This window comes from Clostridium magnum DSM 2767, assembly GCF_001623875.1.
GTDB classification, from domain to species: Bacteria; Bacillota; Clostridia; order Clostridiales; family Clostridiaceae; genus Clostridium_AM; species Clostridium_AM magnum.
Window position 1 is genome coordinate 402,352 of the sequence record NZ_LWAE01000002.1, and the last position, 57,671, is coordinate 460,022.

At 33.8% G+C, this 57,671-nt stretch carries 51 protein-coding genes and 1 riboswitch (2 of these 52 only partly in view); of the genes, 37 read left to right on the forward strand and 14 right to left on the reverse strand.

Annotation, left to right across the window (positions count from 1 at the left end):
* The 3 genes from CLMAG_RS09495 to CLMAG_RS09505 all read left to right on the forward strand — a co-directional run.
* On the forward strand, positions 1-532 hold the 3' portion of the coding sequence (locus tag CLMAG_RS09495) for an aromatic acid exporter family protein (protein WP_066621467.1). The gene continues 425 nt to the left of window position 1, outside the view; only the last 532 of its 957 coding nucleotides appear in the window; its start codon lies beyond the left edge, outside the window; it ends in the stop codon at positions 530-532.
* Positions 533-864: 332 nt separating this feature from the next.
* Positions 865-2,364: a glutamate/gamma-aminobutyrate family transporter YjeM gene (gene yjeM, locus CLMAG_RS09500; RefSeq protein WP_066621469.1), complete on the forward strand. Its 1,500-nt coding sequence runs from the start codon at positions 865-867 to the stop codon at positions 2,362-2,364.
* 48 nt (positions 2,365-2,412) lie between these two features.
* Positions 2,413-3,033, forward strand: a complete 621-nt coding sequence (locus CLMAG_RS09505; protein WP_066621472.1) for a DUF3793 family protein — start codon at positions 2,413-2,415, stop codon at positions 3,031-3,033.
* A 138-nt stretch (positions 3,034-3,171) separates the two neighbouring features.
* Here the strand turns inward: CLMAG_RS09505 and CLMAG_RS09510 are convergent, their stop codons facing one another.
* On the reverse strand, positions 3,172-3,657 hold the full coding sequence (locus CLMAG_RS09510) for a hypothetical protein (RefSeq protein WP_066621474.1): 486 nt from the start codon (positions 3,655-3,657) through the stop codon (positions 3,172-3,174).
* A gap of 334 nt (positions 3,658-3,991) precedes the next feature.
* On the opposite strand from CLMAG_RS09510, the gene CLMAG_RS33595 reads away from it, so the two are divergent.
* The 4 genes from CLMAG_RS33595 to CLMAG_RS09525 all read left to right on the forward strand — a co-directional run bounded on the left by CLMAG_RS33595 (position 3,992) and on the right by CLMAG_RS09525 (position 6,593).
* Positions 3,992-4,840, forward strand: coding sequence for a cache domain-containing protein (locus tag CLMAG_RS33595; RefSeq protein ID WP_242872985.1), 849 nt, complete (start codon positions 3,992-3,994; stop codon positions 4,838-4,840).
* 53 nt (positions 4,841-4,893) lie between these two features.
* On the forward strand, positions 4,894-5,946 hold the full coding sequence (locus CLMAG_RS33600) for a methyl-accepting chemotaxis protein (protein ID WP_242872986.1): 1,053 nt from the start codon (positions 4,894-4,896) through the stop codon (positions 5,944-5,946).
* 127 nt (positions 5,947-6,073) lie between these two features.
* Entirely contained in the window at positions 6,074-6,286 is a 213-nt protein-coding gene (locus CLMAG_RS09520; protein WP_066621477.1) for a hypothetical protein, read from the forward strand.
* A 1-nt stretch (position 6,287) separates the two neighbouring features.
* Positions 6,288-6,593, forward strand: coding sequence for a spore coat protein (locus CLMAG_RS09525; protein ID WP_066621479.1), 306 nt, complete (start codon positions 6,288-6,290; stop codon positions 6,591-6,593).
* 198 nt (positions 6,594-6,791) lie between these two features.
* Here the strand turns inward: CLMAG_RS09525 and CLMAG_RS09530 are convergent, their stop codons facing one another.
* Together CLMAG_RS09530 and CLMAG_RS09535 are read right to left on the reverse strand one after the other, a co-directional pair.
* Complete coding sequence (locus CLMAG_RS09530) at positions 6,792-8,009, reverse strand: DEAD/DEAH box helicase (protein WP_066621480.1); 1,218 nt, start codon at positions 8,007-8,009, stop codon at positions 6,792-6,794.
* An 85-nt stretch (positions 8,010-8,094) separates the two neighbouring features.
* Positions 8,095-8,325: a DUF2164 domain-containing protein gene (locus tag CLMAG_RS09535; RefSeq protein ID WP_066621483.1), complete on the reverse strand. Its 231-nt coding sequence runs from the start codon at positions 8,323-8,325 to the stop codon at positions 8,095-8,097.
* Between the two features lie 174 nt (positions 8,326-8,499).
* Between CLMAG_RS09535 and CLMAG_RS09540 the strand changes: the two genes are divergently transcribed.
* The 4 genes from CLMAG_RS09540 to CLMAG_RS09555 all read left to right on the forward strand — a co-directional run bounded on the left by CLMAG_RS09540 (position 8,500) and on the right by CLMAG_RS09555 (position 12,803).
* On the forward strand, positions 8,500-9,954 hold the full coding sequence (locus CLMAG_RS09540) for an MDR family MFS transporter (RefSeq protein ID WP_066621485.1): 1,455 nt from the start codon (positions 8,500-8,502) through the stop codon (positions 9,952-9,954).
* Between the two features lie 103 nt (positions 9,955-10,057).
* Positions 10,058-10,537, forward strand: a complete 480-nt coding sequence (locus tag CLMAG_RS09545) for a UPF0158 family protein (RefSeq protein WP_066621487.1) — start codon at positions 10,058-10,060, stop codon at positions 10,535-10,537.
* Positions 10,538-10,714: 177 nt separating this feature from the next.
* The gene (locus CLMAG_RS09550; RefSeq protein WP_066621489.1) at positions 10,715-11,758 is read left to right on the forward strand and encodes a PocR ligand-binding domain-containing protein; all 1,044 of its coding nucleotides are present in this window, start codon (positions 10,715-10,717) and stop codon (positions 11,756-11,758) included.
* Between the two features lie 277 nt (positions 11,759-12,035).
* Positions 12,036-12,803 carry a formate/nitrite transporter family protein gene (locus CLMAG_RS09555; RefSeq protein ID WP_066621491.1) on the forward strand — a complete coding sequence of 256 codons (768 nt, stop codon included), beginning with the start codon at positions 12,036-12,038 and terminating at the stop codon, positions 12,801-12,803.
* A gap of 501 nt (positions 12,804-13,304) precedes the next feature.
* On the opposite strand, the gene CLMAG_RS09560 is transcribed toward CLMAG_RS09555, so the two are convergent.
* From CLMAG_RS09560 to CLMAG_RS09600, 9 genes are all read right to left on the reverse strand, one after another.
* A complete protein-coding gene (locus tag CLMAG_RS09560) occupies positions 13,305-13,799 on the reverse strand; it encodes a hypothetical protein (protein WP_066621493.1) in 495 nt (164 codons plus the stop codon).
* A gap of 292 nt (positions 13,800-14,091) precedes the next feature.
* Positions 14,092-14,295 (reverse strand): cold-shock protein, encoded by a 204-nt coding sequence (locus CLMAG_RS09565; RefSeq protein ID WP_066621495.1) that lies wholly within the window; start codon positions 14,293-14,295, stop codon positions 14,092-14,094.
* Positions 14,296-14,422: 127 nt separating this feature from the next.
* Complete coding sequence (locus CLMAG_RS09570) at positions 14,423-15,403, reverse strand: alpha/beta hydrolase (RefSeq protein ID WP_242872987.1); 981 nt, start codon at positions 15,401-15,403, stop codon at positions 14,423-14,425.
* A 250-nt stretch (positions 15,404-15,653) separates the two neighbouring features.
* Entirely contained in the window at positions 15,654-16,976 is a 1,323-nt protein-coding gene (locus CLMAG_RS09575) for an ABC transporter substrate-binding protein (RefSeq protein ID WP_066621503.1), read from the reverse strand.
* Positions 16,977-17,206: 230 nt separating this feature from the next.
* Positions 17,207-17,863, reverse strand: a complete 657-nt coding sequence (gene queC / locus CLMAG_RS31595; RefSeq protein ID WP_066621505.1) for a 7-cyano-7-deazaguanine synthase QueC — start codon at positions 17,861-17,863, stop codon at positions 17,207-17,209.
* A 15-nt stretch (positions 17,864-17,878) separates the two neighbouring features.
* Positions 17,879-18,469 (reverse strand): GTP cyclohydrolase I FolE, encoded by a 591-nt coding sequence (gene folE / locus CLMAG_RS31600; protein ID WP_066621507.1) that lies wholly within the window; start codon positions 18,467-18,469, stop codon positions 17,879-17,881.
* Positions 18,470-18,473: 4 nt separating this feature from the next.
* Positions 18,474-19,139: a putative 7-carboxy-7-deazaguanine synthase QueE gene (queE, locus tag CLMAG_RS09590; protein ID WP_066621509.1), complete on the reverse strand. Its 666-nt coding sequence runs from the start codon at positions 19,137-19,139 to the stop codon at positions 18,474-18,476.
* Positions 19,140-19,571 (reverse strand): 6-carboxytetrahydropterin synthase QueD, encoded by a 432-nt coding sequence (gene queD, locus CLMAG_RS09595; RefSeq protein WP_066621511.1) that lies wholly within the window; start codon positions 19,569-19,571, stop codon positions 19,140-19,142.
* A gap of 380 nt (positions 19,572-19,951) precedes the next feature.
* Positions 19,952-21,346 carry a PLP-dependent cysteine synthase family protein gene (locus tag CLMAG_RS09600; RefSeq protein ID WP_066621513.1) on the reverse strand — a complete coding sequence of 465 codons (1,395 nt, stop codon included), beginning with the start codon at positions 21,344-21,346 and terminating at the stop codon, positions 19,952-19,954.
* Positions 21,347-21,686: 340 nt separating this feature from the next.
* On the opposite strand from CLMAG_RS09600, the gene xdhA reads away from it, so the two are divergent.
* The 26 genes from xdhA (at position 21,687) to CLMAG_RS09725 (ending at position 54,335) form a co-directional block, all read left to right on the forward strand.
* Positions 21,687-23,978 carry a xanthine dehydrogenase molybdenum-binding subunit XdhA gene (xdhA, locus tag CLMAG_RS09605; protein ID WP_066621514.1) on the forward strand — a complete coding sequence of 764 codons (2,292 nt, stop codon included), beginning with the start codon at positions 21,687-21,689 and terminating at the stop codon, positions 23,976-23,978.
* A 15-nt stretch (positions 23,979-23,993) separates the two neighbouring features.
* Positions 23,994-24,875 carry a xanthine dehydrogenase subunit XdhB gene (gene xdhB / locus CLMAG_RS09610; RefSeq protein ID WP_066621515.1) on the forward strand — a complete coding sequence of 294 codons (882 nt, stop codon included), beginning with the start codon at positions 23,994-23,996 and terminating at the stop codon, positions 24,873-24,875.
* Complete coding sequence (xdhC, locus tag CLMAG_RS09615) at positions 24,868-25,353, forward strand: xanthine dehydrogenase subunit XdhC (RefSeq protein ID WP_066621516.1); 486 nt, start codon at positions 24,868-24,870, stop codon at positions 25,351-25,353. Before xdhB ends, xdhC begins: the two co-directional genes overlap by 8 nt.
* 28 nt (positions 25,354-25,381) lie before the next feature.
* On the forward strand, positions 25,382-26,578 hold the full coding sequence (ygeW, locus tag CLMAG_RS09620) for a knotted carbamoyltransferase YgeW (protein WP_066621517.1): 1,197 nt from the start codon (positions 25,382-25,384) through the stop codon (positions 26,576-26,578).
* 23 nt (positions 26,579-26,601) lie between these two features.
* Positions 26,602-28,368, forward strand: a complete 1,767-nt coding sequence (locus CLMAG_RS09625; RefSeq protein WP_066621518.1) for a hypothetical protein — start codon at positions 26,602-26,604, stop codon at positions 28,366-28,368.
* A gap of 62 nt (positions 28,369-28,430) precedes the next feature.
* A complete protein-coding gene (gene ssnA, locus CLMAG_RS09630) occupies positions 28,431-29,759 on the forward strand; it encodes a putative aminohydrolase SsnA (RefSeq protein ID WP_066621519.1) in 1,329 nt (442 codons plus the stop codon).
* Positions 29,760-29,830: 71 nt separating this feature from the next.
* Positions 29,831-30,646 (forward strand): selenium-dependent molybdenum cofactor biosynthesis protein YqeB, encoded by an 816-nt coding sequence (yqeB, locus tag CLMAG_RS09635; RefSeq protein WP_139264086.1) that lies wholly within the window; start codon positions 29,831-29,833, stop codon positions 30,644-30,646.
* 58 nt (positions 30,647-30,704) lie between these two features.
* Positions 30,705-31,958 (forward strand): YgeY family selenium metabolism-linked hydrolase, encoded by a 1,254-nt coding sequence (locus CLMAG_RS09640; RefSeq protein ID WP_066621521.1) that lies wholly within the window; start codon positions 30,705-30,707, stop codon positions 31,956-31,958.
* Between the two features lie 591 nt (positions 31,959-32,549).
* Positions 32,550-33,944 carry a dihydropyrimidinase gene (gene hydA, locus CLMAG_RS09645; RefSeq protein ID WP_066621523.1) on the forward strand — a complete coding sequence of 465 codons (1,395 nt, stop codon included), beginning with the start codon at positions 32,550-32,552 and terminating at the stop codon, positions 33,942-33,944.
* Positions 33,945-33,948: 4 nt separating this feature from the next.
* Positions 33,949-36,507, forward strand: coding sequence for a selenium-dependent xanthine dehydrogenase (gene xdh / locus CLMAG_RS09650; RefSeq protein WP_066622989.1), 2,559 nt, complete (start codon positions 33,949-33,951; stop codon positions 36,505-36,507).
* A gap of 32 nt (positions 36,508-36,539) precedes the next feature.
* Complete coding sequence (locus CLMAG_RS09655) at positions 36,540-37,823, forward strand: amidohydrolase family protein (protein WP_066621525.1); 1,284 nt, start codon at positions 36,540-36,542, stop codon at positions 37,821-37,823.
* A gap of 63 nt (positions 37,824-37,886) precedes the next feature.
* Positions 37,887-39,311, forward strand: coding sequence for an NCS2 family permease (locus CLMAG_RS09660; RefSeq protein WP_066621526.1), 1,425 nt, complete (start codon positions 37,887-37,889; stop codon positions 39,309-39,311).
* Positions 39,312-39,381: 70 nt separating this feature from the next.
* Positions 39,382-40,569 carry a diaminopropionate ammonia-lyase gene (gene dpaL / locus CLMAG_RS09665; protein WP_242872988.1) on the forward strand — a complete coding sequence of 396 codons (1,188 nt, stop codon included), beginning with the start codon at positions 39,382-39,384 and terminating at the stop codon, positions 40,567-40,569.
* A 101-nt stretch (positions 40,570-40,670) separates the two neighbouring features.
* Positions 40,671-41,516 carry an FAD binding domain-containing protein gene (locus tag CLMAG_RS09670; protein WP_066621527.1) on the forward strand — a complete coding sequence of 282 codons (846 nt, stop codon included), beginning with the start codon at positions 40,671-40,673 and terminating at the stop codon, positions 41,514-41,516.
* Positions 41,516-41,974, forward strand: a complete 459-nt coding sequence (locus tag CLMAG_RS09675; RefSeq protein WP_066621528.1) for a (2Fe-2S)-binding protein — start codon at positions 41,516-41,518, stop codon at positions 41,972-41,974. The genes CLMAG_RS09670 and CLMAG_RS09675 overlap by 1 nt, the downstream gene beginning before the upstream one ends.
* Before the next feature lie 21 nt (positions 41,975-41,995).
* Complete coding sequence (locus CLMAG_RS34265; RefSeq protein ID WP_066621530.1) at positions 41,996-43,249, forward strand: xanthine dehydrogenase family protein molybdopterin-binding subunit; 1,254 nt, start codon at positions 41,996-41,998, stop codon at positions 43,247-43,249.
* Between the two features lie 14 nt (positions 43,250-43,263).
* Positions 43,264-44,211, forward strand: a complete 948-nt coding sequence (locus tag CLMAG_RS34270) for a xanthine dehydrogenase family protein molybdopterin-binding subunit (protein WP_066621532.1) — start codon at positions 43,264-43,266, stop codon at positions 44,209-44,211.
* A 161-nt stretch (positions 44,212-44,372) separates the two neighbouring features.
* On the forward strand, positions 44,373-45,371 hold the full coding sequence (gene dhaK / locus CLMAG_RS09690) for a dihydroxyacetone kinase subunit DhaK (protein ID WP_066621533.1): 999 nt from the start codon (positions 44,373-44,375) through the stop codon (positions 45,369-45,371).
* Positions 45,372-45,457: 86 nt separating this feature from the next.
* Positions 45,458-46,093 (forward strand): dihydroxyacetone kinase subunit DhaL, encoded by a 636-nt coding sequence (gene dhaL, locus CLMAG_RS09695; RefSeq protein WP_066621534.1) that lies wholly within the window; start codon positions 45,458-45,460, stop codon positions 46,091-46,093.
* Positions 46,094-46,111: 18 nt separating this feature from the next.
* On the forward strand, positions 46,112-46,441 hold the full coding sequence (gene dhaM / locus CLMAG_RS09700) for a dihydroxyacetone kinase phosphoryl donor subunit DhaM (RefSeq protein WP_066621535.1): 330 nt from the start codon (positions 46,112-46,114) through the stop codon (positions 46,439-46,441).
* Positions 46,442-46,643: 202 nt separating this feature from the next.
* The gene (locus CLMAG_RS32960; protein WP_169809800.1) at positions 46,644-46,799 is read left to right on the forward strand and encodes a hypothetical protein; all 156 of its coding nucleotides are present in this window, start codon (positions 46,644-46,646) and stop codon (positions 46,797-46,799) included.
* 20 nt (positions 46,800-46,819) lie between these two features.
* Positions 46,820-47,827 (forward strand): WG repeat-containing protein, encoded by a 1,008-nt coding sequence (locus tag CLMAG_RS09705; RefSeq protein WP_066621536.1) that lies wholly within the window; start codon positions 46,820-46,822, stop codon positions 47,825-47,827.
* 186 nt (positions 47,828-48,013) lie between these two features.
* Positions 48,014-48,178, forward strand: a complete 165-nt coding sequence (locus CLMAG_RS09710) for a zinc-ribbon domain-containing protein (RefSeq protein WP_066621537.1) — start codon at positions 48,014-48,016, stop codon at positions 48,176-48,178.
* 223 nt (positions 48,179-48,401) lie between these two features.
* Complete coding sequence (locus CLMAG_RS09715) at positions 48,402-51,770, forward strand: ATP-binding protein (protein WP_066621538.1); 3,369 nt, start codon at positions 48,402-48,404, stop codon at positions 51,768-51,770.
* Positions 51,771-52,066: 296 nt separating this feature from the next.
* A riboswitch (purine riboswitch) is annotated at positions 52,067-52,166 on the forward strand.
* A 98-nt stretch (positions 52,167-52,264) separates the two neighbouring features.
* Positions 52,265-53,974: an adenine deaminase gene (ade, locus tag CLMAG_RS09720; RefSeq protein WP_066621540.1), complete on the forward strand. Its 1,710-nt coding sequence runs from the start codon at positions 52,265-52,267 to the stop codon at positions 53,972-53,974.
* A 196-nt stretch (positions 53,975-54,170) separates the two neighbouring features.
* Entirely contained in the window at positions 54,171-54,335 is a 165-nt protein-coding gene (locus CLMAG_RS09725) for a zinc-ribbon domain-containing protein (protein WP_066621542.1), read from the forward strand.
* An 85-nt stretch (positions 54,336-54,420) separates the two neighbouring features.
* Here the strand turns inward: CLMAG_RS09725 and CLMAG_RS09730 are convergent, their stop codons facing one another.
* Complete coding sequence (locus tag CLMAG_RS09730; protein ID WP_066621544.1) at positions 54,421-56,163, reverse strand: NADH-dependent [FeFe] hydrogenase, group A6; 1,743 nt, start codon at positions 56,161-56,163, stop codon at positions 54,421-54,423.
* A 21-nt stretch (positions 56,164-56,184) separates the two neighbouring features.
* On the reverse strand, positions 56,185-57,671 hold the 3' portion of the coding sequence (locus CLMAG_RS09735) for an NADH-ubiquinone oxidoreductase-F iron-sulfur binding region domain-containing protein (RefSeq protein WP_066621546.1). Its footprint extends 451 nt past the window's final position; only the last 1,487 of its 1,938 coding nucleotides appear in the window; the start codon falls outside the window, past its right edge; its stop codon occupies positions 56,185-56,187.

Consider the following 57,671-nt stretch of genomic DNA (forward strand, 5'->3'; position numbering starts at 1 on the left):
GCCAAGTATAGAGGGTCAAATTAAAAAAGATCAAGCTTATATTGAAGAAAAAATGAAAGAAATCCTTGTTCAAATGGCAAAAGCACTTAAAGAAAATTATAATTCTATAGGTGAGCAAGAATTATTTAATAATCTTAAAGATAGATTATATACTGCTAGAAATAACGCATATCAAAACTTAAATAATTATTTTCTTTTGGATGCTAGTTATTATGTACAATACATGGAAATGAGAATTCAACAATTCGATACAATTAAAAGAATGAAGGAACATTTTAAGAAATTTTTTATGACTTATGAACAAACAATAATGATAGCTGACTTTACAGAACAGGTTGCTCATTCACTGTATGAAGAAAACACTTGTGAACAGTTAATTAAGGATATAAATGAGCTGAGAGAAAATTTTAGAAGAATGTCTCTTCCGGTAACAAGAGAAGAGTTTGAAAATAGAGCAATGCTTTTTCAATTTCTAAATGATATGGAACAATTTTTAAGGATTAAAAATGAATTTAAACAAAATCCTTCATAAACATGAACTAGATTTTATACTATAAAACTTGAAAATCTATATGAAGTGAAAACTTGAATCAGATGGAGTTTCAAACTCCACCTGATTCTTAGTTGAACGAATCCAGGGACGCAGCCGCTCGCAACGTACACTTTGAAGAAGATGGGAGTATTAGAGCGGGTAGTCATCGGATAAAAAATAAAAACCACTTTTTAAAGTGGTTTTTATTTTTTTATACTAATTTGCATAGCATCAGCAACATTATAAAATGTATAGTATTTTTTAGCTTTGTAAATTCTATAAACATAGATGAAATATATCTAAAAAACTATATAAATTAGGGAGGAATGAAGATGTCATCTAATGCAAGTACTTCTAAGAAATTAACATTAGTACCGTTAATACTAATGATTTTTACTTCGGTTTATGGATTTAACAATATCCCAAGATCATTCTACAAAATGGGATATGCAGCAATTCCATGGTATATACTGTCTGGAATAACATTCTTCGTTCCATTTGCATTAATGATGGCCGAGTTTGGGGCTGCTTTTAAAGAAGAAAAGGGTGGAATTTATTCCTGGATGGAAAAGTCAATAGGAGCTAAGTTTGCTTTTATGGGAACATTCATGTGGTATGCTTCCTATGTAATTTGGATGGTTAATGTTGCATCTGGTATATGGGTTCCAGTATCAAATGCTATTTTTGGAAAAGATACAACAAAAAATTGGGTTCTACTCGGCTTTTCAGGACCAAAAGCTCTAGGGATATTGGGGATATTATGGATAATACTTGTAACATACGTATCAACTAAAGGTTTAGATAAAATTAAGAGAGTAACTTCTTTAGGTGGCTCTGCAGTTGCAGCATTAAATATAATTGTTTGGATTGGTGCTATTTTGGTACTTATAGGAAATGGAGGACAATTAGCTGAACCAATTGAAGGCTTAAAATCCTTCACACAATCACCAAATCCTAAATTTGTTGGTAATACAATTGTTTCATTAGCCTTTATAGTTTATGCATTATTTGCTTATGGTGGAATAGAAGTTGTTGGTGGCCTTGTTGATCAAACCGAAAATGCAGAAAAAACATTTCCTAAAGGAATACTTATAGCGGCAGCTGTAATATCAATTGGATATTCAGCCGGAATACTACTTGTTGGTATATTTACTAATTGGGCAAGTGTAATGAGTATTAAAGATGTTAATTTAGGAAATGCAAGTTACGTGGTTATGGCTAATTTAGGATATTCACTTGGTGTTGCTTTTGGAGTAACTGAAGCTACTGCTACAGCTATGGCTCATGGCATCGCTAGATTTGTTGGAATTTCAATGTTTTTGGCATTATCTGGTGCATTCTTTACACTAATGTTTGCCCCTTTAAAGCAGGTAATAGAAGGCACTCCAGCTAAGCTATGGCCTGGAAAAATGGGAGAAATTAAGGATGGTATGCCATTAAATGCTATGTGGGTTCAAGCTGCTATAGTTTGTTTCATGATTGCACTTGTATCCTTTGGTGGAAACTCTATGTCTAAATTCTTTGATATACTTGTGGCCATGACAAATGTAGCTATGACTCTGCCTTACTTGTTTATAGCTGGTGCTTTTCCAGCATTCAAGAAGAAAAGAGAAATCAAAAAGCCTTTTGAAATGTTTAAAAGTCAAGGTAGTGCTAATTTTTGGACTTGGATAGTATTATTAACAGTAGGGTTTGCTAATTTATTTTCTATAATCGAACCAGCTATAGGAGGAGATTTAAAAACAACAATTTGGAGTGTAGCAGGACCGATATTCTTCTCTATAGTTGCATGGATAATGTATAGCAGTTATGAAAAGAAGTACAAAATATGAAATAAGACCTGAAGCAATAAAGTTAATTGGAATAATGGAGGAGGTAATATGACAAAAAACGAGTTAAATAATTATATATATATTCTAAATAGTTATAATAATATTGATTATTTATTTTCAATAATAGCTTGTGGTGCTGCGCCTACCTTAGCAAAACAAAAACCATCCTCCTTACTTATTTTTAGCAATAACAATCGTAATTTACAAGATACTTGGGAAGAATTTAAGGATGAATTAAAGGATAAGCTTAATGTTAAATTTATGGAGTTAAAGAAAAGTGAAAGAAGTACTATTGTACTATTTTACAATGCTGAAAGTTTAAGAAGAATTCTTAGAGAAGAAAAAAATATTGAGTTTTTAAAAAGATTTGGATATAGCACAAAAATGAAATTGGAAGAGTGTTTATTGCTCTTAGCAAAAAGGTTTGAAAACAGTTGTCCTCATGAAATAGGAATTTTTTTAGGGTATCCTGTATACGATGTAACTATGTTTGTTGATTATCCAAATAAACAATGTGAAATTATAGGTTATTGGAAGGTTTATCATGATATTGAGGATGCAGAAAATATTTTTAGAAAATATGATCAAATAAAGTCCAATGTTATAAAATTAATTATAGAAGGAGTAAAACCAATTGAAATACTAAGGTATAGGTGCACCTTGCAGTGATGGCTAAGTGACTTTGACATAGGTTATTCATATTTAAGTAAGATATTTTATAATTAAGAAAAAGGAAAAATAACTCCGTATAGGTATGGTAGTTCTAATTTAGCTCTGTTTTTAACAGAGCTTTTAATATTATACCCATCAAATTAACATTGAATAGCTTTTAATAAATTCTTGAATATCTTTTATTTTATTTTCTTTCTGAATAATTACTTTAGAAAGAATTCTATAGGCATTAGTTTCAGTATCCTCTCTTTTTTTTACCAATCTTCCTTGTATGTCTATGTAAAGTGCCAAAACATTTTTCTCAATATCTAGGGAAGATTCTAAAAGGGTTTTAATATTTAAAGTTTCAGGAATAAAGAGTTTTTGATTAAATTCATTTATTAAAAATGATATTTTGTCATATACATCAAAAGCTATTTCCTCACAAATTACATTATTTGCTTCTAATTTTAAGTTTTCTAGATATTCTACAGTTTTATCAACATTTTTTATAAGAACATTTAGAAGTATATAAAGCGAAGAGTTCTTAGATGTGTCAATAAGAGCTGTACTATATAATTTTTTTCTTTTTTTAGCTATATTAATAGCTTTGTCTAACAAATCTACTACAGTATAGGCCATTTTCTCATCTCCATTCATTATTATGACGTAGCCTTCAAATATCAGTTTGCAGTGAGGACAAAGGAAATTCTAATTCTTACAATTGTATTGTTATATATAGTTATTGTACTTTTTAAAGAATGTATACCTAGAATATCAGAAAAGAGGATTATATTCAATGTTCATGTTATAGTTTAAAAAATTTCTATGTAGAATTTAATTAACTAATATTTAATTTTGATGTAGCATCTGATAGAATAATAGTTAGTCGAAAAATGTAGAGGAGTGTCATCAATTTATGAAAAGAAACAGTTAAAAACATAAGAGTAGGAAGAGTATAAAGACGAGGCTGCTTGTGATTTTTGTATTGATTTGTATCATACCAGTCATGATATTAGGATTTATATCTTATAAAAAGGCTTACAATATATTATCAGACAAGTTGAAGGTTACCGCCAAGCAAAATCTCTTATTGGTAAATAAATCCATAAATAATTACTTTAAGGGTATGGAAGCTACTATCCAAATGTTATCAACAAATGGAGATTTTCAGCAATTAGAGGTACATCCGGAATTTGAACAATTTGCATTAGGTATACTAAGAGATGTAAAAAACAGTAATAGTGATTTGTTGGCAGTATATTTTGGACAACGTACTAAAAAAATGGTTTTATATCCGGAACAAAAGTTACCAGATGATTTTGATCCAACCTCAAGATCTTGGTATCAAAAGGCAGTTCAGAATCCAGACAAGGTAGTATTTTCTGATCCCTATAAAGATACTGCAACAGGGGATTATGTTATATCAATATCCAAGGTTGTAAAATATGATGGACAAGTTACTGGAGTTATAGCTATGGATGTATCGTTAGCATCTTTAACAAAACAGCTGTCAGATATAAAAATAGGACAAAATGGATATGCTTATATAACTGCTGCAAATGGTATGATGATAGCTCACCCAGATAAATCCATTATAGGTACAGATATTGCTACTAAACAGACCTTTTGGGGTGATATTAAAACAAATCAAAATGGATTTACCAGGTATATATATAATGGTCAAAATAAATTTGCTAGCTATGATACTAATATTTTAACAGGATGGAAACTAATGAGCTCTCTAGACGAAAAGGAGCTATTATATGATACAGATGTAATAAGAAATCTTACAGTAATTGTTATATTAATCATAGGTGATTAGCAGCACTTATTTCCATAGTAGTTAGCAGGTCTATTACAAAGCATCTATTTAAATTGAAAGATATATTCCAAAAGGCTTCCGAGGGAGATCTATCAGTAAAAGTGAATATAGATTCTAATGATGAATTTGAAGACTTGGGGAATAGTTTTAATTTTATGATAGATAACATAAATGGCTTAGTGAAAAATGTTAAGAGTTCTGCAGATACAATAACACAAACTTCAGAGTCTATAAACACTATGTCCAGTGAAGTATCAAAAGCAATAAATGATGTTTCTTTAACTATCGATCAAGTAGCATTAGGAACTACATCACAAGCACAGGATATAGGTGAAGGTGTAGAGGCTGTGAATAGCTTAGCACAAAAAATTGAAAATATAAGAAACTTAGCTGCTGAAATGAATAGTATATCCAATGACACGAATAAGTTAAGTGGAGATGGATTAAAAGTAATGTCTGTACTAACCTCTAAGACTGAGGAAGCTAATACTTCAACTGGCGAAGTAACAAATGTAATTGAAAATATGAATAAATCTACTGCTGAAATAGGATTAATTACTGATGCTATAAATAGTATAGCTGAACAAACAAATTTATTGGCACTAAATGCGGCAATTGAAGCGGCTAGAGCTGGTGAATCAGGAAGAAGCTTTTCTGTAGTCGCAGAAGAAATAAGAAAACTTGCAGAGCAGGCTACACAGGCTACAAAGCAGATTCAAGATTTAATAGAAGAAGTAAAGTCAAAATCAGAATCAGCCGTTAAATCCATGCATAGTACAAGAACTGTAGTTAATGAACAAACCCACGCAGTAAATCAAACTAATGGTATTTTTAATAAGATTCTCAATTCAATAAAGAAACTAATGAATGAGATTAAAGAAGTTCAACTATCTGTAAATGATACTAATAAGAACAAGGATGAGATTGTAGATAGAATACAAAATATATCTGCAGTTTCAGAGGAAAATTCAGCAAGTACTGAGGAAGTTTCAGCTTCAGCAGAAGAGATTAATGCAGCAATGAACGAGTTTACTCATTCTGCTAGCGAAATGAAAGAACTTGCTAAGAAGTTGGAAAATGAAATAAATAAGTTCAAATTTTCATAATATCAAAAGCCTTATGGTACTCCATAGGGCTTTTATAATGTTTTGGTTAAAATTTACATGTGTAATAAACCTGTGAATACATAAAATAGAGTAGAAATTTAAATTTTATTTATTTGGAGGCAAGAATATGAGAAAACTTTCTGAAGCAGAGGTATTATCCTTAACAGGATTATTGAAAATGGAAAAAGACGGTTTAGCGGTATCTAAGGCAATGGAAGCTATAATAACTGATGAAGAATTGAAAAAACAAGCTGAATCTGGTGTTTTAGCAGTAGAAGGTAGAATAAAAGGAATACAACAATTTATCAATGAAAATGCAGTAGCTGGGGAGGTACAATAGTATGGTGTCTATGTTAAGTAATATGATAAAAAACAATACAGATATTAGTGATGAGGTTATAGCAAGTAACATGCTTGCTTCAGGAAAAGCAGCAGCAGATGCATATCTAAACGCTACAATGACTAGCACTACTCCAGAATTAAGAGCAGTATATGCTGGAAGCTTGAATCAAATAGTTGGAGGACACTCTGCACTTACAGAACTAGCTGTAAAGCGTGGTTGGGAGAAACCATATAGTTCACCTACACAACAACTATCTGAGGCTTATAATAAATCAAAAATGATGGTTGAAAATAAAGAGGATTAGAAAGAACATAGGAAAGACTGTAATTCAGTTAACATAAATTGAATTACAGTCTTTTTTTAAGGATTTATCCGATGACTACCCGCTCTAATACTCCCATCTTCTCCAAAGTGGGAGTAAAGAGCGGCTACGCCCCTGGATTCGTTCAACTAAGAATCAGGTGGGGTTTGAAACCCCATCTGATTCAAGTTTACACTTCATTTACTTTTTAAAACTGCTATTTTTTCTTGAATTAGAGCTTCTACCAGAGAAAGTCTTATCTGTTCGCTTAACAGCAGCATTATCATCAAAAATTCTTCCTCTAGATATTTCCTTTGCTTCAATTTTAATATTAAAATCTCTTTCGTATCTTCTAATAGAAGATATCTCTTTTTCAGTAACTATAGAAATAGCAGTTCCTGATTCTCCAGCTCTTCCTGTTCTTCCAACTCTATGCAGATACTCTTTAGAATCCTGAGGTAAATCTAAATTAAATATATGAGTTACACCCTTTACATCTAATCCCCTAGCAGCTACGTCTGAGGCGATTAGATGTTGAATTTTTCCACTTCTGAAGCCTTCCATAGCTTTTTTACGTTCTTCTTTGGATGCGGTACCGAAAATTCCATAAGCTTTTATATGATGATGTTGGAGTTTTAAGGTTGTCAATTGAGTTTCTTCACTCTTATTGATAAATACAATAGCTTTTTTAGGTTGAATGGAAGCTACCAATTTTCTCAAAATCTCAATTTTATCTCTTTGTTCACAGGTAAAATACATGTGATTTATATCTGGGTTAACTCGCAACTCATCCTCAATTTTTACAACCACTGGATCCTTCATTAAATCCTTGGCAGTAGTTAATGCTACTTCGTTAACAGTGGCTGAAAACACCATCAACTGTCTGTCTCTAAGTGTAGTTTTAATAACATCTTTAACAACGGATAGATTGTTTTGATCTAATAATCTATCACCTTCGTCTATAACGATAGTTTTAATAGTATGAGCACTTATTTTTTTCAGCTTAATAAGCTCGAAAATTCTTCCGGCTGAGCCAACAATTATGTGGGGCTTTTCCTTTAATTTTTCAATTTGTCTTTTTATATTGACTTCACCTATTATAGCAGCCGAAGTTACTGGAAGAGTTGAGTTATCAGATAAAAGTTTTATTTCTTTATCTATTTGCATAACTAATTCATGAGTAGGCGCTAATATTATTACCTGCATTTCTCTTTTTGCAGTGTCTATTTTTTGAAACAGTGGCAGTAAATAAGCTAATGTTTTTCCGCTTCCTGTTTGAGATTGACCTATTATATCTTTATTTTCTAGTGCTAAGGGTATGACCTCAACTTGAATGTCTGTAGGTTCATTTATACCTTCTTTTTTTAAGCCCTCTATTAAATCTGAATTTAATCCTAATCTATCAAATGAAATTGTCATAATTATCTCCTCGAAATTAAATTTTTGGCAAAAACCTTTATAATTCTATACTTAGTGTATCTCTTTGTCAAATGAATTATTAATTTTAATACTTCTCAAGAGCAAATAAATCATCTACTTTTTCATTCATAAAAGCAACAGCATCACTTATTGCAACATTGTATATATGAGGTCCTATAGTATTAATTATAAAATCTAACATAATTTCAGCAGCTAAATTACTTATTTCTTCATCTCGCTCTTTCCAAAAATACCTTCTAATTTCTTCGATAAGGTTTTGTCTAACTTGTTTTTCTAATGTAATTTTAGTCTTCATTTTTCTACCTCCATTAATCTATGGATATAATATATATCAAATATTTTCATATGCATTTTTATCTGTTATAATGATACACGAAGTACAGAATTTGGTCAAACATAATACAGACCTTTATTTTGGATATAATATGGCTAATTGTAAAAAATAGAGAGAAAGGAATTTAGGGTCGACATGGATTTAAAAAAGAAAAAAATAATTATTGCAATAATGGTAGCAATGTTTCTTGGTGCTGTTGAAGGTACTGTTGTAACTACGGCTATACCGACTATAGTAAAGGATCTAAATGGATTTGAACTTATAAGCTGGATTTTTTCAGTATATTTACTTACATCTGCAATCTCTACTCCTATATACGGTAAGTTATCAGACTTATATGGAAGAAAAAATATTCTTTCTATAGGTATAATGATTTTTTTAGTAGGTAGTTCTCTTTGCGGCGTATCTCAAAGTATGTATCAGCTTATAATATTCCGCTCAGTGCAAGGACTAGGAGCGGGAGCAATATTTACTGTTACATATACAATAGTAGGTGACATTTTTACACTTTCAGAAAGAGCAAAAGTCCAGGGCTGGGTAAGTACTACTTGGGGAATAGCAAGTTTATTTGGTCCCTTATTAGGAGGATTTTTAATTGATTATCTTTCATGGCATTGGATTTTCTTTATAAATATACCTTTTGGAATACTATCTATAATACTTCTTCAAAGGAATTTGGTCGAAAATTTTGAAAGAAAAAGACATAAGATAGATTATGCTGGAACTATAGCACTATCTTCTGCAATTATAGCACTTTTATATGGCGTATTAGCAGGAATGAAGAACTCAACTGTTGTAACAGTATCAATGATATTAACGGTATTATTTTTAGTTATATTCTATTTTGTAGAGAAAAAAGCTGAAGAGCCTATTTTACCCTTTGAAATTTTTACAAAGAGTAATGCAGTTGTTAATATAATCAGCTTTCTAGCATCGGCAGTATTGATGGGAGCAGATGTTTATATGCCTATATATATGCAAAATGTTTTAGGGTATAGTGCAACAGTTTCTGGGATTTCAATGGCGCCAATGTCACTTTCATGGCTTTTAGTATCTGTAATCCTTGCTAAAGCTATAACTAAGCGAGGAGAAAAAGTTGTAATAGCTTCTTCAATGCTTGTATTACTATTAAGTTGCATACTTTTACTAACGTTAAAAGTCAATTCTCCTTTGATACTAGTTATAATCTATGCGTTTATAATGGGATTTGGTTTTGGAGGAGGCTTTAATACTATGACGATAGTGGTACAGTCCTCTGTTGATTACAGTAAAAGAGGAGCGGCAACAGCCTGTAATTCTCTGCTTCGTACGCTAGGACAGACCATAGGAATAAGTATTTTTGGAAGTATATTTAACTTGAATATATTAAAGTACTTTAATATATTAGGAATCAAAGATATAGAATTAAATAACCTATATTCTATGGCTAGTGGAAATAGAGGAGTATCTCTTGAGCAGATTAAAATATCTATTAACTCGGGGCTACAGGTTATATTTATAGCTTCAATTTTAATTGTTGCAGTTTGCTTAGCTTTATCGTTTACCATTTCTAGTAAGTTAAAAGAACAAGATGGTTATAATATAGAATAAGGCATATTCAAAAAAATAACTAGTCAGAATGCTAGTATATTTTACTTGCTATTTTATTTCAGATGCCTAATTAAATTTAAAGTTAAGGGAGTAAATCAAAAATATGATAAAACTAAACATTGACTTAGACTTACTTATGCAGTCATTTTCATTTAATGAGGATAATCTAGGTAAGGAATATTTGGACACTCATACAGGCGATATTATAAATATTCCTGCTGAACTGAAAAATGTGGTTGAGGGAGAGAGCGATGAGTCAGAATTAGAGGACTGGCAAAAGGAATTACTCGGAGATGCGTATGCTATTGCAAAAGATGAAAGCAATCGTTATATCATAATATCTAACATAGAAGATTCTTATTTTTATAATCTTATGGTTAATTTTTCAAATGAAAAAGTATCTTCAGCAGATTTGAGAGCAGAACTTATAAAATCACTAAATATCAATAAGTCTATAAGAGATTTTAAGAATATATTATTTAGATATCCACAAAATTTGGATGCTTGGCAGGAATATGAAGAAGCGAAATTAAGAGAATATACTATTAACTGGTTAAGAGATAGAGGTATTGAGCTGGAATAACAGCTTTGCCTCTTTTTTCATTGTATATAAATTTTAAGATTAACATATTATAACGGGTTAGACATTAATAAACATTGTCGAGTGTAATTGAATAATATATAATGAATATATGGTAATTAAAGTAGACAATTAGCTGAAATATATAAGTAAAATTAGATGGGGATTGGAGGAAGTAAAATGATTAAAATGTTAAGTAATGGTGAGTTAGATTTGTCAGTATTGGAAATTGAAGATGTTATAGATATTGAACTGCTTCAAAAATTTCAGGATAATTTTGCTACCGGAATGAATATTGCAAGCGTTACTGTAGATAAAAATGGTGCACCTGTAACAAATCCTAGTTCTTATACACGTTTCTGTATAGATTTTACACACTCCACTAAAATAGGGGATGATAGGTGTGCGGAGTCCCATAAAAAAGGCGGCGAAGAAGCTGCAAGGACAGGAAGACCATATATATATACCTGTCATGCAGGGCTAATAGATTTTGCAGCTCCAATAATAGTAGGTGGCCAGCTAATAGGAACAATTTTAGGAGGCCAAATCTTAACAGCTCCCCCTAAAGAAGAGAAATATAGAAAGATAGCAGATGAAATAGGCGTTGATAGAGAAGGATATGTTAATGCAGCTAAAAATGTCTATATGACTAAAGAGGAGAACGTAAGAGCTGCTGCAGAAGTATTATTTATTGTAGCAAATGCACTTTCAAGAAGTGGCTACGAGCAGCTTAAGTTAAGTACAATGTCTGAAACTCTTTCTGATAACTTCAGCCAGATATCTTCCACCATGGAAGAACTTAGTGCGGCTTCAATAAATGTTACTAATAATCAACATAATTTAAATGAAGAAATAATGGTCGTTAAGGAAATATCCGTAGAGATAAATACAATACTTGACTCAATAAAGAGTATAGCAGATCAAACAAAAATGCTTGGTTTGAATGCAGCAATTGAGGCCGCAAGAGCAGGAGAAGTAGGCAGAGGCTTTGGTGTAGTTGCTACTGAAATCAGAACTTTATCACAAAACTCAAAGGAAACAGCCTTAAAGATTATTGAACTCACAAATAAAATACAAGAATCTGTTAATAAGACAATGGATACCTCAAGTTCTACCCTTGAAACTACAGAACAACAGTCTGCAGCAATTGAAGAAGTTACTGCTAGTTTACAAGAAGTTGCAAGATTAGCTGAAGAATTAAATTTAATGGCTAAACATAAATAATGATTCATTCTAAAGATAGTTGCTTAAAAATGGATTTTATTATATTTAGAAAGATTATGTTTGATAGAAATTACGAAAAAATATAGAATTTATTTATTAAAAGTATTTTTGTATTAACAAAAATGACGAAAAATGTAGTGAACAATTGACAAATGTCGAAAAACGATGTTATTATAAGTAGGTAAATTTAAAAGTAATGTGGTGCAGTTCACATTACTTTTGCTTTGTTATAAATTAAATCTATTTGGAAAATAGAATCATATGAGGAGTGAATAGCTTGTATAGTGAGGAAATCAGTAATCTAAGTGCTGCAGCAGTTAAAAAGGAAAAATTTTTCGAAAAAGGTAAAATGAAATATATAATCTCTTCAGCTTTAGCAGGATTGTATATAGGACTAGCAATCGTATTTATTTATACTATAGGAGGAATGCTTTACTCAGCTCATTCACCAGCTACAAAAATTGTAATGGGAGCTTCCTTCGGAGTGGGGTTAAGCTTAGTGCTTGCCTGTGGGTCAGAATTATTCACAAGTAACACAATGATTATGCCTCTTGGGGTCTTAGAGAAAAAAGTAGGTTGGAAATCAGTTTTTAATATATGTACTTATAGTTATATTGGAAACTTTATAGGATCAATATTGGTGGCAGGAATGTTTGTAGGAGCAGGCCTAGCTCAAGGAGATACAGCAGCATTTATTTTAAAAAGTGCTGCAGCAAAAATGGCACCAACCTTTATGCAATTATTTTTAAGAGGAATAATGTGTAATATTTTAGTTTGTCTTGCTGCATGGTCTTATTATAAGTTAAAAAGTGAAACGGCAAAGCTTATAATGATTTTTTGGTGTCTATATGCATTTATAACTACAGGGTTTGAGCATAGTATAGCTAATATGACATTACTTACAATTGCATTAATAATACCACATGAAGCAAATGTATCTTTAAATGGATGGATTCATAATTTAACAGCAGTTACATTAGGTAATTTTGTAGGAGGAGCAATTTTTATTGGACTAGCCTACTGGTATATTTCGAAGGAAAAATAAAGAGTGTAAAAAGACTCACTATTGTTAGGTAGTGAGTCTTTTATATTTTTTATAGCATACGTCTGAAATTAAATATAAGCCATCAATGATTATAAGTTGATGGCTTTTTAAGATCTTATTCTGTTAGGCATTCTGATAAGCATTCTTCAATAACATCTTCTGAAATTATAAATATTTCTTTACAGTTCATTTAAGTACCTCCTAAAAATACTTCTTATAGAAATATCGCAACAAAATAGCATAGTATAGACTACTAAGAAAGTATTTAGTACAAAACTATAAGAAAATTTAAAAAATTAGGGATTAATTAGAAGATGAAAAATGAAGTCTCTAAGAATTGTCAGTTAAAAGATTCGTCCGTTTCTAATCTTATATAACTCTAATATTTGAAATATATCTGATTTGCAAATCGTACTTTGCAACTATTCTATAAGTAAGTTTTATATTGTTACAACTTTATAAGTATATCTCATTTTTAAATAGAATGCAACCTCTATATTTTTACCTTCCACGGGAAAGCATTCCTTTAACAATGTCTAAATATGATTGTGACACTTCAGGACATACTGATAAAATACTATCTATGACATAATCAATGTTACTGTCGTCTATCTTTTTTCCTTTAATATCTTCGTCAAAAATCATAACATCACCATCTAGAGCGTTAAAGATACTAGTTACAATTGGTGACTGCATAACTGAACTATTCTCCACACATTTGTCAGAGAAATATAGCACATCATCAATAACTATAAATTGTCCATATACATATTCCTTTTCCTCTGAGTTTGAGCCATCTTCCGAATTTAAATCACAATTGTATTGAGTATGTTCAACATGTTTTAAGTCTAGTATATTCTCTTGTCTTCTAGTCAAAACGCATCTCACTTCAAGCTCTAATAGCCTGTTTTTCATGTGTTCTGAAAAGTCTTTACCTAATTCTTCAATAAACATTTTTATAGAGATTGTTTTTTTCATTTTATAATTTTTTTTCAATATAATATTCTCCTTTTTATTTTAGTGTGAGGTGAAACTTGAAATCGATGAGTTTTCAAATTTGGTCTAATTATTAGTTAAACCAATTTAGAGAGATAGTCAACCACAATGTAGATTTTATAGAGAAACAGAGTTCCTAAATCTCTGTTTTAGTGGCAATCACTTTCATACTGTGTGTTAGCAGCATTAGCGCGGTAAGTTGTCGGATAAAAAGCCACCTTTATAAAGGTGGCATAGTATTTGCAACTATATATAAGTATACTATAAAGCTAAAGATAAGTATACTATAAATCTAAATTTTTGAAACGTTAGCAGCTTGAGGACCTCTTGGGCCATCTTCTACATCAAATTGAACATGTTCTCCTTCCTCAAGATTTTTTCTTCCAGAATCTCCTTGTATTGCTGAGAAATGAACGAAAACATCCTTTCCGCCTTCTACTTCAATAAATCCAAATCCTTTTTCTGAGTTAAACCATTTTACTGTTCCTGTTTTCATTAATTGACCTCCTAAGATAAAACACATAATCTTTGATATATATAATTTTGTATCAATAGTGTTTTTTTATTTATACTTTTATTGTGCCACAATAATTAAAAATTATGAAGAAATTCAATAGAAAACTTTAATGAGAAATAATTTTATTTTCAATGAGAAATTGTTTTACTTTTGAAATATATTCGGCCTTATTGGTGAAATAGGACATAGCATGCTCTGCACCAGGTGATATATATATGCCTTTTGTTCCTGTTTTTTCAAGGTATAGTTCAAGTGACATTGAGGCTGGAATAAAGGTATCGTTGCTACCGTGAATAAACATGATGGGAGTCTTAATATTCTTTATGGCCTTTATAGGAGACACACCATAAAGTGAAAATCCTGATTTATTAAGTGCAATGATATTCCCATAAAAAACAACAAAGTTAGCAGTAAGTCCAAAATGAGCTTTTTCATCTCCTGCAAGTTTCATACTTAATAATTCTGAAATATCTGAGTAGGGGCAATCTACCACATAAAAATTTACATGTTTTTGTGTTTGATCTAAATTTGCCTGCAGTAATGCAGTAACTGCACCAAGTGACTCACCATGTACGCCAATTATAGCATTGGGATTTACCCATTTTACCCATTTAACTATATTATCAAGATCAGTTTTTTCGAAAAAACCTAAAGTTATATCATTACCTCCACTTTTTCCATGATATCTAGAATCATATACAAGTACATTAAATCCCATATCTAAATACATATCAGCATATTTCATTGATTCCCAACGGCTAGCAGTAATGCCGTGAACTAAAATAACTGTATTGTTTGTAGGTTTACTATTAAAAATATATGTTCCTGCAAGCTTATAGCCAAAGCTGGATTGTATAGATATATCATAGGATTCAAGTGAAGAAAATCTATTGTAATCAAAGCTGTTTTTATAATATTCAATACCTGTGTTAGTCTTATCTATATATATCTTACATATATTTTCATAATACGTATTGCCAAAGTAAAAACCTGCTATGTTTATAATAATGAATAGAACTGATAAACATATGGCTAATATTCTATAGTTTCTTTTAGGTTTGCTTATTTTTACTGTTAAATCACTCAATAAAATCATCTCCGTAGAAATAATAATCTTAAATAGTTTTTTATCCGATGACTACCCGCTCTAATACTCACATCTTCTTCAAAGTCTACGTTGCGAGCGGCTAAGTCCCTGGATTCGCTCAACTAAGAATCAGGTGGGGTTGAAACCCCATCTGATTCAAGTTTCCACTTCATAAACCATATTTTAACTTGTGTTAGATATCCATAGGATTATCGGTGCTAGACAAAGTTTTTACAAAAGCTTATGATAGTTATTTTGATTTTAGTCCACTATCCATTTCTTTTGTGTAAGTATCTACGGACAAAAGGCCTGTCATAAATGCTGAAGAATCCTCAATTATTGATTTTGATGCTTTAGCTGATATGTTATCCTGTAGTAAACTAGGACTAGCGTTTTTATTAATAGATAAATCCTGCATAAGCTGCAGTAATTCTGGGGAAGAATTTTGGGGTGATTTTAAGCCCAGTTTATTAGGAAGATAAATTATTGCAGGATTATTTTGTTTTTCATATAGATACTTGTTATAATATTTAGACATCTCAACAGCCAGTTCTACTGCTTCTAGTGGATGTTGAGAAGCAGCTGAAATAAATAAACCAGAATCCTTTTTTACACCGCCTATTAGTACATTACTAAAAAGCTCCTGTTTTGCTTTGTTTATTGATGGATAATAAATTAACTTGCACTTACCGTTAAGCTTTTGGTTAGATAAATTGAAATCTGATGAACTTGTAAAATACATGGCTGATTTACCAGAGTAAAAAAGATTAGCAGCATCCGTTTCTGTAATAGAATGAATATTTTTCGGAAAAGCTCCCATGTCTAATAAAGCCTTTACCTCTGATGCAGATTTTTTGAAGGTTTCATCAGAAAAATCTTCTTTATCATTTACAATTTTTGAAGCGATTTGAGGATCAATGGTGGAAGCAAAGCCTTCTATCATTCTATATACAGCCGCTCCATCTTTACCGCAAAGTGCTATAGGAATGATGCTTTTGGATTTAAATATGGAAACAGCTGTTTTTAGTTCAGTGAGATTGGTTGGGATTTTAACATTGTTTTGTGTAAACAAATCGGTGTTAATTTCAATTACTTGATAGGATACAGCATCAAAGGGTACTGCATATATATGTTGATTATGGCCCTCAACTTTTGCTGACGGGATTACAATATCCCAAAATTTCAACTGTTCTAAATATTTATCAATAGGCTTTACTGCATTTACGGAAAAAAGATCATTTGAAAAATTTCCTCCGGTAGATAAAAAAACATCTGGTATGTGATCTGAAGATAAGAGCACTTTAGCTTTTGTTTGATAGGCTTGAAGGTCACCTTTTATAAAATCGAAGGTTATATCATAATTTGGTAGTATAGTTTTGATATCTGTCTGAAAAGTTTTAAAAGCCTCTAACTTAGAGTTATCCTCTGATGATATAACACATCTTAGTTTTACTTTTCCTTCGTTGTTATTATAAGTAGAAACCTGTGGTAAAGTTTTATCACATACGGTAAAAGTAGAAAATACCAGTATTAATGTGACAAATAGGAAATATTTTAACCTTACATGTTTCATATAAACTCCCCCACGATAATATTATAGAGTTAACGATCTATAGATAAATAACTTCAAAGTTTGACTTATACAGAGGGATATGCTGCTAATTCTGAAAGCACATTTAAATACTTTTTTATGAGTCTTAGCTTTTCTCAAATCTGAGCTTTAGACTCATTAAAAAGTATTTATAGTGCAGAAGAATTGGCAGCATATCCTGGGGTGTAAGTCAAACTTCGGCTGTGTTTATCTTATAAGTATACTTTTTTAAATTCCAAATAGCCATTTTTTCTTAATTTACAAGCAGGACATTCTCCACAGCCGTTACCTATTACTCCGTTGTAGCAAGTTAAGGTTTCATTTTTAACTATATCAAGAACTCCTAAATCATAGGCCATTTTCCAGGTTTCTGCTTTATCAATCCACATTAATGGAGTGTGAATCTGAAATTGAAAATCCATAGCTAGGTTTAGGGTAACATTTAAGGATTTTATAAAAACATCTCTACAGTCTGGATATCCACTAAAATCACTTTGTGATACACCAGTTATAATATTGTTTATTCCTCTTTGTTTTGCAAATACTGCAACAAAGGTTAGGAATAACATGTTTCTTCCATCTACAAAGGAATTAGGAACACCTTCTTTAGGTGCTTCCTTGTCCACAGTTATATCTTGTCTAGTTAATGAGTTCGGTGCTAGTTGGTTCAATAGGTTTAAGTCTAAAATATGATGTTCAACATTATATTTTTTACATATATCCTTTGCGCATTCTAATTCCAGTTTGTGTTTCTGGTTATAGTCAAAAGATACTGCGATAACCTCTTTATATCTTTTCTTTGCCCAAAATAAACAAGTGGTACTGTCTTGTCCTCCGCTGAACACTACGATCGCTTTTTCTTTATTCATCTATTACACTTCCTTTTATTTATTATAAAGCATCATCAATCTATTGTTTAACATTATATCTGTATTAAATCTACCTCTTAAAGTAGTAGATACTGTTTTAGTGCCTGGCTTCTTTACTCCTCTAGTAGTCATACAGCCATGCTCTCCCTCTATTATAACAGCCACATCCTCAGAGCTAGTTATTTTCTGTATTATTTCTGCGATATCTGTACCTATTCTTTCTTGAAGTTGAAGTCTACGACCTACCATATCAGCAATTCTTGCTATTTTGCTTAATCCAATAACTTTTTTGCTAGGAACATATGCTACTGTAACTTTCATGTTATACATTAAAGCAAGATGATGTTCACAATGACTGAATATCTCTATATCCTTCATTATTACTATATCACTAGTACTTTCCTCTAAAGCTAGATCATCTTCAAAAGTCTTATTAAACATTTGTGCAATTTCATCATTAGTATAGCGCATTCCATCAAAGATTTCTTCATACATTTTAGCTACACGTTTAGGAGTATCCTTTAATCCTTCTCTATCAGGGTCGTCTCCTAAAGCTAATAAAATACCTCTTACATGTTCTTCAATTGCTTTTCTATCAATTTTCATGATACTATACACCTCTCTTGTTTGGGTTCCATATAACCTTGTGCAATTGTATTTGCAGATTAACTCCATTCATTTTATTATCCTTCATAAATTCTACGATCTTGTCCATATTAATTTTGCCAAACACGGGACTAATATATACATTTGTAGTTTCTGTAAGTTTGAATTTATCTATTAAATATTTAACTTTTTCAAGATCTTCCATACTTCCTGCTACAAATTTAATTGTATCTCTTTTTGTTAGATGTTTAAAGTTTCCTAAGGACATTTTATCTTCCATATTACTTGAAGGAAGCTTATAATCCATAGTAAAGCTTGGTGGATTATCTATATCCGAAAAGTTACTTAATAATATACTTCCGTTAGTTTCTATTTCGACAGAAAGTCCCTTATCTTTAGAAAGTTTTTTTAGTAAATCTAGTATTCCTTCTTGAAGAAGGGGTTCTCCGCCAGTTAAAGTTATATTTTTAACCTCTGTAGATTTTATATATTCATATATATCTTCAGAAGACATTAATTCATATGATACATCTTTTTCATTAGCCCAAGTTGTATCACAATAGCTGCAATTTAAATTACAACCTGCAAACCTTATAAAAACTGCTAATTGGCCACATGAGAGGCCTTCGCCATTGATGCTAACAAATTTTTCTATTACCTTAAAGTTCACTTAGTTTACCTCACTTTCTTCATATACAGCACAATTAGTAGGAGTCTCGTAAACTGAAGCTCTTCGCACCTTATATCCTCTGTTTTTCATTTCCTTAAAGAAAAACGCTGAGAATTGCTCTGCTGTTGGTCTGAAATTAACCTGGATTATTTTAAAACCATCCTGCATTAAACAGTTTAAGGTTTCTTCTCTCATAGTTTTTTCTTGTACAATCAATGCATGATCATAAGAATCTACAACCTCTTTAAGATCCTTTTTTAGGTCTCCAAAATCCACTACCATACCCTCTAGTTGACCTTCTTCTACCAATGTCTCTGACTGTACTTCAATTTCAACCTTCCATCTATGTCCATGAATATTTCCACATTTACCTTCGTATCCAGCAAGAAAATGAGCACTATCAAAGTTATGCTCTGTTTTTAGAATATACATCCCCATTCCTCCTAAATTTAAAATAATTGCATCTAATTGCTCATAAAATTAATAAAAAGCAATATTATAACTTTACATTTCTTTATTCATATAGGTTTCTCTTATAGAGTCCTAACGTATTTTTTCCAAATAAAAAAGGGCATAAGTTGCCCATAAACAAAAAACTACCTAAAAAGGTAGTAATACCCTAGTTTTGTTTATAGACAGGATGGTGACAACGAACTGTCTCATTTAGTTATATTAATACTAACCTATTTTAATATATCTGGGGGTATAAGTCAAATTTCTAAAGCAAAACGATTTTAGACTTAGTGCCACTTATCTCTCAGCTTGTAAAACTGGAGATTAGTGGCACTAAGTTGTTTCATATATTTAAATTCTTAGAATCCTCTTGCTTCCTGTAGTCTTTTATCAATAGCTTCCACTTGACTCTGCTTTTCAATCCAATAATCCTGTGATTTTTGAGCATCTAATTCTTGAACAGTTTTTCCTTGCTGCTCAACCCATGTATAGTATTTAAGGTTATGCCATCTCTTACGGTTTTTAAAGGCTCCTTCTTCTACATAGTCAAGTTTTACCTTTTGAAATATTGAGTGGTATCTTACAGCTGCCTCCGTTTTATTCATTTTACCAAATTTTTGGGTTAACTCTTCCATAGTAGAATAATAACGATCAATGGTGTCAGTACATATAGTAAATATGTTATCCCTATCAGTCATTTCATAGTACTTAGCAGTTTTTATTGCTCCAAGTAGATTACATACTCCGGATATACCAAGTATTTCAGAAAGCTTATTTATTTTGTCCTTTGAAATATTAGGCTGACTTGAGAGGTATTCCTTTCCAACTTCATCAGTCAAAAGTTGAAGACCTTTTTTACATTCAATGTCATCAATACACATAATAGCGTCCATATTCATAACATTGTGAATCCAAGTGACATGCTTGTCACCAATACCCTGAATATCATGATCTCCATAACCATTATTGTATATAGTTGGACACTTTATAGGCTCTAATCCCACTATTTTAGCTTCAGAATATAGTTGTTTTAATCTATCCCCAGAGGCAATTGTTCCTGCTGAACCCATTGACGAAATAAAAGCAGATACTCTACCATTTCCAATACCTTGATCATGCAGTATTTTAGTTATTTCTGATATGGTGTTTCCCGTAACATGATAATGAAATAAATAGTTTCCAAAGCTTTCAAATTGATTTAGTATCTTATTATTAGGACTTTCTCTCCTTAACTCCCAACACTTATCATATATTTCTTTTACGCTGCTTTCACATCCAAGGGTTTTAATATATTCAGCACCATAGAAATTTATCTTTTGAAAGCGCTCTTTACTCATCAGTTCAGGAAGAATTACTTTTGTGGAATATCCCATACGAGGTCCTGTCCATGAACCTCCAATGCCATAATTTCCAGTGGAAGGGAAGATAAGTGTATCTTCATTAGGAAGGATTTCCCCTGCTAATTGTTTTTCAAGTACTACTGAATATGTAGCACCTACCTTGTGGCTGCCTGTAGGAAAATCTTTCCCATATAATACAATTATGTTTGCATCTACTCCTGTTAATTCCTTTGGTATAACCATGTAGCAAAAGTTACCTTGATTATCAGTCCAATTGATATTAAAAAGGTTAATTGGATCTAAGGGCGAATCTTCTGCAGCCTTGAGAGCTTTTTTTCTTATGTCTTTTTTTATGCTTTCTGGATGAAGCATTTCATCAAATGTAGGTCCCCAAACAAGTTTATTCTTATTCATAGTTAATCCTCCAATTAATTAAGAAAATTTTAGCTTGTATATGAAGTGAAAACTTGAATCAGATGGGGTTTCAAACTCCACCTAATTCTTAGTTGAACGAATCCAGGGACATAGCCGCTCGCAACGTACACTTTGAAGAAAAGCAGAGAACCAAAATCTATGATTTTGTGTGAATCGCTTTCACAGAGTGCGTATGGGAGTATTAGAGCGGGTAGTCATCGGATAAATTACATACATAAATTATTATATGCATAAGGAAGAGAGATTTTGATTATAAATGTATTAATTAGCAGTTTAGAATTTTTAAGGTAAAAATGGGAAGTTAACTTGGAGGTGTAAAATGACATATAAAGTAATAGGTAATAGTGTTAATAGAGTTGATGCAATTGCCAAAGTTACTGGTAAAGCCAAATATGTAGATGACTTTTTTGAACGAGATATGCTAGTAGGAAAAGTTCTAAGAAGTCCTTATGCTCATGCAATTGTAAAAAATATAGATGTAAGCAGGGCAAAGGCGTTAAATGGTGTGGAGGCCGTAATTACTCACATGGACTTGCCTAAAATTAAGTTTTCAACAGCTGGACATCCTTGGTCGTTGGACCCTGACCATAGGGATATAGAGGATAGACTTATTTTAACAGATAAGGCTCGTTTTGTAGGTGATGGAGTTGCAGCTGTTATTGCCGTAAATGAATTGATTGCAGAGAAAGCATTAAAACTAATCGAAGTTGAATATGAGATTCTTCCCCATGTTATAGATCCAGAGGAGGCAATCAAACCAGGTGCACCTGTGGTACATGAAGAAAGACCTAATAATATCATAAGTTCCTTCGGTGCAGAGTATGGTGATATTGAAGCAGAATTTAAGAATAGTGATTATGTTTTTGAAGGGATATATGAAACTAGTATTGTTCAACATTGTCACATAGAAAACCATACTTCCTATGCCTATATAGATACCGATGGGCGTATTGTAATTATATCTTCAACACAGATACCTCATATTGTTAAAAGAATAGTGGGGCAGGCTCTCGGACTGCCTTGGGGTAGAATAAGAGTTATCAAGCCCTATGTTGGAGGAGGATTTGGAAACAAACAGGATGTTATTATTGAGCCTTTAACCGCAGCTATGACTCTCGCTGTAAAGGGTAGGCCTGTTCGATATAGAATGACAAGGGAGGAGGCTTTTATAGACACACGAACACGGCATGCTATGAAATTTAGCTTAAAAACAGCAGTTTCAAAGGAAGGAAAGCTTACTGGAATATATGTAGGAGATATAGTGAATAACGGAGCATATGCTTCACATGGTCACTCAGTTGCCATGAGTGCTGGAAGTAAGTTCAGACCGCTATATAATTTTAGGTCTATAAAATTTGATCCTAAAACAGTTTATACAAATTTACCGACGGCCGGTGCAATGAGAGGTTATGGGGTGCCGCAGATATGTTTTGCATTAGAAAGTCATTTAGATGATATTGCTCGTGAAATGAATATTGACCCTATAGAATTTAGAAATCAAAATTTAATTTCTGCAGGGCATATGGATCCGCTGACTAAAAATGTAGTTCGTACTTTTGGAATTCCTGAATGTATTGAAAAAGGTAAAGAATTAATAAATTGGGATGAAAAGAAAAAAAGATATAAGAATCAAAGTGGCGAAAGGAGAAGAGGCATTGGCATGGCATGTTTTAGTTATTTGTCAGGTACTCATCCAGTAGCCTTAGAACTTGCAGGAGCTAGAATAATAATGAATCAAGACGGCTCCGTTCAGCTTCAGGTTTCTGCAGCTGAAATCGGCCAGGGCAGTGATACTGTATTAGCTCAAATGGCTGCTGAAGTTCTTGGTTTATCAATGGATATGGTACATGTTATTGCATCACAAGACACAGATGTTTCGCCTTTTGACACAGGTGCATATGCGTCCAGGCAGACCTTTGTTACAGGAGCTGCTGTTAAGAAAGCAGCAGTAGAGGTGAGACAAAAAGTGCTAGAGCTGGCCATGAAAAAGACAGGCCTTTGCGGTGATGAATTGGATATGCAAGATGCTCAAATTATTGAAAAAAGAACAGGAAGAGTTGTCTGTTCATTAGAGGATATTGCTATGGAATCCTATTATGACAGGGTTAATGCCTCACCAATTAGCAGTGATATCACAGAGAATGTAAGAATAAATGCAACAGCATATGGGGTTACCTTTGCTGAGGTAGAAGTGGATATGAAGGTAGGAAAAATAGAAGTACTTGAAATTTATAATGTTCATGACTCGGGAGTAATAATTAACCCCAAACTAGCAGAGGGACAGGTGAATGGAGGAGTAAGCATGGGCTTAGGCTATGCTCTGTCAGAGCAATTATTATTTGATAAAAAAACAGGCAAACCATTAAATAACAACTTATTGGATTATAAGCTACAAACAATTTTAGATACACCGGAAATTGGAGTGGCTTTTGTTGAAAAGTATGAACCTGCAGGATCCTTTGGGCAGAAGTCTCTAGGTGAGAATCCATCTATTTCTCCCGCACCTGCAATTCGAAATGCTGTTTTAGATGCAACAGGTATAGCATTTAATAAAATTCCTATGAATCCACAGGCTGTCTTTGAAAAGTTCAAGGAAGCAGGGTTACTGTAGAAAGGAGTTTTTTCAATGTATGATATAACAAATATATTAGAACCAAAAACCATAAATGAAGCATTGGAAATGCTTAGCAACAATCCAAGACTGAAAATAATTGCTGGTGGAACGGATGTGTTAATAAAACTACATCACGGTGCTATGGAAGCTGTTGAGTTATTAAGTATAAGAAAAATTAAGGGCTTAGACGAAATAGCTCTAATGGAAGATGGCACTATTTCTATAGGGGCTATGGCTAATTTTTCAGAAATCTTTAGAAATGACACAGTAAATCAGTATATACCGGTCTTGGCTGAGGCTGCTGTTTCAATGGGAAGTCCTCAAATAAGAAACATGGCTACAATTGGTGGAAATGTGTGTAATGGAGCTGTTTCAGCTGACAGTGCTCCAGCACTATTTGCACTAAATGCTATATTAAAATTAGAAAGCACTACAGGGGCGAGAATGGTTCCTATAGAACAATTTTACTCTGGTCCAGGCAAAGTTAAAATTGAATCAGGTGAAATATTGACTAATTTTCTTATAAATAAAGAGGAGTATGAGGAAACAACTGGTAATTATATTAAATTTAGCAACAGAAAAGCATTAGATATCTCTATGCTAGGTGTAGCTGTTGTTTGTAATTCCAATTGGCAGAGATTTAATGACTTAAGAATTGCGATAGGGGTTGCTGGACCAACGCCAATTCGATGTAAGGAGGCAGAAGCTTATGCCAGAGGTAAGGATATTACTGAGAAGACCATAGAAGAAATCGGTCTGTACGCTGTAAAATCATCACATGCCAGAGATTCTTGGCGTGGGTCAAAATCATATAGAGAACACCTAATAGAAGTTTTAACACAAAGGGCAATCAAAGAAGCAGTTAAGAGAGCAGGAGGTAGTAAGAATGAGTGAAGCAAAGTTGAAGAAAATAAGCATGGTTGTTAATAATAGGCCATATTCACTTGAAATAGATATAAGAGATTCACTACTTGAGGTGTTGAGGAACAGATTGCAGTTTACAGGTGTTAAGCAAGGCTGTTCTGTTGGGGAGTGTGGTGCATGCACAGTTATAATAGATGGAACTCCAGTTAACTCATGTACTTATCTGGGAATATGGGCAGATGGGAAAAAGATCACTACTATAGAGGGAGTTTCGAAAGATGGAGAGTTATCTAAAGTTCAGCAAGCTTTTATTGATGAAGGGGCTATTCAATGTGGTTTCTGTACTCCAGGACTAGTTTTGACTACAATGGCTCTTATACAAAATAGTAAAAAGGTTGGGAAAAAATATACTAAGGAAGAGATAAAGAGAGAAATCTCTGGTCACTTATGTCGTTGTACAGGATACCAGAAGATATATAGAGCTGTTTCAAGGTCTTTAAAAGAATAAAGCTAAAAAAATTAGGGGGATGTGCATTATGGAGGAAACTAAAAGCTTAATTGAAAAGCTAAGAGGATTAAAGTATCAAAATATGTACAATAATGACTTTTTCTTAACCTGGGAAAAGAGTGATGATGAGCTTTTCTCAGTATTTACAGTTGCTGATATATTGAGAAAGATGAGAGAAAATAATATCTCAACTAGAATTTTCGATAGTGGGCTGGGTATATCAGTTTTCCGTGACAATTCAACAAGGACAAGGTTCAGTTTTGCCAGTGCTTGTAACTTACTAGGTCTTGAAGTACAAGATCTTGAAGAAGGAAAGTCACAGATTGCACATGGTGAAACTGTACGTGAAACATCAAACATGATCTCCTTTATGGCTGATGTTATAGGTATTAGAGATGATATGTTTATTGGTAAGGGAAATAAATACATGCATGAAGTATCTGAAGCGGTACAGGAGGGATATAAAGCTGAAGTACTTGAACAGCGTCCTACACTTGTAAATCTTCAGTGTGATATAGATCACCCAACTCAATGTATGGCAGATTTATTACACATAATCCATCACTTTGGAGGTGTGGAAAATCTTAAAGGTAAAAAAATAGCTATGACTTGGGCATATTCGCCCTCTTATGGTAAGCCACTGTCTGTACCGCAGGGAATTATAGGATTAATGACAAGAATGGGAATGGAAGTATGCCTTGGTCATCCTGAAGGATATGACTTGATGCCAGAGGTAGAAGAAGTTGCAAGAAAAAATGCTAAAGAAAGCGGAGGCAAATTTACTAAAACCAATTCAATGAGAGAAGCTTTTGAAAATGCAGATATGGTCTATCCTAAGAGTTGGGCATCCTTTGCAGCAATGGAAAAGCGTACTGCTCTATATGGAGAGGGTAAGCTTGACGAAATAAAGACCTTTGAAAAAGAACTTCTAGCAGAAAATGCTAAACATAAGGAGTGGCAGTGTACTGAAGAAATGATGAAGCTTACTAAAAATGGGAAAGCGTTATATTTACATTGCTTGCCTGCTGATATTAGTGGTGTAAGCTGTAAAGAAGGTGAAGTAGCTGCTTCCGTATTTGATCGCTACCGTGAACTACTCTACAAAGAAGCAGGATTTAAACCTTATATTATTGCCGCCATGATGTTCTTAAGTAAGGTTAAGGATCCGGTAAAAACTTTTGAAGCACTGAAAAGCTCAAATAAACCAAGATTCTCAGGAAAATAATGTGAAGTTGAGGGGGACGGCAAATGAGTGATAGAATGAGGCCGATTTCTTTTGAAAAGATGGTTACTTGGATTACTACAGAATTAAGGGATAACGAATCCATTTTTGGCGTTCATAAAAGTAAATTCTATAGAAACAATAGTGGAAAGTCAGTAGAATTGCTTGGTGAAAAAGTAGCTATGCCGCTGGGGCCTGCAGCAGGACCTAATTCTCAATTGGCTCAGAATATAGTGTCTGCTTACTTGACTGGAAGTCGTTTTATCGAACTAAAAACAGTTCAAGTCATTGATGGAGAAGATTTGAAAGTATCCAAGCCGTGTATTCGTGCAGAGGATGAATGCTATAACGTGGAATGGTCAACGGAATTAAAAGTAACAGAAGCCTATGATGAATATGTAAAGGCGTGGTTTTTACTTCATGTTTTGATGAAGGAATTAAATTTAAGTGATGAAAGAGACTTTATGTTCAATATGAGTGTAGGTTATGATTTAAAAGGTATTAAATCTCCTAAGATAGATGATTACATTGAAGGAATGAAGAATGCTTCTGGCACCAAAATTTGGAATGAGTGTAGAGAAATACTTATTTCACAGATGGATTCATTCTCTAATTTTAATAATAAAGATTTAGATGAAATTTCACCGGTTATTTCCCCATCCATTGCATTATCCACACTTCATGGATGTCCTCCAGAAGAGATTGAGAGGATTGTTAATTATTTGCTTAAAGAAAAAAACATCCATACCTTTATAAAAATGAATCCAACTCTTTTAGGAGAAAGATTTGTTAGAGATACCTTTGATCAAATGGGATATGATTATATAGTCCTTAATAGACATCATTTTATACTTGATTTGCAGTATAAAGATGCAGTAAAGATGATTAAGCGTCTCAAAGCTGTTGCTAAAAATCTTAATTTGGAAATAGGAGTAAAGCTAACAAATACCTTGCCAGTTAAAATTTTAAATAATGAACTGCCTGGAGAAGAAATGTATCTGTCAGGACGTGCGCTTTTCCCACTTTCAATTTCCTTAGCAAGTAGATTAGCTAAAGAATTTCATGGTGATCTGCAGATTTCATATTCAGGTGGCGCTGATTTCTTTAATGTTGACAAGATTTTAGCTACGGGAATTCAGCCAGTTACCTTTGTTACAAATATTTTGAAGCCAGGTGGTTATGGAAGAATAGTCCAAATAGCTAAAAAGGCAGAAAAACAGCTTATAGGTGCTTTTTCAGCTATTAATACAGAACTTTTAAATGAGCTTGCTAAAGAAGCTTTGAGGGATAAATATTATTACAAAGATATGGGGAAAGGGGACAGGAAAAAAGTTTCGTCTAAGCTTTCTTCTGATGACTGTTCAGCAAGGGGTTCTGTTTGCTTAAATGAAGAACAGAAGAAATGTGTTCCATGTAGCGATACTTGTGAATTATGTGTTGGTGTCTGTCCAAATAGGGCCAATGTGACTATTAACTTAGAAGGAAAAGGTTCTTCCTCTCATCAGGTTATACATTTAGATGGCATCTGCAATGAGTGTGGTAACTGTGCAGCTTTCTGTGGTCGCATGGGAAAACCGTATAAAGATAAGGTGACAGCTTTCTGGACAGAAGCGGACTTTAAAGATAGTACAAATAAAGGCTTTTTAGTCTTAGATAGGAAGAAAGGCCTTTGTAACGTTAGGAAAGAAGATGGACAGATTGTAAGCTATAGTATTGGTCAAGCTGATGCTATTTCTAAAGAGATGGAAACCGTGATTAAGATCTGTATAAGTAAGTACAGTTATATCATATAAGAAAATGGAACAGCTGAAGCTTTTAGGTCTATATTATAATGCTTAACCTGGAAGGAGGAAATATGTTGTTAGTTCGAAACGGTAAGATTATAACTAGAGATAATGCTAGGCCAATTATTGATAATGGGTGCATAGCTATTGAAGGGAACAAAATTGTTGAAATTGGTAGTGCTGAAGATTTTAAAGGAAAATACAATAGTACAAGGTGTCTAGACGCAAAAGGCAAGCTGATTATGCCAGGCTTTATCAATACTCATATGCATTATTATAGTACTTTTGCTAGAGGAATTGCTAATGACAGCCCAACTGCAAGAAAATTTTCTGATATACTTACAGGATTGTGGTGGAGACTTGATAAGGTTTTAACATTGGATGATGTCTATTATAGTGCAATTGTACCAATGATTGATGGAGTGAAAAATGGTGTAACAACTGCATTTGATCATCATGCAAGTCCCTATGTACTCAGGGGCAGCTTGTTTAAAATTGCAGAAGCAGCAGAAAAAATAGGTATTCGGAGTAATTTGTGCTATGAAACTTCCGATAGAGATGGCGAAGATATTGCCGATGAGGGGATTGCTGAAAACGTAGAATTCATCAAATACTGCAATAGCAAAAATGATGACATGCTTAGAGGAATGTTTGGGTTACATGCATCTATGACAATTTCCGAAAAAACTTTGGAAAAGTGTTTAGAGTCTATCCAAGATTTAAATACAGGGTTTCATGTTCATACTGCTGAAGGTATTGAAGATGTAGATGATTCAAAGAAAAAGTATGGTAGGAGGATTATAGAAAGATGGTACAAGAGAGGTGTTCTTTCTAGCAAGACAATTGCAGTACATTGCGTTCATATTAAAGAGAAGGAAATGGATATGCTTAAAGAAAAGGATGCTATAGTTGTCCATAATCCTCAGTCTAATATGGGCAATGCTGTAGGTGCATCACCAATACTAGAAATGCATAGGAAAGGAATCTTATTAGGACTTGGGACAGATGGCTATACCGTAGATATGATGGAATCTTATAAAGTTGGCAATCTTATTCATAAACATGTTAAAGGAGACTCCACTGTTGCATGGAGTGAAATTCCAGAAATGCTATTTGAAAATAACAGAAAAATTACTGAAAGATTTATTAATGGTAAGGTAGGGATTTTACAGGAGGGGGCATTAGCAGACATTATTATCGTCGATTACAATCCGCCAACACCAATTAATGAGAGCAATATCAATAGTCATTTACTATTCGGTATTAATGGACGATTTGTAGATACAACAATTATTAATGGTAAAGTAGTAATGGAAGATAGAAAATTAGGTAATATTGATGAAGAAAGAATTATGGCAAAGAGCCGAGAATTGGCATCTGAGCTCTGGAAACGGTTTTAGAAGGTGTTATAAACTACTTATTAGTGAAAGGAATTCACTATAAGTAAATTTAATTAATAACGTGAAAAGGGATGATAAAGATGATCTACAACTCTGTTATTGTGAGAGGTGGAGGAGATATTGCATCTGGAACGATACAAAAACTACATAGAAGTGGTTTTAAGGTATTAGTTTTAGAAATAGAAAAACCAACCTGTATTAGAAGAAAGGTTGCTTTCAGTGAAGCAGTTTACAATGGAAAAACTGTTATTGAAGGTATTGAAGCAGTACTGATACGGGAAAAAGCAGAAATAATCAGTGCATGGGAAGAGGACGTCATACCTGTTGCCATAGACAAAGAGGGTAAATTAATTGATATTATTAAACCTTATGTTGTTGTAGATGCAATCCTTGCAAAGAAAAATTTGGGTACAAACAGAAAAATGGCACCAATTACAATTGGTTTAGGTCCTGGATTTAATGCCGGTAAGGATGTTGATGTAGTCATTGAAACAATGAGAGGGCACAATCTTGGAAGGTTGATATTTCATGGCTTTGCTTTGGAGAATACTGGATTGCCAGGTGAAATAGGAGGCTGTGGAAAAGATAGAGTTATATATAGTCCTTGTGATGGCAGGATAAAAAATCTAAAGGTAATTGGTGATATAGTTCAGATTGGAGAAGTTGTTGCAATTATAGAAAAAGAAGAGGTTAAATCTAAGGTTATGGGAATTATAAGAGGAATTATAAGAAACGAAAGTATTGTATCTAAGGGGCTTAAAATAGCAGATATTGATCCTAGAATTACTGAATTGAAAAATTTCAATACAATATCAGATAAGGCGAGGAATATAGGCGGAGGAGTACTAGAAGCTATTTTATTTCTTAGAAACACAATTAAACTGTAAAAAGTTAAAAGGGTGAAGTTTAAGTTATCATAATAACTGCTTAATGGAGGGGATTTATATGAAGATGATAAATAAGGAAGAAATATTATCCTTGGCACAAAGGTATAAAAAAGAAATGTGTAAGTTCTTAAGAGATATGATAGCAATTCCCAGTGAAAGTTGTGGAGAAAAAGAAGTAGTACTTAGAATAAAGGAAGAAATGGAAAAGGTAGGATTTGATAAGGTTGAAATAGACCCTATGGGGAATGTGATCGGATATATAGGACATGGAAAACATATTATTGCCATGGATGCTCATATAGATACAGTTGGTATAGGTGACAGAAAATTGTGGAGACATGATCCATATAAAGGATATGAGGATGATGTGATTATTATAGGAAGAGGAGGAACTGACCAAGAAGGTGGAATGGCTTCTATGGTTTATGCCGGAAAGATAATTAAGGAGCTCGGCCTCGAGGATGATTATACATTAATAGTAACCGGTACTATTCAAGAGGAGGACTGTGATGGGCTATGCTGGCAATATATAATCAATGAAGATAAAATAAAACCTGAATTTGTTGTTATTACAGAGCCAACATCTTTGAATATATATAGAGGTCATAGAGGAAGAATGGAAATAAAGGTTACTACACATGGAATTAGCTGTCACGGTTCTGCGCCAGAAAGAGGGGAAAACGCAATCTTTAAAATGGCTCCAATATTAAATGAATTAAAAGCTCTAAATGAAAATCTAATTGATGATGAATTCTTAGGAAAAGGAACATTAACTGTATCTGAGATATTTTTCTCATCACCATCAAGATGTGCTGTAGCAGATGGATGTACTATTTCTATTGATAGAAGACTTACCAACGGAGAAACTTGGCAGTACGCAATTCAGCAAATTAAAAATTTGCCATCAGTTAAGGCTGTAAATGCAGAAGTTGAAATGTATAGTTATGAAAGGCCTTCTTATACTGGTTTAACATATCCAACTGAATGTTTCTTCCCAACTTGGGTGCTGCCTGAAGAACATGTAGTATGTCAGACAGTAGTAAGTTGTTATAGAGATTTATTTAAAAATGAACCGAAGGTGGACAAATGGACATTCTCAACAAATGCGGTTTCAATAATGGGCAGATACGGAATACCATGTATAGGCTTTGGTCCTGGTCATGAAGATCAAGCACATGCACCTAATGAAAAAACTTGGAAGGATGAACTTGTAAAATGTGCAGCAATGTATGCACTTATTCCAATAACATATGTAAGCAACTTTACTGATGAAGTGAAACTTGAATCAGATGGGGTTTCAAACCTCAACTGATTTTTAGTTGAACGAATCCAGGGACGTAACCGCTCTTTACTCCCTCTTTGGGAAGAGGGAGTAAAGAGCGGGTAGTCATCGGATAAATAATAACTTTCCTATATGGGGTTGCAAGGCGGAACTTTAACTTACACTTCGGAACATGTTACCAAACTTCCGCACGGTTAAAAACTTTTAATCAGTTTAAGGCTCGTATTTTATAAAATCTTAGAATTGTCGATAAACTCGCTTTGCTCAGACAATCGAATATTCTAAGATTTTATAAAACACTTCGCTAAGACTGATAAAAAAGTTTTTAAATGTGCTTTCAGTTTTGGTTACCTATTCCTACGTATAAGTTAAAGTTCAAGGTAAAAACCCTATATATACTTAAAACCTAACTAGAACTTATACAGTGGTAGATCTACCTATAAAGATTAAACTAATCAATACATTAAAACGCATATTTAATTATTTTTCAGCATATAGAAGTTTTATAGGTATAAAAATAATTAGCAGTGTAAAAAAGATTTTAATGAGAATATTGGAAAGTATATTTAAGTTAAAGCTTAGTTGATACAGAAAATTATAGTATAGGTAGGGGGGGAGTTTATGGGTATAGTGCTTAAGGGTGGAAAAATAGTAACAGCAGTTGATACTTATTGCTCGGATATAAGAATAGAGAATGAGAAAATTGCTTGTATAAGTAATAATTTGGAAAAGTCCGGTGACGAGATTATACCTGTGCATGGTTGTTATATTATGCCTGGAGGTATAGATACTCATACACATTTTGATTTAGAGGTAGGTTCTACACTAACTGCAGATGATTTCGGAAGTGGAACAAAAGCTGCCTTAGTTGGAGGCACCACTACAATACTGGATTATGCAACCCAAAATAAAGGAGAATCATTAAAGGAAGCTATAAAAAATCAACACAAGAAAGCAAAAAATATTTGTTATTGCGATTATGGATTCCACATGGGTATTACGGATTGGAATGACAAAGTTTCAGATGAGATGGAAGATATGATTAAAGAGGAGGGAGTAACGTCATTTAAATTATATATGGCTTACAAAAAAACTCTTCAAGTAGATGACGGTGTAATATATAAGGCATTGAGAAGAAGCAGAGATCTTAATAGTTTAATGGCCTTTCATTGTGAAAATGGAGATATTATAGATGCACTAATTGAGGAGACAAAATTAAAGGGCAATAAAACTCCCTACTATCATGCTTTCACTAGGCCTGCAGAGGTTGAAAAAGAAGCTATTGTAAGATTGCTTAATATTGGAGAAATTGCAGATTCGCCAGTATATATTGTGCATTTAAGCTCAAAAGAAGGTTTGTTAAGTATCTTAGATGCCAAAAAAAGAGGAGTTAAGGTCTATGTAGAAACCTGTCCTCAATATCTATTGCTTGATGATTCCTGTTATGGTGGAAAAGATAGCACTAGCTTTGAGGGAGCAAAATACGTGATGTCACCTCCAATAAGAAAAGAATCTGATCAAGAGGCACTATGGTATGGAATAAGGTCCAGTGAGATACAAACTATTGGGACAGACCACTGTTCTTTCAATTATAAAAATCAAAAGGAAATAGGTATAGGAGATTTTAGCAAGATTCCAAATGGAGCACCAGGAGTAGAACATAGAATGGCACTTATTTATACTTATGGTGTTTTATTTGGAAGGATAAGCTTGAATGAAATGGTTGCACTTACTTCAACTAATGCTGCTAAGATATTTGGGCTATTTCCGCAAAAAGGGACTATTGCAATTGGCAGTGATGCAGACATTGTAGTTTGGGATCCTAGATTTTCTACTCATATTAGTGCTGAAAAACAGACTCAAAGGGTTGATTATACACCTTATGAAGGTTTTGAACAGCGAGGAAGAGTGCTGTATGAATTTTTAAGGGGAAATAAGGTGGTTTCAAAGGGAGAATTGATCGTAAAAAAACCTCTTGGTAAGTATTTATTCAGAAAAACTTGTATGGGGACGTAGTGAGATGGCTGGATTTATTCTAAATGGAAAGAAGGTCACTGCTGCGGAGGATATGAACTTTCTTGAATACTTAAGAGAACAACAAAACTTAACTTCAGTAAAAAACGGATGTGGAGAAGGAGCATGTGGTGCTTGTATGATACTTGTGGAGGGTAAGGCAGTTAGGGCCTGCATTTTTACAACTTCAAAGATGAATGGTAAGGAAATAAAGACCTTAGAAGGTTTGTCTGAATTTGAAAGAGAAGTTTTTAGCTGGGCTTTTGCGAAAGCTGGAGCAGTACAATGTGGATTTTGTATTCCGGGGATGATAATAAGTGCAAAGTCTCTATTAGATGTTAATTTAAATCCTACGAAAAAGGAGATCAAAACTGCAATTAGAGGAAATATATGCAGATGTACTGGATATGTCAAAATAGTAAAAGCTATAAAAATGGCAGCAGAAGCATTTAGAGATGGAGAAATTTACGATTCAGAACAGTATAAAGGAAAGATTGGAGAAAGGCTTCCAAGAATAGACGCCAGAAAAAAAGTTCTTGGAATAGCAGAATATGTTGATGATATGAAAGTTCCAGGGATGCTTTACGGGTCTGCTTTAAGAACTAAATATCCTAGAGCTTTAATAAAAAGCATTGATATTTCTGAAGCACTAAAACATCCGGAGGCGGAAGTAGTTCTTACAGCAAAAGATGTCCCGGGAAATAGGTTTATAGGACATATTGTTAAAGACTGGCCTGCTATGATAGCAGAAGGTGAAGAGACAAGATATGTTGGGGATGCGGTAGCTTTAGTAGCTGCCAGAAGCAAAAAGTCGTTAAGTGAGATACTAAATCTTATAAAGGTAGAGTATCAGGAATTAGAACCTCTTAGCAGCCCAGCTATGGCATTAGCGCCTAATGCTCCTAAAATTCACCCTGGTGGTAATATTCTCAAAGTGGAAAAGGTAAAAAGAGGAGATGTTGATGAAGCAATAGCCAAATCCAAATACGTAGTTACTAAGAACTACTCAACACCTTTTACAGAACATGGATTTTTAGAAACTGAGAGTGCATTGGCTATATCCGATGGGGATGGGATTACTATTTATACTGGTGGACAAGGAGTATACGATGAACAAAGAGAAATCTCTGAGCTTTTAGGATTACCGAAAGAGAAAGTAAGATCAATCAGTAAATATGTTGGGGGAGGGTTCGGAGGAAAAGAAGACATGAGTGTACAGCATCATGCCGCTCTTCTTTCATGGTTTACAAAAAAGCCCGTTAAAGTGACTTTAAGTCGTAAAGAAAGTATAATGGTTCATCCAAAGAGACATGCCATGGAAATATCTATAACTTCTGCCTGTGATGACAATGGTAATCTAACTGCTTTTAAAGCAAAAATCATATCAGATAGTGGTGCTTATGCATCTTTAGGTGGCCCTGTAATTCAAAGAGCTTGCACACATGCAGCGGGACCATATAGATGTCCAAATGTAGAGATTGAGGGGATAGCTGTATATACTAATAATCCCCCAGCAGGAGCGTTTAGAGGCTTTGGTGTAACACAGTCAGTCTTTGCATCAGAATGCAATTTAAATCTCTTAGCCGAGAAAGCTTCAATATCACCTTGGGAAATAAGGTTTAGAAATGCTGTAGAACCAGGGCAGGTACTACCTAATGGACAGATTGCTGATGAAGGAACTGCTATTAAAGAAACTCTTATTGCTGTTAAAGATGAGTATGATAAAAGTAAATATGCAGGGATAGCATGTTGTATGAAAAATTCAGGTGTAGGTGTTGGTATACCTGATATAGGTAGGTGCAGCTTAGCAGTTATAAAGGGTAAGGTGCATATAAGAACTAGTGCAGGTTGTGTAGGTCAAGGTCTTGGAACAATTCTAATGCAAATCATATGTGACACAACAGGATTATCACCTGAACAAATAGTATTGGATCCACCAGATACATTACTTACACCAAATTCAGGAACTACAACAGCATCGAGACAAACAGTGTTTACTGGAGAAGCTACAAAGATTGCTGCGTTAAAACTGAAAGAAAAAATGTTAACCCAATCTTTAAATCATTGTGAAGGGCAGGAATTCTATGGAGAATATCGAGGAATTACTGATCCTATCAATTCAGATAGACAAAATCCAGTGAGCCATGTTGCCTATGGCTATGCAACACAGGTAGTGACACTTAATGAAGATGGAAAGGTAGAGAAGGTAGTTGCAGCTCATGACGTAGGAAAATCTATAAATATAACTAATGTTGAAGGGCAAATAGAAGGCGGGGTAGTTATGGGACTTGGATATGGACTTACAGAGGACTACCAACTAAATAAATCTGTTCCAACTGCTAAATTTGGAACACTAGGTTTATTTAGAGCAACTGACATACCTGAAATCAAATCAATAGTTATAGAAAAAAACAGTTCATCCCTTGCTTATGGTGCAAAGGGGGTAGGGGAAATAACCACTATACCAACGCCACCAGCAATACAAGGAGCCTATTATAGATTAGATGGCAAGTTTAGAAATAAACTTCCTCTTGAGAACACTTTTTACAGCAAGAAAAAAAATTAAAGATTGCATAGCAATCAAAAGGGGGCAACTTAATGCAAGATAGGTATGCCATTAAGGGTAATATCATTTTTACTAAAACTCCAGAGAGGTTTGAAGTACTTGAAAATGGATATCTTGTTGTAGAAGGCAAATTCGTAAAAGGTATTTACAGAAGTCTTCCAAATGAATTCAGGAAAATAAAGATAATAGATTATGAAAATGCAATTATAATACCGGGATTTGTTGATCTTCATTCACATGCACCACAGTTTCCAAATTTGGGGTTAGGACTTGATAAGGAACTAATGAACTGGCTTCAAACATATACGTTTCCCGAAGAATTCAAGTATTCAAATAGTAGTTATGCAAAAAAAGTGTATTCAGCCTTCATAAAGGAACTATGGAGATTTGGTACAACTAGAGCATGTGTTTTTTCCACTCTTCATAAGAACACAACAAAATTATTAATGGATTTATTCGCTGAATCAGGATTATCAGCATACGTAGGCAAAGTAAATATGGATAGAAATTCACCGGAATATTTAATAGAAACAACAAAAGCCTCAATTAAGGATACAATTGAAATATTGGAGGAATATTCAAATAAATATGAACTTGTGAAACCAATAATCACTCCAAGATTTGTTCCAAGCTGTACTTTTCAGTTGCTAAAAGGTTTGGGGAATTTGGCCCAAAAGTACGATGTTCCTGTACAATCTCATCTGTGTGAAAATTATGATGAAATTAGTTTCGTAAAAAAATTGCATCCTGATTATAAAAACTATTCAAGTATATACAATGATGCCAGATTATTTGGAGATGTGCCTACGATTATGGCTCATTGTGTTTTGGTAGATGAAGATGAGATTGAACTTATGTCAAGAAAAAAGGTTTTTGTTGCTCATTGTTCAAATTCCAATTATAATCTATCAAGCGGTATTGCACCTATTAGAAGCTTTATAACAAGAGGAATTTCAGTAGGACTTGGAAGTGACATATCTGGAGGACATAGTCTATCAATGATGAATGTGATTGTAAATGCTGCTCAGGCATCAAATATAAAATGGCTTGAAAAGGGCAGGGCAGATAAGCCTCTTAGTATTTCAGAGTTATTCTACCTGGCAACCAAGGGTGGAGGCAAGTTTTTTGGCAAGGTAGGAAGCTTTGAAGAGGGCTATGAGTTTGATGCTTTGATTATAGATGATAGCAGCCTATATGCATTTAAACCATTATCAATAGAAGAGAGGCTGAAAAAGTTTATTTATATTGGTGATGACCGAAATATTAAGGTAAGATATGCAGCAGGTAAAAAAATAGAAGAGCCTAGGTGTTACTGAATTAAAGTTTTCAGGATTCATCAATCTTGAAACTTTAATATAAATTTATATGGGAGGTATCTTATGCAAACCAAAATTAATGGTGAGAAAAACTCATTTTTGGAATCCTTTTTTAAATTAAAGGAAAACAAGACAAACGTAAGGACAGAAATACTTGCGGGAGTTACTACTTTTATTACAATGGCCTATATAATATTTGTCAATCCTAATATCCTTAAATTAGCAGGCATGAACTCAGCAAATGCAGTAGGTGATGCAGCTGGAAAGTTTGCTGTTGGTAGTGATCCGATAGTATCAGCAGTATTTGTTGCTACTTGTCTAGCAGCTGCAGTGGGTACATTCATAATGGGATTTTATGCAAATTTACCTTTTGCACAGGCTCCAGGAATGGGACTAAATGCATTCTTTACATTTACAGTTTGTATGACATTGAAATTCACATGGCAGCAGGCACTTTCTGCAGTTTTAATATCAGGAATTTTATTTATAATTATTACAGTTACTTTAATACGTGAGAAAATAGTTGATGCTATACCTCAAAATCTTAAGTTTGCAATTTCTGGAGGTATAGGATTATTCATAGCACTTATTGGATTAAAGAGTGGAGGAATAATAGTTGCAAACCCATCAACTCTTGTTGGGTTTGGAAACTTTACACAGCCAGGAACACTGCTTACTTTAATAGGAATTGTGATAACTGGTATTCTTATGGCTAAAAACGTAAAGGGATCAATACTTATAGGTATTATCTTAACTACGATTATAGGAATTCCTATGGGTATTACTTCACTATCTAATGTACATGTTTTTAGTGCACCTCCTTCACTTGCCCCTACTTTTGCTGCATTTGACTTTGCCGGTCTTTTATCGAAGGGTGGAGGCAGTATATTAGGTGCAATCTTAATTGTTATCATGGTTGTAATAACAATTTGTTTAGTGGATCTTTTTGATACTATTGGAACACTTGTTGGAACTGCTACAAAGGCAGGTATGGTAGATGAAAATGGTAAGGTTTTGAGAATGAAAAAGGCTCTTATTTGCGATGCAGTTGCAACAACTGCAGGTTCAGTTTTAGGAACTAGTACCGTTGTAACCTATGTTGAATCAACAGCCGGTGTAACTGCAGGGGGAAGAACTGGTCTTACATCTGTAACAGTAGGTGTATTATTTATTCTCTCATTATTTTTCTCAGGACTTGTTGGAATAGTTCCAGGTCAGGCTACAGCACCAGCACTTATTATAGTAGGTGTTTTGATGTTAGGAGCTGTTAAAAATATAGATTTTAGTGATTTTACAGAAGCACTGCCTTCTTTTTTCGCAATTGCAATAATGCCTTTTAGTTATAGCATAGCAAACGGAATTGCAGCAGCTATGATATTTTATCCAATAGTAAAAGTGGCTACAGGAAGACATAAAGAACTCCACCCAATAGTATATATACTTGCTCTATTATTCATTTTAAGATTTATATTACTTCCAGGGGAATAAAATAACTAATATATTTTAGAGGGAATGCTGAGCCATATCCCTCTAAAACTATAACATAATGGGGGGATTTATGTTGAAGTGGATTGTTAATAAAAATAAAAACATAGGGGATCATAAACCATTATTAGATGAAAGTACTTTATCTGAGATTAAAAATTTTCATGAGAGCTTTAAGGAATATGAGCAGACACCACTGATTAGGTTAAGGGGAATGGCTGAACAATTAGGTTTGTCTGAGATTTTTGTTAAAGATGAATCCTTTCGCTTCGGATTAAATTCATTTAAAGTTCTAGGAGCATCTTATGCTATCGGTAAGCACTTAACACAAAAATTAGGAAGGGATATAGGTGAAGTTTCATTTTCTATGCTAGGATCTGATAAAGTAAAAAAACAGCTTGGAAAACTTACCTTTGTTACTACTACAGATGGAAATCATGGAAAAGGGGTTGCCTGGGTAGCTAAACAATTAAATTATAAAGCAGTTGTATACATGCCAAAGGGGACTACCAAAAATAGATTGAATAATATTACTGAACTGGGGGCAGAGGTCAGTATTACGGAATGGAACTATGATGATACTATACGTTTTACAGCAGAGCAAGGTATTAAAAATAGATGGGAAGTTATTCAGGATACAGCATGGGATGGTTATGAAGATGTTCCTAAATGGATTATGCAGGGATACTCAACTTTAGCCCAGGAGGCCATTGAGCAGTTAAAGGGTGAAATACCAACCCATATATTTTTACAGGCAGGTGTGGGAGCTTTTGCAGGTATTATTGCTAGCGTATTTGTGACTGCTTTTAAGGAAAATTCACCGATGATTATAGTGGTAGAGCCAGATAAAGCTGACTGCTTCTACAAATCTGCAGAAGTAGGTAAAATCGAAACAGTTAAGGGTGAGATGAATACAATAATGGCTGGACTTGCTTGTGGAGAACCTAACCCAGTTAGCTGGGAGATTTTAAAACACTGCGCAGATGTATTTATATCAGTACCTGATTGGGTCACCGCAAGAGGAATGCGTGTTTTAGGAAATCCTCTTAAAGGAGACACAAGAGTAATATCTGGAGAGTCAGGAGCTGTAACAGCAGGAGTATTGTCTATTGTTGCAGGTAGTGAGAGATATAAGGGCCTAAGAGAAATATTAAACCTCAATAAGGAATCTAAGGTTTTAGTTTTCAGTACAGAGGGAGATACTGACCCCGAGGTATATAGGCGAATTGTTTGGGACGGAGACTATCAGAGTTCGCTATAGTCTATTTTTATAGATATCCAACTACAAACTTAGATTTAGTCTCAATAATATACAGATATTGGAAAAATATTTATACTAATTTACTGGGAGGAGTTTCAAATTTGGTAGATTTTCTTCAACCTAATACAGTTGATGAACTTAAGGTTTTACTTTCTAAAAATGCTAACTCAAAGCTGCTGGCAGGTGGAACTGATTTAATGCTTGGTCTAAAGAAAGAGGAAAAAAGTCCTAATTGCTTAATATATATGGGTAAGGTAGCAGGGCTTAAAAATATCAATGAAGATAGTAAGCAGATAATCCTTGGGAGTATGGTTACATTTGCTGAAGTAAAAGAAAACATGATTATAAAGAGTAATTTTAATTCTCTTTTTCTATGTGCTAAAAATATGGGGTCGCCACAAATTAGAAATATAGCAACTATAGGCGGTAATATAGTGAATGCAGGATCAGCTGCTGACATAGTGCCATGTTTAATAAGTCTAAATGGGGTTCTTGTTATAGAATCAGTGAATGGGACGAGGCAAATAAGCTGTGAGAAATATTTTAAAGACTATTCCACTCAGAAAGTTAAGGAAAATGAAATTATGACAAAAGTCATTATACCAAAGCAGAATAGATTAAGTGGATACTATAAGCTGGGAAAAAGAAATGCCTTAGCTATATCAAGAGTTAGTACAGCTATAAGTCTAAGAATTGAAGATAAAATTATAAACAATATTTCTATATCCTTAGGAGCAGTTGGGAGATTTCCGTTTAGAGTTGCGGAACTAGAAAAACAGGCTGTAGGCAAACAAGTTCACTGGCTTTTTAGTGAAGAGCCTTTAAAGATTCTTGAGGATACGGTGTATAAAGGTATAAAGGAAAGAAAGACTATGCCTTTTAAAAAGGAAGCAATTAAAGGAGTATATAGGAAGGCTGTAGAGACAGCTATTGAGGGAGAGATGTAATGAAGATTAGTATTAAGGTTAACGGGAAGGAATATGTAAGGGAAATTAATCCATTACTTAGGTTAATAGATTTTTTAAGAGATGAATTAAAGTTGAAGGGGACAAAGGAAGGTTGCGGAGAAGGTGAATGTGGTGCCTGTACGGTAATTATGAATGGAAGAACTGTGAACTCATGTCTGGTATTTGCGGCAGCGGCAAATGGAGCAGATATAGTGACTATAGAAGGTGTTAGTTTGAACGAACTCCATCCTATCCAACAGGCTTTTATTGAAGCTGGTGCAGTGCAATGCGGTTATTGTACTCCGGGAATGGTTTTAAGTGCTAAGGCTATGCTTGATAATAATTTAGAAGTAACAGAAGAAGAGATAAGAGAAGGGATATCAGGAAATTTATGTAGATGCACAGGCTATGACAAAATTGTTGAGGCAATACAGCTTGCTCAAAGAAAACTAAGTTAGGTAAAGAAATAGGTAGGAGGGATGAATGTGAAGGCCGTTGGTAAAGGTTTGATAAGGCCTGATGCATATGATAAGGTTTTGGGAAGGGCTCTCTATCCTGATGACATTGAATTTGAAGATATGCTTTATGCTGGTGTTAAGAGGAGTACAATTCCCTATGGCAAGGTATTAAATATAAATATAGAAGAGTTAAAGAAGCTTCCTGGTGTAGAGTGCGTAATAGATTACAGTATGATTCCTGGAGCAATAACCCATGGAGTTATATTTAAAGATATGCCTATTTTAGTTAAAGATATGGTCAAAAGGCTTGGAGACTGTATAGTTCTTATAGTAGCTAAGGATAAGAAGTCTCTTCATAGAGCTTTAAAAAGTGTAAAGGTAGAATATGAGGAGTATGAAGGACTCTTTACATTAGAAGATGCGCTCAAAGATGGTGCGCCCATTCTTGGCAATGAGAGCAATGTATTATACGATATAAAAATTAAAACTGGAGATATTGATGAAGGGTTTAAAGCTGCAGCACATATTGCTGAAAATTGGTATTCCACTCCTATGGTTGAACATGCTTTTCTTCAGCCTGAGGCTGCAGTTGCTAAACTCGATGAGCACGGTGGAATAAGTGTCTTTGTTGCAACACAGTACCCTTACTATGATAGAGAAGAAGTGGCTAGATGCTTAAATATTGAGGAAGGTAAAGTAAGAATAATAAATACAGCAATAGGAGGAGCCTTTGGTGGAAGAGAGGACATCAACCCACAGTGTCATGCAGCCCTTGCTGCCTATATTACTAAAAAACCGATTAAAATAGTGTACTCTAGGGAAGAGTCTACTATTTCACATAGTAAGCGTCATCCTATGAAAATGTATTATAAAACAGGTGTAAGGGCTGATGGAAAACTATGTGCTTTGAAAGCTAGAATATATGGAGACACAGGAGCTTATGCATCATGGGGAATGAATATCCTGAGGAAAGCTGCGGTACATGCAACAGGACCATATGTCATTCCAAATGTTTACATTCAGGCTTTAGCAGTCTATACAAATAACTCATACAGCGGTGCAATGAGGGGTTTTGGAGCAACGCAGGTTCCATTAGCCTGTGAAAGTCAAATGGATATATTGGCAGAAAAGCTTGGTATCCATCCATTGAAGTTTAGATATTTAAATTCTTTTGAATTAGGAAATGTTACAGCAACAGGACAAAAGTTAACAAGCAGCGTTGGCCTTAAAAAGTGTATTGAAAAAATAGCTGAAGTAGATGGAATAGAGCTGTAGGGAGGAGGTTTTCTATGAAGAAAAGAGGAGTAGGTTATGCTTCCATATTCTATGGAACTGGTTACGGAAATGGCTTTCCAGATGAATCGAGGGCTACCGCTGAAATTACACCAGAGGGCATGATAATAATATATGTGGGAGTTGCGGATGTTGGGTGTGGTGCTATAAGCATAATGTGGCAAATTGCAGTGGAGGCTTTAGGTATAGATAAGGAACTAGTTAGTTTAAAATATGATAACACAAGTTTAATCCGTGATTCTGGAACCGGGGCAGCAAGTAGACAAACCTATAATACTGGAAATGCAGTACTTGATGCATGTAGTAAGCTAAGGGAAAATATGAAAAGTGCAATTAATGGTGAAGATAACCTAAGCATAGAGGATTCCAAGCTAGGTGTTATATATTTACAGATGATTAGGAAAAACATTGATACAAGAGTAGAAGGTTATTTCAAGGCCGCAACTTCAGAGATTAATTTAGAAACAGGGCAAGGAGACCCCTATTGGCCATATAGCTTTGGTGTCCAGAGGGTAACTGTTGAGGTTGATGATGAAACTGGTAAAGTTGATATTATTAATGTTTTTACTGTAAATGATGCAGGAAAGATGGTTAATCCAGTGCTAGCAGAGGGCCAAGCTCAAGGTGGTTGTGCTATGGGAATAGGCTATGCAATTATGGAAGAAATTCAGTTGAATAAAGGAGATATTAAGAATAGAAGCTTTTCCAATTATATTATACCAACAAGTAAGGATGTTCCTAAAATAGAGACATTTTTTGTTGAGGATATTGAAAAAAGCGGACCTTATGGAGCTAAGGGTCTCGGTGAACCAGTTATGATCCCAACTGCTCCCGCTATTATAAACGCAATATATGATGCTGTTGGAGTTAGAATTCATGACCTTCCAGCAACTTGTGACAAAGTGCTTCTTGCCATTAGGAACAAGACTATGCATTTTAAATAATTTAAAAGAAGCCATTAAGAAAATAGATAAAAACTTGCATAGAAACTCTAATAAGACCGGTAGGTTCAAATATGCAAGCGTTTGTAAAAGAGGGGGACATTAGTGGCTGTTAGTTATCAGATAAAGGCAACTTTAAATTTTAAGGGGGAATATAATATATTATGAAAAAATTAATAAACAATCCTGAATATGTAGTAGAGGATATGATAAGCGGAATGATAGCTGCTCATCCTGAGTACTTAAGAAAGAGCGATGCTGGAAATATACTGGTAAGAAAAGAATCACCAATAAAAGGCAAAGTAGCACTAGTAAGTGGTGGAGGAAGTGGACATGAACCATCACATGCAGGATATGTAGGAAAAGGAATGCTTGATGGTGCAGTAGCAGGGGCTGTATTTACATCTCCAACTCCAGACCAAGTATATGAAGCAATTAAGGAAGTTGATGGTGGGGAAGGAGTTCTTTTAGTAGTAAAAAATTACACTGGGGATATAATGAACTTTGATATGGCAAAAGACATGGCTGATATGGATGGAATAAAGGTAGAGAGTGTAGTAGTAAATGATGATGTAGCAGTTGAAAACAGCACATATACAGCGGGAAGACGTGGAATTGCAGGAACGGTGTTTGTACACAAAATAGCAGGAGCAAAGGCGGAACAGGGAGCAAGCCTAGAGGAAGTTAAAAGAGTAGCTGAGAAGGTTGTAGCAAATGTACGCAGCATGGGTATGGCGCTAAGCTCATGTATAGTTCCAGCAGCAGGAAAAGCAAACTTTACTTTGGCAGAAAATGAGGTGGAAATAGGAATGGGGATACACGGTGAACCTGGAACTCATAGAGGAGAAATAAAGACAGCAGATGAAATAACAGAGCATTTAGTTACAAAGATTTTAGAGGATATGCCTTTAGGTAAAGGAATTGAAGTTGCGGTCATGGTTAATGGGCTATCAGGAACTCCTTTAATGGAACTTTATATAGCTAATAAAAAAGTAAGTGAAATACTGTGTGAAAAGGGAATTAAGGTTCATAAAACTCTTGTAGGGGAATTCATGACTTCTCTTGAAATGGCAGGTTTTTCAGTAACTATATTAAAATTAGATGATGAGCTAAAGGCATTATTAGATGAAAAAGCAGATACACCTGCATTAAAGGTATATTAATAAGATATCTGAAAAATAGATTAATGTATTATGTGTTTATTATTTTTCAACACGTCTAACTGTAAAATATAAGAGGAGAGATATATATGAGCATAAGTGGTGTACAGGTAGTAGAGATATTAAATAAAATCATTGAAGTGATAGATGAAAATAAAGCATACTTAACAGAGCTGGATGCTGCTATAGGTGATGGCGACCATGGATTAAATATGAATAAAGGCTTTACAGCTGTAAAAGAAAAAATAAAGGATGACAATGGAAGTAATATAGGTGATATTTTAAAAAAGACTGGTATGGCATTGGTATCTAATGTAGGTGGAGCAGCAGGGCCTCTATATGGAACAGCCTTTATGAAGGCTGCCGCTACCGTCAATGGTAAAGAAAATATTGATATAAACGATTTTATAAAAATGTTAGAAGAAGCATTAGCAGGTATTAAGATGAGAGGAAAAGGAGTCCTTGGAGAAAAGACAATGATAGATGCTATTGAACCAGCATTGGAAACTTTAAAAAGTTCAGTAGCTTCAGGACTAGGATCTGCAGAAGCTCTAAAAAGGGCTAAAGATGCAGCTTTAGAGGGCGTAGAAAACACTAAAAAGATTATTGCAACAAAAGGAAGAGCTAGTTACCTAGGGAAAAGAAGTATAGGTCATCAAGATGCAGGAGCTACTTCAAGTTACTTAATATTAAATACAATCTATGAAGAAGTAAGCAAGAATTAAGAATCGAGGTTATATGATATGGTAGGAATAGTAATAGTGTCACATAGTAGTAAAGCGGCAGAAGGGATTAAAGAGCTGGTAACTCAGATGTCAGTAGATGGTAAAATAGCTACTGCAGGGGGAACAGCTGATGGAAGACTAGGTACAGATGTAGATAAGATTCTTAATGCTGTAAATGAAGTTTACTCTGAAGATGGGGTGCTTATACTCTTTGATTTAGGTAGTGCATATATGAATGCTGAAATGGCTGTAGAGTGTTTAGATGAAGAAATGAAGAATAAAGTAGAAATAATTGATACAGCATTAATAGAGGGAGCGTTGACAGCAGCGGTAGAAGCAAGCATATGAAAGAGTAGAGATGAAATAAAAGAATCCTTAAAGTCAATGTGTCTCGGAAAAATGCCGTAATTTGGAATTGAAAAATGATCTATAGAAGACAACTTCTATGGATCATTTTTTGTCCTTATAGAATTAAACAATATTGTATTGTATAATGTGGGATGGGAAACATAATTTTAAAGAATACTAAAGGAATAAGGGAGAATGAAAGATGTCAGATAAAAATATTGAAATGATGAAAAAATTAATTGAAGAAAAGAAGAAGAAAAGTTCGCAGCAGGGATCTATTTTAAGACCGCAAAAGAATATTGGCAGTGGTACTAGTAAGGTTAAGACAAGTAAGAAAACTGGCGGACTATTTGATTAATAGAAAGGAGAATTTAAAAGATGAGTTCAGACAAGATGCTTTATCCAATTAAATCAAATGATAAATACGGATACATAGATAACGCTGGTGAAGTTTGTATAGAACCTAAGTTTGATTATGCTGAAGAGTTTGATGGTGAACTAGCAATAGTAGGTATGGCGGAAACCTTCGGATTTATAGATAGAAAAGGAAATATGGTAGTTGAAGCTAAATATAATGATGTTTATAATTTTAGTGAAGGTTTAGCAGTAGTTGAGTTAGAAGGAAAAAAAGGCTATGTAGATACTAAAGGTAATTTAGTTATAGCCCCTACATATGACGAAGCTAATGATTTTTCAGAAGGATTAGCAGCAGTAAAATTAGGATATAAATGGGGATACATAAATAAAGAAGATAAGATGATTGTAGAGGTTGACTTTCTAGATGCCTTTGATTTTAGTGAAGGAATGGCATTAGTTCAATCAGGAGGAAAATTCGGATATATAGATATTACTGGAACTATGGTTATAGAGCCAAAATATGATTATGGTTATGGTTTTTCAGAAGGGCTAGCAGCGGTAAGATTAGGAAACAAATATGGATATATAGATATAGCAGGCAATATGGTCATTAATGCCAAATACCATACAGCTAATGACTTTGAAAATGGGTTAGCTGCAGTTGAATTAAAAAATAGGTATGGATTTATAGATAAAGAGGACGCCATGATTATACCTGCAAAATACGATTGGGCAGATAATTTTTATGAAGGATTTGCAACAGTAGCTATTGAAGATAAATATGGCTTTATAGATAAAGAAGGTAAGGAACTAATTCCGATAAAATTTGACAATGTAGATTTTGTTAGTGAAGGCTTGATATCAGTAGAGGTAGAAGGTAAGTGGGGATATATAGATAAAGATTGTAAATTTATTATAGAACCAATTTATGATGAAGTATCTAAATTTGTGGACGGAGTTGCAAAGGTTGTTTTTGAGAATAAGACTATGTATATAAATAAGAATGGAGAATATATATGGAAGGTATAGTTTAAATGTAATTATAAGAAAATCAGAAATGTGTTGCTTATTGTTTATATATGTGATATATTTATATACGTTGTGAATTTAACAATTACAAACAAAAGATTTAATAGGATTAAAACATTACCTTTTTGGGCATATAAAGTAAATCTGTTTTAAATCTTAAATATGAATAAAGAGGAGAATGTTTAAATGGCAGATAAGAATTTAATTTGTAAAGATTGCGGAAAAGAATTTGTATTCACTGAAGGCGAGCAAGCTTTCTACAAAGAAAAAGGTTTTGAAAATGAACCACAAAGATGTCCAGATTGTAGAAGAGCTAGAAAGCAACAAAACAATAGAGGATTCCAAAGATAATATATCTTTGATTAAAAACTTATGGAGATTAGTCTTCATAAGTTTTTTTATTTGAATAATATTATATTTTATTAGCAATTGATATTGTAATCAAGTATTAGCAATGCAGATTTTGTTTGTCTGTTTTCCTGGTTGTACAAGGGTATTTGTAGAAAAATAGCTAAAAATTTGGTACAATAGTGTTAAAGACTACTTTAAAATATAAAGTTATAGAGAGGGTTTTATGAATAAATCTAAAGTAACTGTTTTGAGATCAGCTTTTCTGCTTATAGCATTAGTTATATCTTTAAGTATAATTTTTATTTTTGGCAATAAAAATGCTAAGTCCATTGCTGAAAAGCCTGTAGCTAAAGATGGAGTGCTTGATCTAAGAAATTGGGATTTTAAGAAGAAGGGTATTGCTAAACTTAATGGTCAGTGGGAATTTTATTATGATAAGCTGCTCATACCAGAAGACTTTCAAAATGAAAATAAGCCTATAAAAACTGGACTACTCAACATTCCTGGAAGCTTTAGCAGCTACATATATAATGGACAACTATTAGACAACCAGGGCTATGCTACTTATCGTTTGAAAGTTCTCACAAATAATGTTGAAGATTTATATGCTATAAAAACAGAATACATTCAAACATCCCATAAGTTATGGGCTAATGGCAGAGTTGTTGCTGAGTCGGGAAAAGTAGGGAAATCTAAAACAGAAATGGTCTCAAAGGTTGCACCTGCGGTAGGTGCTTTTTACGATAAAACTGGAGAAATTGAAATAGTTCTTCAAACCTGCAACTATTATTATGGTGTTCCTCAGATTGATACCATTTTGCTTGGTACGGAAGCTCAAATTAGTGAATATAGAGCCAAACATATGGGCTTTGATTTATTTCTTTTTGGAAGTACTCTTGTAGCTGGTATATATAATTTTGCATTATTTCTTAGAAGGAAAAAGGATAAGGCCACCTTATACTTCTCCATAGTATGTTTTCTAGTAGGATTAAGAACTATTTTAGTTGATGAAAGATTAATTTATAGTGTATTTCCTAATATGAACTATATATTTGATATTAAGCTTCTATTATGGACATTTTTCCTCTATGTACCAATGCTTGTACTCTTTATTAATAGCTTTTATCCTAATCTCTTAAATAAAAGTGTAGTAAAAGGTTCAAGCATCATTGGAATAGTGTATTTTTTTGTCATACTTATGCTACCCACAATATACTATAATGGACTTATATTTCCTTTTGAAATAATATCCAACTTTTTGTTGTTATATATCCTATATAAATTAGTTTACAGATATATCACTGAAGGGCAGAAATGCGAAATGGTTATTGTTGCTATATTCCTGCTATTTATAACTAGACTTAATGATATTTTATATGAATATTCAATAATTCAGACAGGGTCTTATGCGCCCGTAGGTATGCTTATTTTTATTTTTGCTCAGTCCTATGTGTTGGCAGATAGATTTTCAACGACTTTTTCTAATATTGAAGAAATGACAGAAAAGCTTAAATCTATTGATAAACTAAAAGATGATTTTTTAGCAAGTACCTCTCATGAATTAAAGACACCATTAAATGGTATTATTGGGCTTTCAGAGAGTTTAGTTTCAGGTATATATGATCCTTCTAATAATGAACAGAATGAAACACTTGAATTGATTCAGGCAAGCGCCAAGCGGTTATCAAACTTAGTTAATGATATTTTAGATTTTTCTAAGTTAAAAAATAATGATGTTAATTTGTATATGAGAGCAGTAGATATTAGACAATTGACTAATATTGTGATAAAGTCTTGCAAGCCATTCCTTCGAAATAAGAAATTGAACATTGTCAATAGCATAGGTATTGATATGCCATGGGCCTATGGAGATGAGAATAGAATTCAACAGATTCTATATAATTTAATAGGAAATGCAATGAAATTTACCCATTATGGTGAAATCAAAATATCTGCAATAGAAAAAGATAACTATTTAGAAATTACTATATCCGATACTGGTATGGGTATTCCTAAAGACCAAATATATAAGATTTTTGAACCATATGAACAGGTAGAGGGAATAAACAAAAACTATGGAGGAACTGGATTAGGATTACATATAACTAAAAAGTTAATTCATCTTCATGGTGGACAAATAAAAGTCCAGTCTATACTCAATAAAGGCTCAAAATTTATATTTACACTACCAAAGAGTGATTATCTAAGTAGATGTAAAGATGAATCGCAGGTTAATTTAGCTAATCAAGCGGAAGAACCAGTAGGCCAAATAAAAGAGAAAGAAAAGAACAAATTTAACAATTCTAAGGATAATAAGAGAATTCTTATTGTAGATGATGAGCCTGTAAATATAAAAGTATTAAAGAATTTTTTGGAATACGAAAAATATACAGTTATTTCTGCTGATAACGGCAAGGAAGCAATTAACATTGTCAGTAATGATAAAGAACTAGACCTTGTTATTTTGGATATGATGTTGCCTGATATGCTGGGGTATGAAATATGCAGCTTACTCAGAGAAAAATACTCGCTTCTTGACCTGCCAATTTTAATTATGACTGCAGACAATCGTACAGAAAGCCTAGTAGTTTCTTTTGAATGTGGAGCTAATGATTACTTAAGGAAACCATTTGAACGTTCTGAACTTCTAGCGAGAGTAAAGACTTTGATAGAATTAAAGCAATCTGTTCGAAAAGCCATAAACCTTCAGAAGGAAGTAGCAAATACTACAAAGCAGGTTGAAGTATTAAGTGAAAACTTTGAAGAGAACAAAAGAAAACTATCAGAGATATTAGAATATGATAAGTTGAAAAATGAGTTCTTTGCAAATATCTCTCATGAATTAAGAACACCACTGAATGTAATATGGAGCAGCGTACAGCTCCTCCAATCAATAAATATAGGTAATTCACAAGATGGATATGATGTAAACAAATATCTTAAGATAATGAATCAAAATTCGTTGAGGCTTCTAAGATTAATAAATAATTTAATAGATACTACAAAAATAGATAGTGGGTACCTATCGCTTAATTTAATAAACGGTAATATAGTATATATAGTAGAAGAGATAACTTTATCTGCAGCAGACTATATTAAATCACAGGGCATAGAGCTAATATTTGATACAGATGTTGAAGAAAAATATATGGCCTTTGATGTGGATAAAATCGAAAGAATCGTACTTAACATACTATCTAATGCAATTAAATTTACAGAAAAGAATGGCACAATATTTGTTAATATCTATGATTTAGGTGATAAAATTCAATTATCTATTAGGGATACAGGAATAGGAATACCTGAAGATAAGCTGGATAAGATATTTGAAAGGTTTGTGCAGGTAGATAAATCTCTTTCCAGAAGGAGCGAAGGTAGTGGAATTGGGTTGGCGTTAGTAAAATCCTTAGTGGAAATGCAAGGAGGAACAATACACGCTAAAAGCAAATTAGGAGAAGGTAGTGAGTTTGTTGTAGAACTTCCGGCAAAACTAGTGGAAGAAGATGGTGAAGTAAATGCTTATTCTGTTTATGATTCATCTAATTCTAAAGTAGAAAGAATTCAAATTGAATTTTCAGATATATATGAATGAAGTGAAACCTAAATTATATGAAAGCATCAGGTCTGATAGTCATTACAGAGTACTTCAGTTGAATGACTTGACACCTTATTTATTTGTGATAAAATAAGTGAAGTGAAAATTTAATTAGTAGTTATCCGATGACTATCCGCTCTAATACTCCCTCTTCTCCAAGAGTACGTTGCGAGCGGCTACGTCCCTGGATTCGTACGACTAAGAATCAGATGGGGGTTAAATGCCTAAATGGCATTTAACGGGCAATGCCCTGGAGTCGAAGACAAACTCCATCTGATTCAAGTCTTAACTTCATTAGATAAATAATTTGACTTCGTATAACTCTAACGATATGGGTTAGGGGTATCTACCAGGGACCAATAATTCCTGATTACGAAGAGAATGCACCTAGGTGCATTCTCTTTGTAATCAGGAATTTTTTATTTCCAAATGTATTTTAGTAAGCATAGCATATACTAAGTACAACAGTTATTTATAAAGGAGTAGATAAGATGAGTGTAGAGATGAAACAAAAAAGGATAAGTATTGCTGTTGAGAAAGAGAAGGCAGAGCTAGTAATTAAAAATGCAAATATTGTAAATGTATTTACCAAGGAAATAGTTAAGGGTGATATAGCTATTTCTATGGGGCAGGTTGTAGGCATAGGTACCTATAGTGGTATTAAAGAGATTGATGCTAAAGATAAATATGTGTGTCCAGGATTAATTGATAGTCATGTGCATATTGAATCTACTATGGTTACACCTTCAGAATTTGCCAGAGCAGTTTTGCCTCATGGAACAACAACAATTATTGCAGATCCTCATGAAATTGCTAATGTATGTGGAATTAATGGAATTAACTTTATGTTAAATGAATCAAAAGAAGTGCCTTTAAATACTTATTTTATGATGCCTTCCTGTGTGCCTAGTACTCCTTTTGAGAATAATGGTGCAGATTTAACTGTTGAGTTAATGGAGCCATTTGTATCCAATGATAGGATACTTGGACTTGGAGAGGTTATGGATTATCCATCAGTAATCAATGGTAATGAAGAGATGTTAAGAAAGATTAATTTATTCGATAATAAAATTATTGATGGACATTCACCTCATTTAAGTGGAAAGGAACTTAATGCCTACCGTTCTGCTGGTATTATTACCAATCACGAATGCTCAACTCCGGAAGATGTAATAGAACATCTTAGGCTAGGAATGTATGTGCAAATAAGAGAAGGTTCAGCAGCTAAGAACTTAGAAAATATAGTAAAAGGCTTACTTCAGAATAGAATGGAATTCAATAGATGTATATTTTGCACTGATGACAAGCATTTAGAAGACATAAGAAAAGATGGGCATATAAGCTACAATGTTAAAAAGGCTATAGCTTGTGGTGTAGATCCAATTGAAGCAATAAGCATGGCAACTATTAATACAGCCCAATGTTATAGATTAAAAAGACTTGGGGCTATTGCTCCAGGGTATTTGGCGGATTTAATAATATTAAATAGCATTGAAGAGTTTAGCGTTGATAAGGTATTATGTTCTGGTGAAATAGTGTATGAAAATGGGAGGCTTATAGTAGATATCTGTAACAAAGTAGAGGATAGAAATGTTTTTAATACAGTGAGAATCCCTGACATTAATATTGAAGATTTAAAAATAGAGTTAGATAACAACATTGCAACGGTAATAGGTTTGACTTCAAATGAACTTATAACAAAAAAAGAGACATTAGAAGTTACGGTTAAAAATGGAAAATTTTCTGCGGATGAGTACTTTTCAAAGGTAGCAGTTATAGAGAGACATAAAGCAACGAAGAATATAGGGCTTGGTATAGTTAGCAATTTTAATATTAAAAATGGGGCAATAGCAAGTACTGTTGCTCATGATTCTCATAACCTAATAGTTATAGGTGATAATGATGAGGATATGCTTCTTGCTATAGAGGAGTTGAAAAGAGTAAATGGGGGATATACAGTTATAAGTAAAGGAAAGATAATGGGAACGTTGGAGTTGCCAGTAGCAGGGCTAATGAGTGATAATAATGCAAATTATGTAGAGAATACCTTAAAGAAGATGATTGAAGAGGCCCATAAGCTTGGAATTAATAATAAAATAGATCCTTTTATTACGTTATCTTTTCTCTCACTGCCAGTAATACCAGAAATAAGAATAACAGACCAGGGTCTATTTGATGTTACACAATTTAGATTTATTTAAAATATTTTTAATTTAAAAATGTTTTAAAATGTTAAAAAGGTATTGCTTAGTATTTAAATGTATGATATACTTATCTACGTTGTGAAAATATTAGCAACAATAAAAAAGATTTAATACGATTAAAACATTACCTTTTTAGGCGTATAGAGTAGATCAGTTTTAAATCTTAAATATGAATAAAGAGGAGAATGTTTAAATGGCAGATAAAACAATAGTTTGTAAAGATTGTTCAAAAGAATTCTTATTTACTGAAGGCGAGCAAGCTTTCTACAAAGAAAAAGGATTCGAAAATGAACCACAAAGATGTCCAGATTGTAGAAGAGCTAGAAAGCAACAAAACAATAGAGGATTCCAAAGATAATATATCTTTGTAATAGAAAACCTATAGGGTTAATCCCTATAGGTTTTCTTGTTACATGCTTAATTGGAAGTTCTTAACTAAGTATTTATATTTTTTCTCTTGGTGTGTAGTGAGTATGAAGAAGATCATGAGCCCTGTCGCCGCCGATTTCTCCCATATATTCTTTGTACATTGCTTGAACAGCAGGGTTTTCATGAGACTTTCTTATTTTTTTATTTCTATCTTCTTCGTATATAGCTTCCATTCTTTTCTTTACTATATCCATGTTACCAAAGTGATATGGTTGACCTCCGCCGTCTATACATCCTCCCGGGCAGGCCATTATTTCTATAGCATGGTATTCAGCTTCACCTGATTGTATTGATCTAAGTAAAGTTCTTGCATTTCCGAGACCGTGAGCTACACCTATTTTTATATCTTTTCCATTTATGTTCACAGTGGCTTCTTTGATGCCTTCAAGACCTCTTACACCATGAAACTCAACCTTATCCAAGGTTTCTTTAGTAAGCCACTCATAGGCGGTTCTAAGAGTTGCTTCAATAACGCCTCCAGTAGTTCCAAATATTACAGAAGCACCTGTTGATTCACCAAGTGGATCATCAAAATCTTCATCCGGTAGAGTTTTTAAATCTAGACCTGCCTCTACAATCATATCAGAAAGTTCTCTTGTGGTTATAACTAGATCTACATTCTTTTCGCCTTCATGTTCTAGCTCCGGTCTTACTATTTCATATTTTTTTGCAATACATGGCATAATTGAAACTACAACAATTTTTGATGGATCAATACCAAATTTATCTGCAAGGTAAGTTTTGGCAATGGTACCAAACATAATATGTGGAGACTTACAGGTTGAAGGTATATCTAATAAATCTGGAAATTGATGCTCTATGAATTTAACCCAACTAGGACAACAGCTTGTAAGTATTGGAAGTCTTCCGCCGTTTTCAAGTCTATCTATGAATTCATGAGCCTCCTCAACAATAGTAACATCGGCAGCGAAATCTGTATCAAATACTTTCCTAAATCCTAATCTCCTGAGAGCTGCCACCATTTTTCCTGTAACAATAGTTCCAGGTTCCATATCAAATTTTTCACCAAGGGCCACTCTTATAGCCGGAGCGGTCTGCACAATAACATATTTATCAGGATCCCTTAAGACATCCCACGCTTTAGCAACATTACTTACTTGTGTAAGTGCTGCTGTAGGACATACCGCAACACATTGACCGCAGAAGGTACACATGGTATCCAGCATTGGACGACCAAAGGCAGGAGAAACTACAGTCTCAAAACCTCTATTTACTGCAGATAGTATTCCACAGGTCTGAACATCATTACACATAGTTTCACATCTTCTACACATTATGCACTTATCAAGATTTCTATAAAGAGCACCACTAGAGGAATCTTTTTTGTAATTTGACATAGCGCCCTTATATTTAATTTTTCTTATTCCTAGTTCAGCAGCAATTTTTTGAAGCTGACATTGAGTGTTTTTTTCGCATACAAGACAGTCAGTAGGATGATCTGATAGTAGAAGTTCTACCATTGTACGTCGTGCTTTTATTGCTCTTAAAGTGTCAGTTTTAACAACCATTCCTTCAAGAGCTTCTGTTGAGCAAGATGGGGCAAGATTACGACGTCCTTCTATTTCAACAACACAAACTCGACAGGAAGAAGTTCTATTTACCATTTTTATATCGTGAAGATCAAGGTAACAGAGGGTTGGAATGTTTACATTTATAGAGCGTGCAGCATCTAAAATAGATGTACCCTCTGGCACAGATACTTTCAATCCATTTATAGTGAGATTAACCATTTTCATGCTTCTTACTCCTTTACGTTTTTATCTTCTTGAAACTGCATTAAATTTGCACCTTTTTTCACAGGCACCGCATTTTATACATTTTTCTTTATCAACTACATGTGCTTTTTTAACATCACCGGAAATTGCATTTACAGGGCAAGCCTTTGAGCAAGCTGTACATCCAATGCACTTTTCTGGATCTATGTGATATTTAGCTAATGCAGGACAAACACCTGCTGGACAGCTTTTATCTTTAACGTGGGCAACATATTCATCCCAGAAGAAGTTCATTGTACTTAAAATTGGGTTTGGTGATGTTTGACCAAGACCACAGAGGGAACAATCTTTAATTATAGGACCAAGATCCTGCAGTCCCTCAAGATGCTCCATAGTACCATTACCTTCTGTTATATCTGTTAGAATTTCAAGAAGTCGTTTATTTCCAACTCTGCATGCAGTACATCTACCACAGGATTCATCTACACAAAACTCTATATAGAATTTTGCTATATTAACCATACAGTTATCTTCATCCATAACAATCATACCGCCAGAACCCATCATAGAACCTATTCCAGTAAGAGTTTCATAGTCTATAGGAGTATCTAAGTAATCAGTAGGTATGCATCCACCAGAAGGGCCACCTGTTTGTACTGCCTTAAATTTCTTATCGTCTTTAATGCCTCCTCCAAGATCGTAAATAATTTCTCTTAAGGTTATTCCCATAGGTACTTCTACTAAGCCGACATTATTAATTTTACCGGCTAGTGCAAATACTTTTGTTCCTTTGCTCTTTTCTGTACCTATAGAACTAAACCAATCAGCTCCCCTTATAAGTATAGGGTTTATATTTGCAAAAGTTTCAACGTTGTTGATATTAGTAGGTTTCTTCCATAGACCAATTTGAGCTGGATAAGGAGGTTTAACAGTAGGTTCTCCACGACCACCCTCTATTGAGTTTATAAGAGCAGTTTCCTCTCCGCATACAAAAGCTCCGGCGCCATATTTTAAATCTATATCAAAAGAAAAATTAGTGCCTAAGATATTTTGTCCAAGCAATCCTCTATCATAAGCCTGCTTAATGGCAATTCTTAACCTCTGTATAGCAAGTGGATATTCAGCTCTAATATATATATATCCTTTGCTTGAGCCCACACAATATCCTGAAATAGCCATAGCCTCAAGAACTGAATGAGGATCACCTTCAAGTATACTTCTATCCATAAATGCACCTGGGTCACCTTCGTCTGCGTTACAAATAATATATTTTACCTCAGCTTGTGATTTTCGAGACATTTCCCATTTTGTTCCTGTGGGAAAACCTCCGCCCCCTCTTCCTCTCAATCCGCTTCTTTTAACTTCATCTATTACTTTCTCTGGTGTCCATTCTACTAAAGACCTTCCAAGAGCTTCATATCCATCCATAGCTATGTATTCATCTATATTCTCAGGATTAATAAGACCACAATTTCTAAGGGCAATTCTCATTTGTTTCTTGTAAAAAGGAATATCACTTTGTAGAGCTG

Bases quoted from the DNA above. Each gene is read 5' to 3' on its own strand.
- folE (WP_066621507.1), bottom strand. From the start codon at position 18,469: ATGAAAATTGATAGAAAAGCAATTGAAGAACATGTAAGAGGTATTTTA.
- CLMAG_RS09675 (WP_066621528.1), top strand. From the start codon at position 41,516: ATGAAGATTAGTATTAAGGTTAACGGGAAGGAATATGTAAGGGAAATT.
- CLMAG_RS32960 (WP_169809800.1), top strand. From the start codon at position 46,644: ATGTCAGATAAAAATATTGAAATGATGAAAAAATTAATTGAAGAAAAG.
- CLMAG_RS34270 (WP_066621532.1), top strand. From the start codon at position 43,264: ATGAAGAAAAGAGGAGTAGGTTATGCTTCCATATTCTATGGAACTGGT.
- yqeB (WP_139264086.1), top strand. From the start codon at position 29,831: ATGATAAAGATGATCTACAACTCTGTTATTGTGAGAGGTGGAGGAGAT.
- CLMAG_RS09505 (WP_066621472.1), top strand. From the start codon at position 2,413: ATGACAAAAAACGAGTTAAATAATTATATATATATTCTAAATAGTTAT.
- CLMAG_RS09710 (WP_066621537.1), top strand. From the start codon at position 48,014: ATGGCAGATAAGAATTTAATTTGTAAAGATTGCGGAAAAGAATTTGTA.
- CLMAG_RS09510 (WP_066621474.1), bottom strand. From the start codon at position 3,657: ATGGCCTATACTGTAGTAGATTTGTTAGACAAAGCTATTAATATAGCT.
- CLMAG_RS09655 (WP_066621525.1), top strand. From the start codon at position 36,540: ATGCAAGATAGGTATGCCATTAAGGGTAATATCATTTTTACTAAAACT.
- CLMAG_RS09525 (WP_066621479.1), top strand. From the start codon at position 6,288: ATGGTGTCTATGTTAAGTAATATGATAAAAAACAATACAGATATTAGT.
- CLMAG_RS09730 (WP_066621544.1), bottom strand. From the start codon at position 56,163: ATGAAAATGGTTAATCTCACTATAAATGGATTGAAAGTATCTGTGCCA.
- CLMAG_RS09715 (WP_066621538.1), top strand. From the start codon at position 48,402: ATGAATAAATCTAAAGTAACTGTTTTGAGATCAGCTTTTCTGCTTATA.
- CLMAG_RS09575 (WP_066621503.1), bottom strand. From the start codon at position 16,976: ATGAAACATGTAAGGTTAAAATATTTCCTATTTGTCACATTAATACTG.
- yjeM (WP_066621469.1), top strand. From the start codon at position 865: ATGTCATCTAATGCAAGTACTTCTAAGAAATTAACATTAGTACCGTTA.
- CLMAG_RS09545 (WP_066621487.1), top strand. From the start codon at position 10,058: ATGATAAAACTAAACATTGACTTAGACTTACTTATGCAGTCATTTTCA.
- CLMAG_RS09535 (WP_066621483.1), bottom strand. From the start codon at position 8,325: ATGAAGACTAAAATTACATTAGAAAAACAAGTTAGACAAAACCTTATC.
- xdhC (WP_066621516.1), top strand. From the start codon at position 24,868: ATGAGTGAAGCAAAGTTGAAGAAAATAAGCATGGTTGTTAATAATAGG.
- CLMAG_RS09625 (WP_066621518.1), top strand. From the start codon at position 26,602: ATGAGTGATAGAATGAGGCCGATTTCTTTTGAAAAGATGGTTACTTGG.
- dpaL (WP_242872988.1), top strand. From the start codon at position 39,382: ATGTTGAAGTGGATTGTTAATAAAAATAAAAACATAGGGGATCATAAA.
- CLMAG_RS09725 (WP_066621542.1), top strand. From the start codon at position 54,171: ATGGCAGATAAAACAATAGTTTGTAAAGATTGTTCAAAAGAATTCTTA.
- CLMAG_RS09640 (WP_066621521.1), top strand. From the start codon at position 30,705: ATGAAGATGATAAATAAGGAAGAAATATTATCCTTGGCACAAAGGTAT.
- CLMAG_RS09600 (WP_066621513.1), bottom strand. From the start codon at position 21,346: ATGAATAAGAATAAACTTGTTTGGGGACCTACATTTGATGAAATGCTT.
- CLMAG_RS09540 (WP_066621485.1), top strand. From the start codon at position 8,500: ATGGATTTAAAAAAGAAAAAAATAATTATTGCAATAATGGTAGCAATG.
- ade (WP_066621540.1), top strand. From the start codon at position 52,265: ATGAGTGTAGAGATGAAACAAAAAAGGATAAGTATTGCTGTTGAGAAA.
- xdh (WP_066622989.1), top strand. From the start codon at position 33,949: ATGGCTGGATTTATTCTAAATGGAAAGAAGGTCACTGCTGCGGAGGAT.
- hydA (WP_066621523.1), top strand. From the start codon at position 32,550: ATGGGTATAGTGCTTAAGGGTGGAAAAATAGTAACAGCAGTTGATACT.
- CLMAG_RS09520 (WP_066621477.1), top strand. From the start codon at position 6,074: ATGAGAAAACTTTCTGAAGCAGAGGTATTATCCTTAACAGGATTATTG.
- xdhB (WP_066621515.1), top strand. From the start codon at position 23,994: ATGTATGATATAACAAATATATTAGAACCAAAAACCATAAATGAAGCA.
- CLMAG_RS09565 (WP_066621495.1), bottom strand. From the start codon at position 14,295: ATGAAAACAGGAACAGTAAAATGGTTTAACTCAGAAAAAGGATTTGGA.
- ssnA (WP_066621519.1), top strand. From the start codon at position 28,431: ATGTTGTTAGTTCGAAACGGTAAGATTATAACTAGAGATAATGCTAGG.
- CLMAG_RS34265 (WP_066621530.1), top strand. From the start codon at position 41,996: ATGAATGTGAAGGCCGTTGGTAAAGGTTTGATAAGGCCTGATGCATAT.
- dhaM (WP_066621535.1), top strand. From the start codon at position 46,112: ATGGTAGGAATAGTAATAGTGTCACATAGTAGTAAAGCGGCAGAAGGG.
- ygeW (WP_066621517.1), top strand. From the start codon at position 25,382: ATGGAGGAAACTAAAAGCTTAATTGAAAAGCTAAGAGGATTAAAGTAT.
- dhaL (WP_066621534.1), top strand. From the start codon at position 45,458: ATGAGCATAAGTGGTGTACAGGTAGTAGAGATATTAAATAAAATCATT.
- dhaK (WP_066621533.1), top strand. From the start codon at position 44,373: ATGAAAAAATTAATAAACAATCCTGAATATGTAGTAGAGGATATGATA.
- CLMAG_RS09550 (WP_066621489.1), top strand. From the start codon at position 10,715: ATGATTAAAATGTTAAGTAATGGTGAGTTAGATTTGTCAGTATTGGAA.
- queC (WP_066621505.1), bottom strand. From the start codon at position 17,863: ATGAATAAAGAAAAAGCGATCGTAGTGTTCAGCGGAGGACAAGACAGT.
- CLMAG_RS09705 (WP_066621536.1), top strand. From the start codon at position 46,820: ATGAGTTCAGACAAGATGCTTTATCCAATTAAATCAAATGATAAATAC.
- queD (WP_066621511.1), bottom strand. From the start codon at position 19,571: ATGTATATTCTAAAAACAGAGCATAACTTTGATAGTGCTCATTTTCTT.
- xdhA (WP_066621514.1), top strand. From the start codon at position 21,687: ATGACATATAAAGTAATAGGTAATAGTGTTAATAGAGTTGATGCAATT.
- CLMAG_RS09660 (WP_066621526.1), top strand. From the start codon at position 37,887: ATGCAAACCAAAATTAATGGTGAGAAAAACTCATTTTTGGAATCCTTT.
- CLMAG_RS09530 (WP_066621480.1), bottom strand. From the start codon at position 8,009: ATGACAATTTCATTTGATAGATTAGGATTAAATTCAGATTTAATAGAG.